The sequence below is a fragment of the Microvirga sp. HS2 genome, from assembly GCF_055792805.1.
In genome coordinates this window covers 1-54,721 of the sequence record NZ_JBVVAJ010000023.1, presented here as the reverse complement: position 1 = coordinate 54,721, position 54,721 = coordinate 1, and the positions used below count along the sequence as shown (strand labels likewise).

At 64.5% G+C, this 54,721-nt stretch carries 56 protein-coding genes, 1 tRNA gene and 1 other RNA gene (1 of these 58 cut by a window edge); 26 read left to right on the top strand and 32 right to left on the bottom strand.

What is annotated here, in order from left to right; translation table 11 throughout:
* The 4 genes in view from deoC to ACS5Q0_RS18635 are tightly spaced (at most 39 nt apart) and all read left to right on the top strand, a layout consistent with a single transcriptional unit that may run on beyond the window.
* Nucleotides 1-347: the final stretch of a deoxyribose-phosphate aldolase gene (deoC, locus tag ACS5Q0_RS18650; protein WP_473128149.1), read on the top strand. 415 nt of this gene lie to the left of the window's left edge; only the last 347 of its 762 coding nucleotides appear in the window; its start codon lies beyond the left edge, outside the window; its stop codon occupies nt 345-347.
* Between the two features lies 1 nt (nt 348).
* Nucleotides 349-1,671 carry a thymidine phosphorylase gene (gene deoA / locus ACS5Q0_RS18645; RefSeq protein WP_473128148.1) on the top strand — a complete coding sequence of 441 codons (1,323 nt, stop codon included), beginning with the start codon at nt 349-351 and terminating at the stop codon, nt 1,669-1,671.
* The gene (locus tag ACS5Q0_RS18640) at nt 1,668-2,609 is read left to right on the top strand and encodes a 2-hydroxyacid dehydrogenase (RefSeq protein WP_473128147.1); all 942 of its coding nucleotides are present in this window, start codon (nt 1,668-1,670) and stop codon (nt 2,607-2,609) included. Before deoA ends, ACS5Q0_RS18640 begins: the two co-directional genes overlap by 4 nt.
* Before the next feature lie 39 nt (nt 2,610-2,648).
* Nucleotides 2,649-3,065 (top strand): GFA family protein, encoded by a 417-nt coding sequence (locus tag ACS5Q0_RS18635; RefSeq protein ID WP_473128146.1) that lies wholly within the window; start codon nt 2,649-2,651, stop codon nt 3,063-3,065.
* Nucleotides 3,066-3,132: 67 nt separating this feature from the next.
* Here the strand turns inward: ACS5Q0_RS18635 and ACS5Q0_RS18630 are convergent, their stop codons facing one another.
* From ACS5Q0_RS18630 to ACS5Q0_RS18555, 16 genes are all read right to left on the bottom strand, one after another.
* On the bottom strand, nt 3,133-3,891 hold the full coding sequence (locus ACS5Q0_RS18630) for a sulfite exporter TauE/SafE family protein (protein WP_473128145.1): 759 nt from the start codon (nt 3,889-3,891) through the stop codon (nt 3,133-3,135).
* A gap of 9 nt (nt 3,892-3,900) precedes the next feature.
* The gene (locus ACS5Q0_RS18625) at nt 3,901-4,749 is read right to left on the bottom strand and encodes a C40 family peptidase (RefSeq protein WP_473128144.1); all 849 of its coding nucleotides are present in this window, start codon (nt 4,747-4,749) and stop codon (nt 3,901-3,903) included.
* A 192-nt stretch (nt 4,750-4,941) separates the two neighbouring features.
* On the bottom strand, nt 4,942-6,324 hold the full coding sequence (locus tag ACS5Q0_RS18620; RefSeq protein ID WP_473128143.1) for a leucyl aminopeptidase family protein: 1,383 nt from the start codon (nt 6,322-6,324) through the stop codon (nt 4,942-4,944).
* Between the two features lie 250 nt (nt 6,325-6,574).
* Nucleotides 6,575-7,486, bottom strand: coding sequence for a 2-dehydro-3-deoxygalactonokinase (locus ACS5Q0_RS18615; RefSeq protein ID WP_473128142.1), 912 nt, complete (start codon nt 7,484-7,486; stop codon nt 6,575-6,577).
* A 46-nt stretch (nt 7,487-7,532) separates the two neighbouring features.
* Nucleotides 7,533-8,168: a uracil phosphoribosyltransferase gene (gene upp / locus ACS5Q0_RS18610; protein WP_473128180.1), complete on the bottom strand. Its 636-nt coding sequence runs from the start codon at nt 8,166-8,168 to the stop codon at nt 7,533-7,535.
* Between the two features lie 29 nt (nt 8,169-8,197).
* Complete coding sequence (locus ACS5Q0_RS18605; RefSeq protein ID WP_473128141.1) at nt 8,198-9,451, bottom strand: URC4/urg3 family protein; 1,254 nt, start codon at nt 9,449-9,451, stop codon at nt 8,198-8,200.
* An 87-nt stretch (nt 9,452-9,538) separates the two neighbouring features.
* Nucleotides 9,539-10,801, bottom strand: a complete 1,263-nt coding sequence (locus ACS5Q0_RS18600) for a GTP cyclohydrolase II (RefSeq protein ID WP_473128140.1) — start codon at nt 10,799-10,801, stop codon at nt 9,539-9,541.
* 111 nt (nt 10,802-10,912) lie between these two features.
* Nucleotides 10,913-12,136 carry a phosphopentomutase gene (locus ACS5Q0_RS18595; protein WP_473128139.1) on the bottom strand — a complete coding sequence of 408 codons (1,224 nt, stop codon included), beginning with the start codon at nt 12,134-12,136 and terminating at the stop codon, nt 10,913-10,915.
* 44 nt (nt 12,137-12,180) lie between these two features.
* Entirely contained in the window at nt 12,181-13,206 is a 1,026-nt protein-coding gene (locus ACS5Q0_RS18590) for a cation diffusion facilitator family transporter (RefSeq protein ID WP_473128138.1), read from the bottom strand.
* A gap of 12 nt (nt 13,207-13,218) precedes the next feature.
* On the bottom strand, nt 13,219-14,847 hold the full coding sequence (locus ACS5Q0_RS18585; RefSeq protein WP_473128137.1) for an ABC transporter ATP-binding protein: 1,629 nt from the start codon (nt 14,845-14,847) through the stop codon (nt 13,219-13,221).
* Nucleotides 14,844-16,007 (bottom strand): ABC transporter permease, encoded by a 1,164-nt coding sequence (locus ACS5Q0_RS18580; protein ID WP_473128136.1) that lies wholly within the window; start codon nt 16,005-16,007, stop codon nt 14,844-14,846. Before ACS5Q0_RS18580 ends, ACS5Q0_RS18585 begins: the two co-directional genes overlap by 4 nt.
* Nucleotide 16,008: 1 nt before the next feature.
* Nucleotides 16,009-17,115, bottom strand: a complete 1,107-nt coding sequence (locus ACS5Q0_RS18575; RefSeq protein WP_473128135.1) for a microcin C ABC transporter permease YejB — start codon at nt 17,113-17,115, stop codon at nt 16,009-16,011.
* Nucleotides 17,115-17,519, bottom strand: coding sequence for a DUF4260 domain-containing protein (locus ACS5Q0_RS18570; protein WP_473128134.1), 405 nt, complete (start codon nt 17,517-17,519; stop codon nt 17,115-17,117). The genes ACS5Q0_RS18575 and ACS5Q0_RS18570 overlap by 1 nt, the downstream gene beginning before the upstream one ends.
* 3 nt (nt 17,520-17,522) lie before the next feature.
* On the bottom strand, nt 17,523-19,388 hold the full coding sequence (locus tag ACS5Q0_RS18565) for an extracellular solute-binding protein (RefSeq protein WP_473128133.1): 1,866 nt from the start codon (nt 19,386-19,388) through the stop codon (nt 17,523-17,525).
* Nucleotides 19,385-21,229: an extracellular solute-binding protein gene (locus ACS5Q0_RS18560; RefSeq protein ID WP_473128132.1), complete on the bottom strand. Its 1,845-nt coding sequence runs from the start codon at nt 21,227-21,229 to the stop codon at nt 19,385-19,387. The genes ACS5Q0_RS18565 and ACS5Q0_RS18560 overlap by 4 nt, the downstream gene beginning before the upstream one ends.
* Before the next feature lie 139 nt (nt 21,230-21,368).
* Nucleotides 21,369-21,908 carry a c-type cytochrome gene (locus ACS5Q0_RS18555; protein ID WP_473128131.1) on the bottom strand — a complete coding sequence of 180 codons (540 nt, stop codon included), beginning with the start codon at nt 21,906-21,908 and terminating at the stop codon, nt 21,369-21,371.
* A 268-nt stretch (nt 21,909-22,176) separates the two neighbouring features.
* Here ACS5Q0_RS18555 and ACS5Q0_RS18550 point away from each other — a divergent pair, with 268 nt between their 5' ends.
* From ACS5Q0_RS18550 to ACS5Q0_RS18540, 3 genes are read left to right on the top strand one after another with little or no spacing between them, the layout of a single operon-like run.
* Entirely contained in the window at nt 22,177-22,920 is a 744-nt protein-coding gene (locus ACS5Q0_RS18550; RefSeq protein WP_473128130.1) for a 3-deoxy-manno-octulosonate cytidylyltransferase, read from the top strand.
* Nucleotides 22,917-23,771, top strand: a complete 855-nt coding sequence (locus ACS5Q0_RS18545) for a prephenate dehydratase (RefSeq protein WP_473128129.1) — start codon at nt 22,917-22,919, stop codon at nt 23,769-23,771. Before ACS5Q0_RS18550 ends, ACS5Q0_RS18545 begins: the two co-directional genes overlap by 4 nt.
* A complete protein-coding gene (locus tag ACS5Q0_RS18540) occupies nt 23,768-24,295 on the top strand; it encodes a GNAT family N-acetyltransferase (RefSeq protein WP_473128128.1) in 528 nt (175 codons plus the stop codon). The genes ACS5Q0_RS18545 and ACS5Q0_RS18540 overlap by 4 nt, the downstream gene beginning before the upstream one ends.
* Before the next feature lie 43 nt (nt 24,296-24,338).
* Here the strand turns inward: ACS5Q0_RS18540 and nudC are convergent, their stop codons facing one another.
* Both nudC and ACS5Q0_RS18530 read right to left on the bottom strand, forming a co-directional pair.
* Nucleotides 24,339-25,241, bottom strand: a complete 903-nt coding sequence (gene nudC, locus ACS5Q0_RS18535) for an NAD(+) diphosphatase (RefSeq protein WP_473128127.1) — start codon at nt 25,239-25,241, stop codon at nt 24,339-24,341.
* A 16-nt stretch (nt 25,242-25,257) separates the two neighbouring features.
* A complete protein-coding gene (locus tag ACS5Q0_RS18530) occupies nt 25,258-25,668 on the bottom strand; it encodes an HIT domain-containing protein (protein ID WP_473128126.1) in 411 nt (136 codons plus the stop codon).
* 198 nt (nt 25,669-25,866) lie between these two features.
* On the opposite strand from ACS5Q0_RS18530, the gene ffs reads away from it, so the two are divergent.
* The 4 genes from ffs (at nt 25,867) to recR (ending at nt 28,777) form a co-directional block, all read left to right on the top strand.
* An RNA gene (gene ffs, locus ACS5Q0_RS18525) (signal recognition particle sRNA small type) lies at nt 25,867-25,963 on the top strand.
* Nucleotides 25,964-25,990: 27 nt separating this feature from the next.
* Nucleotides 25,991-27,811, top strand: a complete 1,821-nt coding sequence (locus tag ACS5Q0_RS18520) for a DNA polymerase III subunit gamma/tau (protein ID WP_473128125.1) — start codon at nt 25,991-25,993, stop codon at nt 27,809-27,811.
* Between the two features lie 30 nt (nt 27,812-27,841).
* Nucleotides 27,842-28,162, top strand: a complete 321-nt coding sequence (locus ACS5Q0_RS18515; protein ID WP_473128124.1) for a YbaB/EbfC family nucleoid-associated protein — start codon at nt 27,842-27,844, stop codon at nt 28,160-28,162.
* 9 nt (nt 28,163-28,171) lie between these two features.
* Nucleotides 28,172-28,777, top strand: a complete 606-nt coding sequence (gene recR, locus ACS5Q0_RS18510; RefSeq protein WP_473128123.1) for a recombination mediator RecR — start codon at nt 28,172-28,174, stop codon at nt 28,775-28,777.
* 131 nt (nt 28,778-28,908) lie between these two features.
* Here recR and ACS5Q0_RS18505 read toward each other — a convergent pair whose 3' ends face one another.
* Nucleotides 28,909-29,163: a hypothetical protein gene (locus ACS5Q0_RS18505; RefSeq protein WP_473128122.1), complete on the bottom strand. Its 255-nt coding sequence runs from the start codon at nt 29,161-29,163 to the stop codon at nt 28,909-28,911.
* A gap of 146 nt (nt 29,164-29,309) precedes the next feature.
* Between ACS5Q0_RS18505 and dapD the strand changes: the two genes are divergently transcribed.
* The 3 genes from dapD to ACS5Q0_RS18490 all read left to right on the top strand — a co-directional run bounded on the left by dapD (nt 29,310) and on the right by ACS5Q0_RS18490 (nt 32,012).
* A complete protein-coding gene (gene dapD / locus ACS5Q0_RS18500; protein ID WP_473128121.1) occupies nt 29,310-30,155 on the top strand; it encodes a 2,3,4,5-tetrahydropyridine-2,6-dicarboxylate N-succinyltransferase in 846 nt (281 codons plus the stop codon).
* 3 nt (nt 30,156-30,158) lie between these two features.
* Nucleotides 30,159-31,325, top strand: a complete 1,167-nt coding sequence (dapE, locus tag ACS5Q0_RS18495) for a succinyl-diaminopimelate desuccinylase (RefSeq protein ID WP_473128120.1) — start codon at nt 30,159-30,161, stop codon at nt 31,323-31,325.
* A gap of 96 nt (nt 31,326-31,421) precedes the next feature.
* Nucleotides 31,422-32,012 (top strand): hypothetical protein, encoded by a 591-nt coding sequence (locus tag ACS5Q0_RS18490; protein ID WP_473128119.1) that lies wholly within the window; start codon nt 31,422-31,424, stop codon nt 32,010-32,012.
* Here the strand turns inward: ACS5Q0_RS18490 and truA are convergent.
* The 4 genes from truA to def are packed head-to-tail and all read right to left on the bottom strand — an operon-like array spanning nt 32,009 to nt 34,704.
* On the bottom strand, nt 32,009-32,752 hold the full coding sequence (gene truA, locus ACS5Q0_RS18485) for a tRNA pseudouridine(38-40) synthase TruA (RefSeq protein WP_473128118.1): 744 nt from the start codon (nt 32,750-32,752) through the stop codon (nt 32,009-32,011). The genes ACS5Q0_RS18490 and truA overlap by 4 nt on opposite strands.
* Nucleotide 32,753: 1 nt before the next feature.
* Complete coding sequence (locus ACS5Q0_RS18480) at nt 32,754-33,248, bottom strand: GNAT family N-acetyltransferase (RefSeq protein WP_473128117.1); 495 nt, start codon at nt 33,246-33,248, stop codon at nt 32,754-32,756.
* Between the two features lie 8 nt (nt 33,249-33,256).
* Complete coding sequence (fmt, locus tag ACS5Q0_RS18475) at nt 33,257-34,189, bottom strand: methionyl-tRNA formyltransferase (RefSeq protein WP_473128116.1); 933 nt, start codon at nt 34,187-34,189, stop codon at nt 33,257-33,259.
* A complete protein-coding gene (gene def / locus ACS5Q0_RS18470) occupies nt 34,186-34,704 on the bottom strand; it encodes a peptide deformylase (RefSeq protein ID WP_473128115.1) in 519 nt (172 codons plus the stop codon). The genes fmt and def overlap by 4 nt, the downstream gene beginning before the upstream one ends.
* An 84-nt stretch (nt 34,705-34,788) precedes the next feature.
* Between def and ACS5Q0_RS18465 the strand changes: the two genes are divergently transcribed.
* The gene (locus tag ACS5Q0_RS18465) at nt 34,789-35,976 is read left to right on the top strand and encodes a DNA recombination protein RmuC (protein ID WP_473128114.1); all 1,188 of its coding nucleotides are present in this window, start codon (nt 34,789-34,791) and stop codon (nt 35,974-35,976) included.
* Between the two features lie 110 nt (nt 35,977-36,086).
* Complete coding sequence (locus ACS5Q0_RS18460; RefSeq protein WP_473128113.1) at nt 36,087-36,590, top strand: YciE/YciF ferroxidase family protein; 504 nt, start codon at nt 36,087-36,089, stop codon at nt 36,588-36,590.
* Nucleotides 36,591-36,652: 62 nt separating this feature from the next.
* Here the strand turns inward: ACS5Q0_RS18460 and ACS5Q0_RS18455 are convergent, their stop codons facing one another.
* From ACS5Q0_RS18455 to rpmH, 8 genes are all read right to left on the bottom strand, one after another.
* Entirely contained in the window at nt 36,653-37,384 is a 732-nt protein-coding gene (locus ACS5Q0_RS18455) for a pyrimidine 5'-nucleotidase (RefSeq protein WP_473128112.1), read from the bottom strand.
* A 190-nt stretch (nt 37,385-37,574) separates the two neighbouring features.
* Entirely contained in the window at nt 37,575-38,477 is a 903-nt protein-coding gene (gene argB, locus ACS5Q0_RS18450; RefSeq protein ID WP_473128111.1) for an acetylglutamate kinase, read from the bottom strand.
* A gap of 170 nt (nt 38,478-38,647) precedes the next feature.
* Nucleotides 38,648-39,016: a DUF423 domain-containing protein gene (locus ACS5Q0_RS18445; RefSeq protein ID WP_473128110.1), complete on the bottom strand. Its 369-nt coding sequence runs from the start codon at nt 39,014-39,016 to the stop codon at nt 38,648-38,650.
* A complete protein-coding gene (yihA, locus tag ACS5Q0_RS18440) occupies nt 39,013-39,669 on the bottom strand; it encodes a ribosome biogenesis GTP-binding protein YihA/YsxC (RefSeq protein WP_473128109.1) in 657 nt (218 codons plus the stop codon). The genes ACS5Q0_RS18445 and yihA overlap by 4 nt, the downstream gene beginning before the upstream one ends.
* 82 nt (nt 39,670-39,751) lie before the next feature.
* The gene (locus ACS5Q0_RS18435) at nt 39,752-41,281 is read right to left on the bottom strand and encodes a CYTH and CHAD domain-containing protein (protein ID WP_473128108.1); all 1,530 of its coding nucleotides are present in this window, start codon (nt 41,279-41,281) and stop codon (nt 39,752-39,754) included.
* 199 nt (nt 41,282-41,480) lie between these two features.
* On the bottom strand, nt 41,481-43,337 hold the full coding sequence (gene yidC / locus ACS5Q0_RS18430) for a membrane protein insertase YidC (protein ID WP_473128107.1): 1,857 nt from the start codon (nt 43,335-43,337) through the stop codon (nt 41,481-41,483).
* Nucleotides 43,330-43,779 carry a ribonuclease P protein component gene (rnpA, locus tag ACS5Q0_RS18425; protein ID WP_473128106.1) on the bottom strand — a complete coding sequence of 150 codons (450 nt, stop codon included), beginning with the start codon at nt 43,777-43,779 and terminating at the stop codon, nt 43,330-43,332. Before rnpA ends, yidC begins: the two co-directional genes overlap by 8 nt.
* A 20-nt stretch (nt 43,780-43,799) precedes the next feature.
* On the bottom strand, nt 43,800-43,934 hold the full coding sequence (gene rpmH, locus ACS5Q0_RS18420) for a 50S ribosomal protein L34 (protein ID WP_027314822.1): 135 nt from the start codon (nt 43,932-43,934) through the stop codon (nt 43,800-43,802).
* Between the two features lie 284 nt (nt 43,935-44,218).
* On the opposite strand from rpmH, the gene ACS5Q0_RS18415 reads away from it, so the two are divergent.
* The 4 genes from ACS5Q0_RS18415 to ACS5Q0_RS18400 all read left to right on the top strand — a co-directional run bounded on the left by ACS5Q0_RS18415 (nt 44,219) and on the right by ACS5Q0_RS18400 (nt 47,922).
* Entirely contained in the window at nt 44,219-44,989 is a 771-nt protein-coding gene (locus ACS5Q0_RS18415) for a TVP38/TMEM64 family protein (RefSeq protein WP_473128105.1), read from the top strand.
* A gap of 240 nt (nt 44,990-45,229) precedes the next feature.
* The gene (locus ACS5Q0_RS18410; RefSeq protein ID WP_473128179.1) at nt 45,230-46,663 is read left to right on the top strand and encodes a sensor histidine kinase; all 1,434 of its coding nucleotides are present in this window, start codon (nt 45,230-45,232) and stop codon (nt 46,661-46,663) included.
* 108 nt (nt 46,664-46,771) lie between these two features.
* Nucleotides 46,772-46,848 (top strand) — tRNA-Arg (locus tag ACS5Q0_RS18405).
* 273 nt (nt 46,849-47,121) lie between these two features.
* Entirely contained in the window at nt 47,122-47,922 is an 801-nt protein-coding gene (locus ACS5Q0_RS18400) for a M55 family metallopeptidase (RefSeq protein ID WP_473128104.1), read from the top strand.
* On the opposite strand, the gene ACS5Q0_RS18395 is transcribed toward ACS5Q0_RS18400, so the two are convergent.
* Nucleotides 47,912-48,832 carry a LysR family transcriptional regulator gene (locus ACS5Q0_RS18395; protein WP_473128103.1) on the bottom strand — a complete coding sequence of 307 codons (921 nt, stop codon included), beginning with the start codon at nt 48,830-48,832 and terminating at the stop codon, nt 47,912-47,914. The genes ACS5Q0_RS18400 and ACS5Q0_RS18395 overlap by 11 nt on opposite strands.
* Before the next feature lie 153 nt (nt 48,833-48,985).
* On the opposite strand from ACS5Q0_RS18395, the gene ACS5Q0_RS18390 reads away from it, so the two are divergent.
* The 6 genes from ACS5Q0_RS18390 (at nt 48,986) to ACS5Q0_RS18365 (ending at nt 54,554) form a co-directional block, all read left to right on the top strand.
* Nucleotides 48,986-49,840 carry a D-amino-acid transaminase gene (locus tag ACS5Q0_RS18390; RefSeq protein WP_473128102.1) on the top strand — a complete coding sequence of 285 codons (855 nt, stop codon included), beginning with the start codon at nt 48,986-48,988 and terminating at the stop codon, nt 49,838-49,840.
* 36 nt (nt 49,841-49,876) lie between these two features.
* On the top strand, nt 49,877-50,728 hold the full coding sequence (locus ACS5Q0_RS18385; protein ID WP_473128101.1) for an ABC transporter substrate-binding protein: 852 nt from the start codon (nt 49,877-49,879) through the stop codon (nt 50,726-50,728).
* Nucleotides 50,729-50,745: 17 nt separating this feature from the next.
* Nucleotides 50,746-51,852, top strand: a complete 1,107-nt coding sequence (locus tag ACS5Q0_RS18380) for an amino acid ABC transporter permease (protein ID WP_473128100.1) — start codon at nt 50,746-50,748, stop codon at nt 51,850-51,852.
* A gap of 46 nt (nt 51,853-51,898) precedes the next feature.
* Nucleotides 51,899-52,642 carry an amino acid ABC transporter ATP-binding protein gene (locus ACS5Q0_RS18375; protein ID WP_473128099.1) on the top strand — a complete coding sequence of 248 codons (744 nt, stop codon included), beginning with the start codon at nt 51,899-51,901 and terminating at the stop codon, nt 52,640-52,642.
* Between the two features lie 28 nt (nt 52,643-52,670).
* The gene (locus tag ACS5Q0_RS18370; RefSeq protein ID WP_473128098.1) at nt 52,671-53,708 is read left to right on the top strand and encodes a DmpA family aminopeptidase; all 1,038 of its coding nucleotides are present in this window, start codon (nt 52,671-52,673) and stop codon (nt 53,706-53,708) included.
* A 69-nt stretch (nt 53,709-53,777) separates the two neighbouring features.
* Nucleotides 53,778-54,554, top strand: coding sequence for a gamma-glutamyl-gamma-aminobutyrate hydrolase family protein (locus ACS5Q0_RS18365; RefSeq protein ID WP_473128097.1), 777 nt, complete (start codon nt 53,778-53,780; stop codon nt 54,552-54,554).
* Nucleotides 54,555-54,721 lie beyond the last annotated feature (167 nt).

Below are 54,721 nucleotides of genomic sequence, written 5' to 3'. Positions count from 1 at the left end.
AGCTGAAGGATCCGAAGCTGATCGAGACGGCGAGCCGCCTGTCCATCGATGCCGGCGCCGATTTCATCAAGACATCGACCGGCAAGACACCCGTTTCCGCGACGCCGGAAGCGGCGGAAATCATGCTCAAGGTCATCAAGGCCTCGGGCCGTCCCGTGGGCCTGAAACCCTCCGGCGGCATCCGCACCGTTGCCGATGCGAAGCTCTATCTCGACCTCGCCGAGCACATCATGGGGCCGGGCTGGGCGACGCCGCAGACCTTCCGCATCGGCGCGAGCAGTGTCTACGACACGCTGATTGCCGCCATCGAGGGACGTGACGGCGCCGCCGCCACCGAGGCTTACTGACATGGCCTATCTTCCGCAGGAAATCATCCGCCGCAAGCGCGACGGCGGCACTCTCGAGGCGCATGAAATCGAGAGTTTCATTCAAGGATTGTCCTCGGGCGCCGTTTCCGAAGGCCAGGCCGCATCCTTCGCCATGGCGATCTTCTTCCGGGGCCTGTCCGTGCCGGAGCGCGTTGCGCTGACCCGCGCCATGATGAATTCCGGCGAGGTGCTGACATGGGACCTGCCGGGTCCCGTGCTCGACAAGCACTCGACGGGCGGCGTCGGCGATGCGGTGAGCCTGGCGCTCGGCCCGGCGGTCGCGGCCTGCGGCGGCTATGTGCCGATGATCTCCGGGCGCGGCCTCGGACATACGGGCGGAACGCTCGACAAGTTCGATTCCATTCCCGGCTACGTCACGCAGCCCGACCTCGCCACATTCCGCCGTGTCACCCGCGAGGTGGGCTGCGCGATCATCGGGCAGACGGCCGATCTCGCGCCCGCCGACAAGCGCCTCTACGCCATCCGCGACGTGACGGGGACGGTGGAATCCATCGATCTCATTACGGCTTCCATCCTGTCGAAGAAGCTTTCGGCGGGCCTTCAGGGGCTCGTGATGGACGTGAAGTTCGGCTCCGGCGCCTTCATGGACAATGCGAAGGATGCGCGCTCTCTCGCCGAGAGCCTCGTGCTCGTCGCCAACGGGGCGGGCCTGCCGACGAGCGCATTGCTCACCGACATGAACCAGCCTCTCGCGTCCGCGGCGGGCAACGCGGTGGAGATGGCTTATGCCGTCGATTACCTGACCGGCCGCCGCCGTGAAAAGCGCTTCCACGAGGTGACGGTGGAATTGTCCGCCGAAATGCTCGTGCTCGGCAGGATCGCGGCCGACATCGTCGAGGCACGCGCGAAGATTGAGGACGCGATCGCCTCCGGCAAGGCGGCCGAGGTGTTCCAGAGAATGGTGACGGCCCTCGGCGGACCCGCGGATTTCACACAGAGGCATGAAAAGCACCTGCAGGTGGCGCCTGTCGTGCGACCCGTCCATGCGGAGCGTTCCGGCATCGTCCAGCGCATCGCGACGCGGGATGTCGGCGTCGCCGTCGTGGCGCTGGGCGGCGGGCGCACGCGTCCGCAGGATCCCATCGATCACGCGGTCGGCCTCACCCGGCTTGCCGAAATCGGCGAGACGGTCGATGCGCACCGGCCGCTTGCCGTGGTGCATGCACGCAGCGAAGAGGCGGCCGAAGCCGCCGCGCGACAAGTGCGCGCCGCCTATCTCCTCGGCGATGCGAAGGCTGAGCCCGGGGCAATGATTCTCGAACGTATCGGAGTGAAATCGTGAGCCTGCTCGTCGCCGTCACCTGGGAAACACAGCCATGGGTCGAACGCTTCCGCCGCCATTTGCCGGATCGCGGGATCGTCGTTCTCGGCGAGGACTTCGACCGGGCCGGGATCCGCTACGTGGCCACCTGGGGCCCCAAGCCGGGAAGCCTGGACAACCTGCCGAATCTCGAGGCGGTCTTCTCGCTCGGCGCGGGCGTCGATCACCTGATGAATTATCCCGGCCTTCCCGACGTGCCGATCGTGCGCGTGGCGCAGGATGACCTGACGCACCGCATGAGCGAATACATGGTCATGCATTGCCTCATGTATCTGCGGGACCATGCCCGCTTTGCGGCGGCGCAGCGCGCCAAGCGCTGGGAGGAGGACCGCTCCCCGCCGATCGCCTCCGACGTTCGCGTCGGCGTCATGGGCTTCGGCGTGCTGGGGCAGGATGCGGCGGTCAAGCTCAGAATGATGGGCTTCGACGTGGCGGGCTGGAGCCGCACGCCGAAGACCGTGGAAGGCTTCAGGGTCTATTTGGGCGAGAGCGGGCTTTCCGAGTTCCTCGCGCGCACGGACATCCTGATCAGCCTCGTTCCGCTCACCCCTGACACGCGCGGCATTCTCAACCGCAGCCTGTTCACGAAGCTGGCGCGGGACGGCAGGCTCGGCGGCCCCATCCTCATCAATGCGGGGCGCGGCGGGCTTCAGGTCGAGAGCGATATTCTCGCCTGCCTCGACGACGGGACGCTGAAGGCCGCGACCCTCGACGTGTTCGAGAAGGAGCCGCTGCCGGAAACATCCCGGCTCTGGGATCATCCGCGCGTCACGATCACGCCGCACAACGCGGCCGTGAGCGAGCCCGAGGCGACGGCGCGCTACATTGCGGATCAGATCCGCCGTCACGAGGCGGGCGAGCCGTTCCAGAACATCGTGGATCGGGTGCGGGGCTATTGAAGCGGGACCAGCGCGGCTGTCCCAATGGAGGAGCGTCCGATGCTGAAAGGCTCATGCGCCTGCGGTCAGGTTCGCTACGAAATCAGGGGGCAGCTGCGTGGGCCGGTGACCTATTGCCATTGCTGGCGATGCCGCAAGCATTCCGGGTCGAGCTTCGGCACGACCGCGGGCGTCGATGCTAACGCTTTGGTTTTCGTCGCAGGCGAGGAACTGCTGCGCAGCTGGCCGTCGAGTCCCGGCGTGCAACGCTTCTTCGCGGGCTGCTGCGGATCGTCGATCTACAAGCGCGACGAAGCGGATCCGCATGAGCTGGGCTTCCGGCTCGGGACGCTCGATTCCGATCCGTCCATGAAGGCCGAGATGCATTTTCAAGTCGGCTCCAAGGCCCCCTGGCTCGATATTGCGGATGCGCTGCCTCAGGAGGCCGGAGGCATCCCTTTCGGTCAGCGTGATTAGAGCATCGGGGGTGACTTCCAGCGCACATCCGATGGTCCCGGCTCAACGGCTCGGGAGCAGCGGGCTTTCAGACCACCCCATATCCCTGCAAGCCGTCCCATAAGAGCTTCAGGGCCGTCAGCGTCAGCAGGCCGTAGCACAGGCGGTAGAGCTGCTGCTGGTCCAGGCGCTCGTGCAGCCTGAAGCCGGACCAGACGCCGAGCGGAATGAGCGGCAGGGACAGGGCCATCAGCGTCCAGAGCTCGGCGCTCGGCCTTGCGAGCGCGAGCCATGGGCCGACCTTCATCAGGTTCCCGGCCGCGAAGAAGCTGCTGCTCGTTCCCGCATAGACCACCTTCGGCAGGCCCAGGGGAAGAAGATACATGGCCACGGGCGGGCCGCCGGAATGCGCCATCATGGATGATACGCCCGAGGCCGTTCCGGCGATCACCGCCTTCGCCTTCGAGCGTGGCCGCTGAACGATCCTGCCGCCGCCGCGGAACCACAGGCCCGTGAAGGTCAGCGTGATCAGCGCGATGAGAATGGCGAAGGTGTGCCGGTCCACCACCTTCATGAGCATGAAGCCGATGGCGGTGCCCAGAGCAAGGGACGGGATGAGAAGCGCGAGGTCGACCTTCGACCAGGTCTTCGGCCGCCAGTAATAGAGCGCCACCGCATCCATCAGCACGAAAAGCGGCGCGAGCAGCGCGCCCGCGGTGATCGGATCCATGACGAGGGACAGGACCGGGATGCCGATGATGGCGAGACCGCCGCCGAAGGCCCCTTTCATGAAGGCGATGAGAAAGACGCCGAAAGCGACGACGAGAAGGACAGCTGGATCGGGCACGACGGTCGCTTAGAGGCGCTTGATGGAGCTGATCGGCCCGTAACTGGTCCTGCGGATGCGCTCTTCCGCGACCGCGAGCGGCTCGATCATCACGGTCATGCTGTGGCCGGTGGCGTGGATGAAATTCGTCTCGTCCATCATCAGGCCCACATGGCCCTTCCAGAACACCAGATCGCCGCGCTCGAGGCCGCTCAGATCGGGCCGGACCTCGATGGCGGCGCCCAGCTCCCGTTCCTGCATGTCGCTATCGCGGGGGGCCTTGATGCCGGAAGCGGCCAGCACGGTCTGGGCGAGGCCCGAGCAGTCGATGCCGAGGCTCGTCTTGCCGCCCCAGAGATAGGGCGTATGCAGGAAGCGCTCGGCGACGCCTACGTAATCGGGCTCATACACGTCGAGAGAGGCGAGATGCGGCGCATAGACCCAGCCTCCATCTGCGAGCCGGGCGTAATCGCCTTCGGTGCCGATGACGGCGAGCTTGGCGTCGAGGGTCAGGTAATCCTGGTAGGGAAGCTTCAGGCTGGGGCCGGGATAGACGAAGGTGCGGATGGCCGCGACCTTGTGCGTGGGCGCGGGCCCTGACTCTTTCAGAACCTCGCTCGGCAGATAGCCGACATAGCCGTCCTCGTGCAGCTGCACCCAGGCCCAGCCCTCGTGCTCGTCATAGACGGTCACGGCCTCCCCGAAAATCGCCTGCGTGTCCACCGGCGCCTCCCGCGAGGGATGGCGGTGCAGGGGGGCGAAGGAGGCGGCGACGCGCTTCGTCGTGCCGGCCGTGTAGCGTTCGGCCTCCACCTGCCCGCGAAGCCTCTCGTCGGCCAGATCGGCGCGGACAGGGGTGATGCGGCGGTCGAAACTCATGAAGGCAGCTCCTCGGCGCGGGCAGGGACGGTGTTTCCTAGAGCATCGGACCCAAAAGTGGAATCCACTTTTGGGATCCATCCGATGCTCCCTTCTTGAATGAGCGCATCGTGGGGCGCGGAAAACCGGATCCACTTTACCGCACGATGCGCTAACCGTTCCACCGCCAAAGCGCCAGCGGCCGTTCGCCACTCAACGCGCGTAGCGCTTCTTGAGAAGGGCGTACATCAGCCGCGCCGCCTGGACCTCGCCGCCTTCCGGCCGTGCCGGGCGTGTCGTGGGATTCCAGGCGAAAATGTCGAAATGCACATGCGCCTTCGCGTCGGACACGAAGCGGCGCAGGAACAGGGCCGCGGTGATCGAGCCGCCCATCGGCCCGCCCGTGTTGTTCATGTCGGCATATTTCGAGTCGAGCTGGCTCTGGTAGGGGGCCCAGAGCGGCAGGCGCCACACGGGGTCGTTCACCGCCATGCCGGTGCGGGCGATCTCGGCGGCCAGCTCCTCGTCGTCCGTGTAGAACGGCGGAAGCTCCGGGCCGAGGGCCACGCGGGCCGCGCCCGTGAGCGTCGCGAAATCGACGATGAGATCGGGCTTCTCCTCGTCCGCCAGGGCCAGCGCGTCTGCGAGGATGAGGCGGCCCTCCGCATCCGTGTTGCCGATCTCGACCGTGATGCCCTTGCGGCTGTTCAGAATGTCGCCGGGACGGAAGGCGTTGCTGGAGATCGCATTCTCGACGGCGGGAATGAGCACGCGCAGGCGCACCGGGAGCTTCGCGCCCATGATCATGTCGGCAAGCGCGAGGGTCGCGGCGGCGCCGCCCATGTCCTTGCGCATGAGCAGCATGGACGAGGCGGGCTTGATGTCGAGGCCGCCCGTGTCGAAGGCGACGCCCTTGCCGACGAGCGTGATGCGCGGCGCGTTGGCGTCGCCCCACGTGAAGTCGATGAGGCGCGGCGCGGTGTCCGATGCGCGGCCGACCGCATGGATCATGGGGAAGTTCTGCTTCAGGAGATCGTCGCCGACGATGCAGGTGAAGTGCGCGCCGTGTGCTTCCGCAACCTGGCGCGCGGCCGCCTCGATTCCGTCGGGTCCGAGATCGTTCGTCGGTGTGTTGACGAGATCGCGGCTGCGGAACACCGCCTGGGCGATCCGCGTCACTTCATCCGCGTCGACGCCCTGGGGCACGACGAGACGGACGGCTTTCTCCGTGCGCTTGCGATACCGCCCGAAACTGTAGGAGCCGAGGATCCATGCGAGCGTGGCCAGCGTCGCGTCCGGAGCTTCGGTCTCGAAGCGATAGACACCCTCCGGCAGGATCGTCGGCAGCTTGCCGACCGCGAAGAGATCCCGATGCTTGGCGTCCTCACCGGCAAGGCCGAACGCCACGCCCGCCAGGTTGCCGTCCCCATCCGGCAGAAGGCAGTGGCTGCCCGCCTTGCCCTCGAACCCTTGAGCCTTCGCAAAGCCCTGCGCCGTCTTCGGCAATTGCGCGCAGATGCCGTCCCACGTGCCCTCCGTCACGAGCCAGATCGGAAGCGAATTGTCGGCGGACGTGGCGAGAAGAGGGTGGGGCATGGCTTGAGCCTTGAGGTTCGTGATGTCGTTTCAAAGTGAGTTTTAAGGATGAAATGAAGGGATGTCATCCTGGAGAGGGTGTGCCGCGGAGCATAGCACTTCGCAGGTTCTCACCGTCATCCCGGGGCTCGTCCCGGAGAATCCACCCTCCGTCGTCATGCCCGGCCTTGAGCCGGGCATCCACGTCTTGGGAACCACAGCGATCAAAGACATGGGTGGCCGTGACAAGCACTGCCATGACGGCGTGCTTTCACGGGGCTGCATGGTGGCGCACGATCCGCGCCAGACCGGCAAGCAGGGCCTGCTGCGGGTTCTTCCATTCCGTCTTGATGCCGTATCGCGCGAGCGCATGCGCATAGAGGTCCGCGCGGGCATGATCGGCGAGAAGGGTGACCGAGCCGGGGCGGCCGAATTGAGCGAGTGCTCCGTGGATTTCGTCACCCGTGAGAAGGCCGGAGAGATAGGGGCCGAGCAGATTGCTCCCCATGCGCCCGGACACCACGGCGGCCCGTGCGCCGAACAGGAGATGGAGAAGTCCCACGCGCGCCGCGCCATCCGCGCCGCCGTTGCGCTCGGCTGCGTCGAGACCCATGTCGAAGCCCTTCGGGTCGGAGGGTTCGGTTGCAGGGCGCCCGATCATGGAATGCTCGCGCAGCAGCGCGTACATCTCGCCGGTCATGTAGGTCGCGAAGCGCTCGATGCGCCCGTCGCGCATGAGGATCCATTTCGGATGGGTTCCGGCCGAGCATACGAGGCCGTTCTCGACGCCCGCGCCCAGCACCAGCGTTTCCTCGCCACGCATCACGTCCGCCGCGCCGGGAGCCGGTTCGCAGAAAAGGCCCGGGATGATGTAGGCCTTGCGGCCGTCGGTGAGATCGACCGGAATCAGCGCCTGCGCAATCTCCGCCGGACCTGCGGGGCATGAGGCGTAAGGTGCTTCCTGCCAGCCCTCGCGGCTTCCCACCATGCCGACGAGCAGCACGGGCGCCTTCGGCTCGGCTTCGAGCCAGCGCCCGCATTGCCGCAGGAAGACGCCGCGATGCTCGCCTTTCTGGAGGGCGGAAACGCCCTCGTCCGAGGAGACCTGATCGAGAATGGTTTCGTTCTCGATCAGATAGCCGCGGAAGCGGGTTGTTCCCCAATCGGCGACGATGAAGCGCACGGCCTGATCCTTGTTTCGCTTTGCTGGGGACTAACCGGGCGAGGCTTCAGCGCGTTCCATACATGCGGTCGCCCGCATCGCCGAGACCCGGCACGATATAGCCGTGGTCGTTGAGCCGCTCGTCGATCGAGGCGGTCCAGATATCCACGTCCGGATGGGCGCTGCGCAGCCGCTCGATGCCCTCGGGCGCGGCGAGAAGGCACACGAAGCGGATGTCCTTCGCCCCGCGCTCCTTGAGGCGCTCGATGGCGGCCACGGCCGAGTTGGCGGTGGCGAGCATGGGATCGAGCACCAGCACCATGCGGTCGCCGAGATCGGACGGGGCCTTGAAATAATATTCCACTGCCTGGAGCGATTCCGGATCGCGGTAGAGGCCGATATGCGCCACGCGGGCGGCGGGGACGAGGGTGAGCATGCCGTCGAGGAAGCCGACACCCGCGCGCAGGATGGGCGCGAAGACGAGCTTCTTGCCGGCGATCTGCACGCCTTCCGTCTTGGTGAGCGGCGTATCGATCTCGATGCGCTCCACGGGCAGGTCGCGGGTCACTTCGTAGCAGAGGAGCATGCCGATCTCGTTGAGGAGCTGGCGGAAGCCCTTCGTCGAGCGCTGCTTGTCCCGCATCAGCGTAAGCTTGTGCTGAACCAGCGGATGATCGACCACCGTCACGCCTTCCATGCTCATTCCTCCTTGGGTCGTCATAGGCTGATTCATCAAAACACCGTTCCGTCACTGACTACGCTGAGAGGCGGCGAGCCGTCGCCACGCTTCTCCTTGGCCAATCTGCGCCCCGTCGCCCAGGTGCCGCCTTCGAGCACCTTCGCGAGGGGAAAGGACTCGGCCGACAGCCCGAGCCGCGCGCGTATCGGATCGGCAATGCGGTCCAAAAGGGCAACCGTCAAGGCCCGCCATTCCACCACGAGGATGGAATCCACCGCATGGGCATGCCCGGCATCGTCAGGATTCTTGAGGGCGATCACGCCGGTATCGAGAAAAAGACCGCCGTTCCGATATTCGGGGAGGCCCGTGAGGCCGTCGATATCCGTGACGGTGTAGCCGGCCCATTCGAGGGGCTCGATCAGCGAATAGGAGAGCCATTGGGAGAGCTTGTGAAAGGGAATGAGCCCATCCGTGGCGTCCGGAGCTTTGACCAGCGGGTGGCGCCATGTGTCGCCGAGGTCGAGGCCTCCTAAGGTGATCCGTCCGGGCCAGATCGGCCCGAGATAGGTGAGAAGCGCCTCCAGGATCGACGTCGCCCTGATGGCCTCCTCCTCTGCGGTCGCCGCGACCACGTCGAAGAGCCCGCCGGGGCGGGGATCGTCCACCTGGCCGAAGATGTCAGGGTTCGTCGCCACCGTGCGGCCGAGGCGGTTGAGAAGAGCCGCGCGGCCCTCCAGCCCGACGAGCGGGTTGTCCGCCGATACCTGGAACCCTGCCGCGAGGTCCTCCGCCGTCATCGTCATCAGCACATCCGCATCGACGCGGAAGGGATCCTCGGGCCTGCTGGAAAAGGCTCCGCTCACGAACATGTCGAAGCTCCCCACGGCCAGGCCCTCGGAGCGGGCATAGGTCTCGTCCGTGCGGCCTTCCTCATAGCGCCATTGCGGTCCCGCGCCCGCATCGAGCAGCACGGACACGATGGCGAGATCGAAGGCCGAGCGGGCCATTTCGGCGGCGTCGGTCCATGGCGCGCCGTACATCACCGCGCCCCAGCGGTCATGGCCGCCGGCGGAGAAGTGCCGCCAGCGCGCATGGAAGGGAATGTCGAGCGAGGGATAGGCTTCGCGGATCGTCGCCGCCACTTCGTCGGCGCAGGCCTCCAGACGGCTCAGGTTCACCGTGAAATGCTGCAGGCGGCCTTCCAGGCCGGCATCGAGCAATTGATGCGATCGCTCGCGCACCGCCGCAGCCGTCAGGAGCGTGCGGGCGGCTTGGGTCTCGGGGGAAAGGTTCGACTGATCCGTCACGCAGGACTCCGATGCTCTCTGAAGGAGAAGCGATAGCATAGTCTTCAGAAGGCCAGCACCCTCGAGCCCGGCCGGCTGTGGAGAAGGTTAAAAGCGCTCGAGATCGCGGCCCTTCACCCGGTCCAGCTCCGCGGCATCGGGCGCGCCGTCCGGCGTGTAGTAGCCCGCCGCCTTCTTGGCTTCGAGCTCCACCTGCGCATCCGGCGGCACCAGTTCCGGCGGAATCGGCACGCGCTCCACCACCTCGATGCCCGATCCGGTGATGGCGTCGTACTTCATGTTGGACATGGACATGAGCCGGTCGATGCGGCGGATGCCGAGCCATTGCAGCACATCGGGCATGAGCTGCTGAAAGCGCGCATCCTGCACGCCCGCAACGCATTCCGTGCGTTCGAAATAGGTGGCGGCCGAGTCGCCGCCTTCCTGACGCTTGCGCGCGTTGTAGACGAGGAACTTGGTGACCTCGCCCAGCGCGCGGCCTTCCTTGCGGTTATAGGCGATCACGCCGACGCCGCCGTTCTGCGCCTCCTTCACGCATTCCTCGATGCCGTGCACGAGATAGGGCCTGCAGGTGCAGATGTCCGAGCCGAACACGTCCGAGCCGTTGCACTCGTCGTGCACGCGGCAGGCGATGCGGGTTTTCTCGTCGCTCAGGCGCGCGACGTCGCCGATCACGTAGACGGTCGTGTTGCCGATGGGCGGCAGGAACACGCTCATGTCGGGACGCGTCACGAGTTCCGGGAACATGCCGCCGGTCTGCTCGAACAGGGTGCGGCGCAATTCGCCTTCCGTGCAGCCGAAGCGCTCCGCGATGCCGGGCAGATACCACACGGGATCGACCGCGATCTTCGTCACCGAGATGTCGCCGGATTCGTGCAGGAAACCTCCGTCTGCCTTCAGGCGCTTCGCGCCCATGGCGGAGAGGATTTCCGGCATGTTGAGGCGCGCCTTCGTGACCGCGATGGAGGGGCGGACGTCGAGGCCGCTCGCGATGTCGTCACTGAAAATCTGGCCGACCAGATGGCCCCAGGGATCGAGCGAGACGATCTTGCCCGGCTCGGACCATTGCGGGTGAGGTCCGATCTCGGCGGTGGGGTGCGTGTTGTGCAGATCGGGCCGGGAGAGCGGATTGAGGGCTCGCGCCGAGATCGCCAGGGCCCGATAGAGCGAATAGGAGCCGCCATGCGCGCCGATCACGTTGCGGTCGCCGGGATTCGTGACGGTGCCGATGACCGGCCCGCGCTCCTTCGGGTCACTGGCGCCCCATTTGATCGGATGCCTGATGGTGCCTGCATTCGGCTCGGGGTGAGAGGTGAGCCGGATATGGGTCGAGCGGTTAGGCGTGCTCATGAACGATCTTCCACGCGAGAACGGGAAGACTCCCCCAACGATCGCCAGGAAAGTCTCCTTACGATCCTTGGAAGAGTGAGCCAAAGTTGCGTGGCCGTCAACGGCTTAAGATCATCGGATCCAGGACGAGCCCTTGCTCGCGGGTCCAAGGCCCAGATGGGCGAGGATGCTCGCCCCGATATCGGCGAAACTGTCCCGCCGCCCGATACTGCCAGGCTTCACGGCGGGCCCGAAGCAGAGGATCGGCACATGCTCGCGGGTGTGGTCCGTGCCCTGCCAGGAAGGATCGTTGCCATGGTCGGCCGTGATGATCACGAGATCGCCGTCCCTCAGGGCGGCCTCGATCTCCGGGACGCGGGCGTCGAAGGTCTCCAGCGCCGCCGCATAGCCCGGAATGTCGCGGCGATGGCCGAACTCGCTGTCGAAATCCACGAGATTGGCGAAGACGAAGCCGCCCTCCGGAAGCGTCGACATGGCCTCGATGGCGGCCGAGAGACAGGCGTCGTTGCCGTTCGGCTTCACCTCTCTGCCGGTGCTGCGATGGGCGAAGATGTCGCCGATCTTGCCCACGGTCACCACGGAGCGTCCCGCCTTCATCAGCGCATCCAGAATGGTGTCGGACGGCGGAGGTGTCGCGAAATCCTTGCGGTTGCCCGTGCGTTTGAATCCGGTCTCAGGCGTGCCCTGAAAGGGCCGCGCGATCACGCGCCCGATCCGGTACTCGTCGCACAATTCGCGGCAGATCTCGCAAAGATCGTAGAGGCGTTGCAGGCCGAAGAATTCCTCGTGCGCAGCGATCTGCAGCACGCTATCCACGGAGGTGTAGCAGATCGGCTTTCCGGTTCGCAGGTGCTCGACGGCGAATTCTTCGATGATCGCCGTGCCGGATGCGTGCTTGTCGCCGAGAATGCCGGGCAGGTTGCCGCGCTCGATCAGCGCCTTCGTCAGCGCCTCCGGAAAGGCCGGAACCGTATTCGGGAAGTAGCCCCAATCGAAGGCGACGGGAACGCCGGCGATTTCCCAATGGCCCGAAGGCGTATCCTTGCCCCTGGAGGTTTCGACGCCGTAGCCCCAGGCTCCCTTGAGAGCCCCCCGGGGCGCAAGGTTCGGCGGCATGCGGCCGGTGGAGGCCTCGCAGGCCAATCCCAGGCCAAGCGCGCTCATGTGCGGCAGATCGAGCGGACCCCGGCGCAGACCCTCCTGGTCGCCGCGTCCCTGCGCGCAGGCCTCTGCGATGTGACCGACAGTGTCGGAGCCGACGTCACCGTAGGTCCTCGCATCTTCCGCTCCGCCGATGCCCACGGAGTCGAGAACGATGAGGAGAGCGCGAGCCATGAATTCTGGTCCTTCAAGACGTTCGAATCAGTGATGATACGGCATTACCGCGAGCGATGCGACGCCCCGGCCCCGTGGGGGTGTCCCCCAAGCGCGTTCCCCTCGTCGTGTGGGTGACGATCATGGTCGTGACCGTCGAGAGGACACGCGCGGCCGTGATCGTGAGCGCCGGGGACATGGACCTCGATCTGCAGGGTCGAATGGCCGATCCCGAAACGCTCCTTCAACGCTTGCTGCGTCTCGGCGAGGAAGTGATCGCCCGGATGACCGTCCGGCATGACGAGATGGGCCGTGAGCGCGGTTCGCGTCGTGCTGATGGCCCAGACGTGGAGATGGTGGACGCGGGCCACGCCCGGGCGCTCCGCCAGGAGCTCCCGCACGCCCGAGACGGATATTCCGCTTGGCACGCCATGAAGCGAAAGCCTGAGCGATTGCCGCAGCAGGCCCCAGGTGCCCCCCACGATCACGGCCGCGATGACGAGGCTCAGAACCGGGTCGATCCAGGTCGCGCCGGTCCAGAGAATGACGACGCCTCCGAGCACGACGCCGAGAGACACGGCCGCGTCCGCCACCATGTGCAGGAACGCGCCGCGAATGTTGAGATCGTGGTGCCCGCTCATGAAGAGGAAGGCGGTGAAGCCGTTCACGACGATGCCGATGCCGGCGACGACCATCATGGTGCCGGCCATCACAGGCGCCGGTGCGATGAGGCGCTGCACGGATTCCCAAACGATGCCGCCGACAGCGACCATCAGCAGAAGCGCATTGAAGAGAGCCGCCAGAATGGAGCTCGAATGCAGGCCATAGGTGTAGCGCTCGCTGGGCTGCCGCTTGGCCAGGATCGCGGCGCCCCAGGCAATCCCGAGCCCCAGCACGTCGCTCAGGTTATGGCCCGCATCCGACAGAAGCGCCATGGACCCCGCGAAGAACCCGTATCCCGCCTCGACCGCGACGAAGAGGAGATTGAGCGTTATGCCGATGAGGAACGCGCGGCCGTGTCCGACGTCATGGGAGTGGCCATGACCGTGAGGGTGATGCGAATGGCCCGAAGCGTGCTGATCTGCCGGCATGGCTTCAATGCGTCATTGACGAACGGTGTTCGCGCCGACCGTCTCGAGGTTGAAGGCCGCCGCGAACAGGGCCCGCGTATAATCCGTCCGAGGCGCGGCGAAGATGCTCTCGGCAGGTCCTTCTTCGACGACCTTCCCGTTCTGCATCACCATCACATGGTTCGCGAGGGCCCGCACCACCTTCAGATCGTGGCTGATGAACATATAGGCGAGATCGCGGCGCTTCTGCAGGTCGCGCAGAAGTTCCACGATCTGCGCTTGGACCGACATGTCGAGAGCGGAGGTCGGCTCGTCGAGCATGACGAATTGCGGCTCCAGCGCCATCGCCCGCGCAATGGCGATGCGCTGGCGTTGCCCTCCGGAAAATTCATGCGGGTAACGGTCCATCGTCGCGGGGTCGAGCCCGACATCGTGCAGCGCTTTTGCCACCACGTCGCGGCGCTGCCGATAGCTCAGGTTCTTGTCCTGGACCAGCAGTCCCTCTTCCACGATCTCGGCCACGGACATGCGAGGCGAAAGCGAGCCGTAAGGATCCTGGAACACGACCTGAAGATCCTTGCGCATGGGACGGATCTCCCGCGTGGGCAGGCGATCGATGCGATTTCCGAGGAAGATGATGGGCCCTTCCGATTGAACGAGGCGCAGGATCGCCAAGCCCAGCGTCGTTTTTCCTGAACCCGATTCCCCAACGACGCCGACCGTTTCGCCCCGCCGCACACGGACGGAAACACCATCGACCGCCTTCACGTGGCCGACGGTCTTGCGGAAGAGGCCGCGCTTGATCGGGAACCACACCTTGACGGGGCCCGCCTCGACCACGGTGGGGGCATCGGCGGCCAGGGGGTTGGCGCGGCCTTTCGGCTCCGCTGCGAGAAGGCGCTGCGTGTAGGCGTGCTGCGGATTGTCGAAGACCTCCGCCGTCGTGCCGTGCTCCACGATCTTCCCGTTGAGCATCACGCAGACGCGGTCGGCGATCTTGCGCACGATGCCGAGATCGTGCGTGATGAAGAGCATCGACATGCCGAGCTTGTTCTTGAGCTCGGCCAGCAGCTTCAGGATCTGCGCCTGCACCGTCACGTCGAGCGCCGTCGTCGGCTCATCGGCGATGAAGAGATCGGGCTCGTTCGCCAGCGCCATGGCGATCATCACGCGCTGGCGCTGTCCGCCCGAGAGCTGGTGCGGATAGGCGCCCAGGCGGCTCTGCGCATCGCGGATGCCGACGAGCTCCAGCAGCTCCAGCGTCCGGGCGAGGGCGTCCTTGTCGGAGAGGCCGCGATGGAGCTTGAGGATCTCACCGATCTGCCGGTCGATAGTGTGGAGCGGATTGAGCGAGGTCATCGGCTCCTGGAACACCATGGTGATGTCGTCGCCGCGCACGCGGCGCATCTCGTCTTCGCTCAGGCCGATCAGGTCCTTGCCCTTGAACAGGATGCGGCCGGACGGATGATGGGCGGAAGGGTAGGGCAGGAGCTTGAGCACGGAGAGGGCCGAGACCGACTTGCCCGATCCCGACTCGCCCACCAGCGCCACGGTCTCGCCGGGCAGGATGTCAAAAGAGACGCGATCCACCGCCAGCATGTCGCGCTCGCCCTGGCGGAAGGCGACGGAGAGGTCTTGGACGGAGAGGAGAGGCTCTGTCATCGGAACGTCTTTCTCGGGTCGAAGGCGTCACGCACTGCTTCGCCGATGAAGATGAGAAGGCTGAGCATGAGGGCGATCACGAAGAAGCCGGCGAGGCCGAGCCACGGGGCCTGGAGATTGGCCTTGCCCTGGGCCAGAAGCTCGCCGAGGGAGGGCGAGCCGGGCGGCAGACCGAATCCGAGGAAGTCCAATGAGGTGAGCGTCGTGATCGAGCCGTTGATGATGAACGGCAGGAAGGTGAGCGTCGCGACCATGGCGTTGGGCAGGAGGTGCTTGAACATGATGGTGGCGTTCGAAAGCCCGAGGGCCCGCGCGGCGCGCACATATTCGAAGTTTCGCGCGCGCAGGAACTCCGCGCGCACGACCCCCACCAGCGACACCCAGGAGAAGAGAAGCAGAATGCCGAGCAGCACGAAGAAGCTCGGCGTGATGATCGCCGAGATGATGATGAGCAGGTAGAGCGAGGGAATCGCGGTCCAGATCTCGATGAAGCGCTGGGCGACGAGATCGATCCATCCGCCGTAATAGCCCTGCACCGCGCCGGCGAAGATGCCGATGACGGACGAGATTCCCGCAAGGATCAGGCCGAACAGCACGGAGATGCGAAAACCATAGATGAGGCGCGCCACCACGTCGCGGCCCTGGTCGTCCGTGCCGAGCCAGTTCCACTCGATGTCCTTGCAGCCCGTGCCGCCGGTGCGCTCTGCGATGGGGCGGCATTGCTCGTCGGTCAGCATCCAGGTCGGCGGAGCCGGGGCAGGAACGGGAAGGTCGAGATTGTGGGTGTTGTAGGAGTAGCGGATCGGCGCCCAGAGCATCCATCCGTTGTCCCGGATCTCCTTCGCGATGATCGGGTCGCGGTAATCGGTCTGCGCCAGGAACCCGCCGAATTTCTCCTCCGGATAATCGACGAAGGCCGGATAGAGCAGCTCGCCCTTGTAGGAAGCGAGGATCGGCTTGTCGTTGGCGATGAGTTCCGCAAACAGGCTGAGCACGAACAGGACCATGAAGATCCAGAAGGACCAGTAGCCGCGACGGTTCGCCTTGAAGTTCGTCAAGCGGCGGCGGTTGAGCGGCGACAGCTTGATGAAGCCTTCTTTCGGCAGCGGCGGCGCGACCGGCGATGCGGCCGGGGAGACGACAGGAACGTTCTCGTTCATCTCACGCCTCCCGCGTCTCGAAATCGATCCGTGGATCGATCCAGGTATAGGTGAGATCCGAAATCAGGTTCACCACCAGACCCATGAGGGAGAAGATGTAGAGATTGGCGAACACCACCGGGTAGTCGCGGTTCACGATCGACTCGAAGGAGAGGAGGCCCAGACCGTCGAGGGAGAAGATCGTTTCGATCAGCAGCGATCCCGCGAAGAAAGCGCTGATGAAGGCCCCCGGGAAGCCGGCGATCACGATCAGCATGGCATTGCGGAACACGTGTCCGTAAAGCACCTGTCCCTCGGACAATCCCTTCATGCGCGCGGTGAGCACGTATTGCTTGCGGATCTCGTCGAGGAAGGAGTTCTTCGTGAGTAGGGTCGAGGTGGCGAATGCGCCGAGCGACATAGCGGTGATCGGCAGCACCAGATGCCAGAAGTAATCGGCGATCTGCATGTACCACGGCATGAAGGCGAAGTTCTCGGAGGTGAGTCCGCGCAAGGGGAAGATCTGCCAGAACGATCCGCCCGCGAACAGCACGATGAGCAGGATTGCGAACAGGAATCCCGGAATCGCATAGCCGATGATGACGACCGCCGATGTCCAGATGTCGAAGGAGGAGCCGTCGCGGACCGCTTTCCGGATGCCGAGCGGAATCGAGATGGCATAGGACAGAAGCGTCATCCAGAGACCGAGGCTGACCGAGACCGGCAGCTTCTCCTTGATCAGCTCCAGCACCGAAATGTCGCGGAAATAGCTCTTGCCGAAGTCGAACCGCGCGTAATCCCACAGCATCTTGAGAAAGCGCTCGTGGGCGGGTTTGTCGAAGCCGAATTGTGCTTCGAGCTGCTTGATGAATTGAGGATCGAGGCCTTGCGCGCCGCGATAGCGGGACGAGGACGCCTCACTCCCGCCGCCGTGACTCTGGCCGCCGGAGAAATCCCCGCCGCCGCCCGAAATGCGCGAGGTCGCTCCCGTGTCCTGCCCCTGCAGCTGCGCGATGATGCGCTCGACGGGGCCGCCGGGAGCGAACTGCACGAGCACGAAGGAGATGAGCATGATCCCGAGAATGGTCGGGATCATGAGGAAGATGCGGCGTGCGATATAGGCCAGCATCAAGCGCCTGCACGGTTGCGGCCGATACGGCCGAGGTGGGTGTCGTTGAAAGCGGTGGCGTATTTCAATCCGTATCCCAGCATGCGGTCGAACCCGATATGCGCCGCCCAGATGGCTGCTAATCCGAAACAGAGAGGGGCTTCCAGCGCCATCCCGAGACCGAGCAGGGCGGCGGGCCCGAGGAGGGTATGGGCCGCGTTGTAGATTGCGGCTCCGGTCCTGGGGCCCGCCAGGTAGCCGGCGAAGCTCAGATCCGGGCTTAAGAACAGAATGACGTAGGCCCACCAGGACATTCCCAGGCGCGGGAAGGCCCATGAGGCAAGGATGAACAGCGCCAAGCCTTCCAGGCGCAGGAGCCGGCGGGGCGTGCCCGTCACGGCCGGTGCCGCTGTGAACGTGTCCAAACCTTACCCTCGCCCGATCCGCTTGGCCTTCTCGGCATCGTACCACCAGGTTCCCGGGGCTCCCGAGGCGAAGCGGGGCTTCTGCCCGGGGCGGGAGAACTGGTCCCAATAGGCGATCCATTCGCTGGCTCGATACCACATGGGCACCCAATAATGGCCCGAACGGAGAACCCGGTCCAGGGCGCGGCAGGCGACGTTGAGCTCCTGCCGGGACTTGGCGTTGGCGATCGTCTCGATCAGGGAGTCCACGGTCGGGTCGCTGATGCCGGCGATGTTCTGGGAGCCGGGCGTCTTCGCCGCCTCCGAGCCGTACACCACCCGCAGGCTGTCGCCGGGCGTCGATCCGCCGGAGAGGTTCCGGCTCGCCATGTCGAAGTCGAACTCCTCCATGCGGCGCTGGTACTGGGCGGCGTCCACCACGCGGGAGAACGCATCGATCCCGAGCCGCTTGAGATTGGCCTGGAACGGCTGCGTGTGCGGCTGGAGCGACGATTGGAAATCGAGGAACTCGATCCGGAACGGCTGCCCGTTGGGCAGCTTCAGCGCGCCGCCCTCGCGCTTGCAGCCGGCTTCCCGCAGCAGTTCGTCGGCGCGGCGCAGCAGCTTCCTGTCCTGGCCGGATCCGTCTGACACGGGCGGCGCGGGCGGCTCGCCGAACACGGAGGCCGGGAGCTTGCTGCGGAACGGCTCCAGAAGGGCGAGCTCCTCGGGTGAGGGCATACCCGTCGCCTCCATGTCGCTGTTCTCGAAATAGGACGTGGTGCGCTTGTACAGGCCGAACATGATGTTGGCGTTCGTCCATTCGAAATCGAAGGCGAGCCCGATGGCTTCGCGAATGCGCGGGTCCTTGAAGGCTTCGCGGCGGGTGTTGAAATACCAGCCCTGGACGGTCGAGGGGGCGTCGTTGGAGATCTCTTCCTTCTTCACCTTGCCTTCGCGCATGGCCGGAAAATCGTAGCCGGTCGACCAGATGCGCGAGGTGTATTCCTCGTGATAGTTGAGGGTGCCGTTCTTGAACGCTTCAAACGCCACCGTGCGGTCGCGGAAGTATTCCCAGCGAATGCGGTCGAAATTGTTCTGGCCCACATTCACGGGCAGGTCCTTGGCCCAGTAATCCGGCACGCGGTCGAACTCGATGTAGCGTCCCGTCTCGAACTTCCCCACCTTGTAGGGGCCCGAGCCGAGCGGCGCCTCCAGCGTCGAGGCTTCGAAATCCTTGCCCTGCCAGTAGCGCTCGGAAAAGATCGGCAGCGCGGCGACGACGAGATGCAGGTCGCGGCTGCGCTTGGGCGTGAACTGAACCCGCAGGACGTCGTCGGCTTCCGCTTCGGCGGCCGCCATCTGGGTCAGCAGGGCGCGATAGACCGGGTGGCCCTTTTCCTTGAGGATGTTCAGAGAGAAGGCGGCGTCCTTCGCGGTCAGCCGCGAGCCGTCGTGGAAGCGCGCCTCAGGGCGCAAGATGAAGCGATAGGTCAGCTTGTCCTGGGAGACGCGCACGCTCTTGGCGATCAGCCCGTACAGCGCGTCGGGCTCGTCGCTTGAGCCCGCCATCAGCGTGTCGAAGGTGGCGCCCATGCCGGCCGCGCCGTCGCCGCGCAGCACAAATATGTTCAGCGTATTGAAGGTGTCGAAATTCTGGTTTCCGGTGGTCTGCTTGATCTGCAGCGCCAGCGTGCCGCCCTTCGGGGCCGCGGGATTCACATAATCGAAATGCTTGAAGTCGGCGGTGTATTTCAGGTCGCCGAAGGCCGAGAGACCGTGGGTTTCGGTCTCCTCCGCCGTTTGAGCAAAGCTGGCTTTCGGGAGAACGCTCAGCACCGCGCCGGCGGCGCCGGTCTTGAGAAGGGTGCGCCGATCGAACGTTCTCATTGCGCCGCTCCCACCTTCGCGGCCTTGGCCTCGTCGTACCACCAGACGGTCGGGAAGGCCGCGCCGCCATAGCGGGGCATGGTCTGCGGGTGGCTGTAGCGATTCCAGCGGGCCGTGCGCTGCTTCAGCGACGTCCATTGCGGAACCACGTAATTGTGCGCGAGCAGGACCCGGTCGAGAGCCTTCGTCGCGGCCACGAGCTCATCGCGATCCTTGGCGTAGATGATCCTGTCGATCAGCGCATCGACCGCCGGATCCGAGATGCCCGCGAGGTTGCGCGAGCCCTCGCGTTGCGCCGCCTGGGATCCCCAGAATTCCCTCTGCTCGTTGCCGGGCGACAGGGATTCCGGCCAGACCGCCGTGGTGATGTCGAAGTCGAAGGATCGGGTGCGGTTGGTGTATTGCACGTCGTCGACCGTGCGAACCGAAACGACGATGCCGAGCCGCTCGAGCACCGACTTGTAGGGCAGGAAGACGCGCTCGTCGTTGGGGCTGCTGCTGAGAAGCTCCACGCTCAGCGATTCGCCGCGCGCGTTGACCCGCCGTCCGTTCTTGACCTCCCAGCCGGCCTCGCGCAGCAGGCGATCCGCCTCGCGCAGGTTGCCGCGGATGTTCTCCGGCGTATCGTTGACCGGATTCTTGTAGGGCGTCGTGAAGACCTCGGGCGGAACCTTGTCGCGGAGGCTTTCGAGGATCTCCAGCTCCTTGCCCTCGGGCAGCCCGGAGGAGGCGAGCTCGAGGCCGTAGAAGTAGCTGTTCACGCGCTCGTAGAGCCCGTAGAACACGATCTTGTTGAGCTCCTCGAACGGAAACGCCAGGTTGAAGGCGCGCCGGACGCGCTCGTCCTTGAACTTGTCGCGCCGCAGGTTCAGCACGAAGGCCTGCATGATGCCGGTGGAGCGATAGGGAAATTCCTCGAGGACGACGCGGCCTTCCTGCCGCGCCGGAAAATCGTAGCCCGTCGCCCAGTTGCGGGCGCTGTTCTCCGAACGGAAATCGATTCGATCCGCCTTGAAGGCTTCGAGCAGCACCGTCGCGTCGCGGTAATATTCGTAGCGGATCTCGTCGAAATTGTTCTCGCCGACATTCACGTTGAGATTCGCGCCCCAGTAATCCTTCACGCGTTCGTAGGTGGCGTTGCGTCCGGCGTCGAAGCTCTTGAGCCGGTAGGGGCCCGAACCCAGAGGAGGCTCCAGCGTGGTCTGCGAGACGTCGCGCTTCCGTCCGGTGGGATCGGTGCCCTCCCACCAGTGCTTGGGCAGCACGATCAGCTGCCCCATGATCTGGGGCAGCTCCCGGTTGCCCTTTTCGTTGAAGGTGAACCGTACTTCACGCTCGCCCGTCTTCTCGGCCTTCGTCACGTTGGCGTAGTAGAAGGCGTAGGTCGGGCTGTTCGCCTTGAACGACTCGAAGGAGAAGATCACGTCATCCGCCGTGACGGGCTGTCCGTCGTGCCATTTGGCCTCGGGACGCAGCCGGAACGTGACGGAGGAATAATCCTCCGGATAGGAGAAGGCCTCGGCGAGCAGGCCGTAAGAGGCGCTCGGTTCGTCGAGAGAGGACGTGGTCAGCGTCTCGTAGATGAGGCCCAGGCCCTGCTCGGGCGATCCCTTCACGCCCGCGACCACGATGTTGAAGCTGTCGAAGGTGCCCTGGGCCCCGAGCCGGACTAGTCCGCCCTTCGGGGCTTCGGGGTTCACATAATCGAAATGCTTGAAGCCGGGCTGATATTTGGGCTCTCCGAGGAGGGCCGCGCCATGCCGCCACTGGGCTTCCTGGGCTGCGAGGGGGGTAAGGCCAAGGCAGGCGGCCAGGAAGCTGAGCAGAAGGGTACGGATCACAAAGCGTCTCCTGAAGGACGAGGCGTCTGTCGGCAGGTTACATTTTTGGGCGGTCCAGGGCGAGCGCAAGGGAGGAGGGGCAAAACAAAAGCCGGGCGCAAGGCCCGGCTTCTCTGAAATTCAGGGGTGTTCGCGGACCTTACTGGGCCGGGAACGGAACGGGATTGTCCGAGAGGGTCCGCAGGTAGGCGAGCAGGTCGGCCCGCTCCTTGTCGTTCGCGATGCCCGCGAAGGCCATGATGGTACCCGGCGTCGCCTTCTTCGGGTTGTGGATGAAATCGTTCAGCGCCTGATAGGTCCAGTCGCCGCCATGGGCCTTCATGGCGTTGGAGTAGTTGAAGCCCTCGTGCGAGGCGACCGGGCGGCCGACGACGCCATAGAGATTCGGGCCGACCTTGTTCGGGCCGCCCTTGGTCAGATCGTGGCAGGCGGCGCATTTCTTGGCCGCGGCCTGGCCTTTGGCCGGATCGGCGTTGGCCAGGAGGACGGGGAGCGGCTCGGCCGGAGCGGCCGGGGCTCCAGCGCCGCCGGCGGAAGCCTCTTCGGCTGCCGGAAGGTCGTAGCCCGGAACGGCCGGTGCATGAGGCGAGAACAGACCTTCGGCAACGACTTTGACGCCGACCACGAAGAGAAGCGTACCGAAAAGGGCACCCAGGATCTTATTGGTCTCGATATTCATAAGTTAGGCTCTCCTCGCCTGGTCACGGCGAACCCAGCGCAAACAGAACGGCTTCGCGGGCGGGCGCCCACGGTTACGCGGCGTTGCTTAGCCGTTATGAAGGGGTTTTGACAATGGGGTTGTTGCAGGTTTCGGCGCTCCATTGGTCGCAGCGCGGTTCAAAAGACCGACAGAAGCGCTCGCGCCCCTGCGTCAAGTGCTGCGCAGCCCATGACAAACGGGAGCCGCCTTGGTAAGGACGCGCAGCTTTTTCTCTGCGGATTGCGCCATGTCCGACCCTCTCGTTCTCATCCCCGCCCGCCTCGCGGCGACCCGCCTGCCGAACAAGCCCCTGGCGGATATCGCCGGTGAGCCGATGATCGTCCATGTGTGGCGGCGGGCGGTTGAAGCCGGGATCGGACCCGTTGCGATCGCGACCGACGCCCCCGAGGTCGCCGAGGCCGTGACGCGGGTCGGCGGGCGGGCCGTCATGACCCGCTCCGACCACGCCTCGGGGTCCGACCGGATCTTCGAGGCTGTGGAAAAGATCGATCCCGAGGGGCGGCACGATGTGGTGGTGAACGTGCAAGGGGACTTGCCGACCGTCGATCCGGCCGCCATCGCGGCCTCGGTTGCGCCTCTCTCGGACCCTGCCGTCGATCTGGCCACTCTGGTGGCGGTGATCGAACGCGAGGAGGAGAAGACCAACCCGAACGTGGTGAAGATGGTGGGGGCTCAGGTCTCGCCCGGCCGCTTCCGGGCGCTCTATTTTACCCGCGCCACGGCCCCTTATGGAGAAGGGCCGCTCTATCACCACATCGGCCTTTATGCCTATCGCCGCGCAGCCTTGCAGCGCTTCGTCGCCATGCCGCCGTCTCCGCTGGAGCTGCGTGAGAAGCTGGAGCAGCTGCGGGCGCTCGAGGCCGGCATGCGCATCGACGCGGTGGCCGTCGATGGCGTGCCGCTCGGCGTCGACACCCCGCAGGATTTGGATAGAGCCCGCGAGATCATCGCGGCCCGGAGGACAGCATGAAGCAGGTTATTTCGTTCCAAGGCGAGCCGGGGGCCAATTCCCACATCGCCTGCTCGGAGATGTATCCCGGTTGGGAGGTGCTGCCGTGCCCGACCTTCGAGGACGCCTTCGCCGCCGTGAACGAAGGCGAGGCTGGGCTCGCCATGATCCCCATCGAGAACTCGATCGCGGGCCGCGTGGCGGACATCCATCACCTCCTGCCGACCTCCGGCCTGCACATCGTCGGCGAGCACTTCCTGCCCATCCATTTCCAGCTGATGGCGCTGCCCGAGGCCGATCTCGGCACGATCAAGAGCGTGTACAGCCACGTCCACGCCCTGGGCCAGTGTCGCAAGATCATCCGCAAGCTCGGCCTGAAGGCGAATGTCGCGGGTGACACCGCCGGATCCGCGCGGCAGGTCGCGGAGTGGAAGGATCCCACCCGCGCTTCGCTTGCTCCCCGCATGGCGGCCGACATCTATGGTCTGAAGATCCTCGCCGAGGACGTGGAGGACGAATCGCACAACACGACGCGCTTCGTGATTCTGTCGAAGACGCCGAAATGGGCCCCTGCGGGCAACGGGCCGACCGTCACCTCCTTCGTCTTCCGCGTGCGCAACCTGCCCGCGGCGCTCTACAAGGCGCTGGGCGGCTTTGCGACGAACGGCATCAACATGACCAAGCTCGAGAGCTACATGGTCGAGGGCTATTTCAAGGCCACGCAGTTCTATGCCGAGGTGGACGGCCATCCGGAGGACGCGAATCTCAGGCGCGCCCTGGAGGAGCTCGAATTCTTCTCCCGCGAGCTGCGCATCCTCGGCGTCTATCCGGCCGCGCCCTTCCGCGAACACATCCAGGAAGCGGCGGAGTGACCATCCGCGAGGCCGACGAGGGCGATGTGGACGGCATCGCTCAGGTGCATGTTCAGGGCTGGCGAGAATCCTACAAGGATTTCATGACGCCCGAAGCCCTCGCGGGCCTCTCCGTCAATGAACGGAAAAGGATGTGGCGTAGCGTCCTCGCTGAATCCGATCCACAGGCGAAGCTCTTGGTGGCGACGCGGCCAGACGGCGAGATCGTCGGCTTCGTGCGTGGCGGACCGGCCCGTAAGAATGGCGCCGATGCTCTCGGGACGGATGCGGAGGTCTTTGCGATCTACCTGCTCGACAAGGCAAAGCGGCAGGGCCTCGGGCGCAGGATGATGGCTGGGGTGTTCGATCATCTGGCGGCTCAAGGGTTTCGTTCAGTCGGGCTGTGGGTTCTAAAGGACAATCTCGCGGCCCGCTGCTTCTACGAAGCGCTCGGAGGACGGGCCGGGCCCGAGCGGACGTTCGATGTGCGCGGCCAGATGCTCACGGAAGTGGCCTACCGCTTCGAGCCCGTTCCGCGGCTTTGATCCATCCGTTATTCCAACTCGAGCGCCGCGACGATCCGGAGGTTCAGCCCTTCACCCACTCCCGCAGCAGGTGGTTCGCGATGGCGATCGGGGTCGGGGCGGCGAAATCGTCGTGCGTGCCCTCCAGCATGCGGCGCACGTCGTCCTTGGTGAACCAGCGGGCGTCCTCCAGTTCCTCCTGGTCGAAGTGAATCTCCTCCGTGATCGCCTCGCCGACGCAGCCGATCATGATGTTCGACGGGAACGGCCAGGGCTGCGAGGTCAGGTAGCGAACCTCGCCCACCCGGATGCCCGCTTCCTCGAAGGTTTCGCGGCGCACCGCGTCCTCCACGGTCTCGCCCGGCTCCAGGAAGCCGGCGAGGCAGGAATACATCTTCTCCGCGAAGCGCGACTGGCGGCCCATGAGGCACTTGTCGCCACGGGTGATCAGCATGATCACCACCGGATCGGTGCGGGGGAAATGCTGCGCGCCGCAAGACGGGCAATCGCGCCGGAAGCCGGCCTGGGAGGCCCCGGTCGGCGCGCCGCAATTGGCGCAGAAGCGATGGCGGTTGTGCCAGTCGAGGATCGACTTCGCCATGGCCAGGATGCCGAGTTCCTCCGCAGGCACGAGGCCGCGAATTGCGATGGAGCGCAGATCCGTCACGGCATAGGCAGGATCGTTCTGGAACGGCTCCGCCGCTTCCGATGCGGCCAGGGTCGCGATCACAGGGCGGTCCCGAAGGGTTCCGAGAAACACCTGCTCCTTGTGAGCGGGCAGGCGGTCCAAGGTTGAGAGGGGCAGAAGCCCCGTGCAGGGCTCTCCGGCCTTCAGGATCGGCAGGTCGCCCGCCAGGAGGACCAGGGCGCTCTCCGGGTTCCGGGCGGCATGGGCCAAGGCTTCCGGGTCACGCTCCGCGCTGTGGCGGACGAGGGGGTTGGTGATGTAGCCGATGGGGCGCGTCATGGATTCGGGCTTCGGTTCAAGCTTCGGCGAAAACGGTGGCGGCGCGCTCGATGAGCGCGGTTGCGGCATGGTCCGGGTAAGGCGTGCGCGTGCCGTGGCCCCAGACGGGCCCGGGCCAGGCCGGATCCGAGCGGAAGCGCCCGATCACATGGACATGAAGCTGCGTCACGATGTTGCCCAGCGCGCCGACATTCACCTTGTCGGGCTTGGACAGGGCCAGCATCACCTTGGTGGCGATGCGGATTTCCTGCGCCAGTTGGGCGTAATCCGCCTCCGACAGATCGGTGAACTCGCTCACGTTGGGGATGCGCGGCACCAGCACGAACCAGGGGAAGCGGGCATCGTTCAGGAGCAGGACCGATGAGAGGGCGAGATCCCCGATGGGGATCGTATCGGCTTCGAGCCGGGAATCGAGCTGAAATGTCATCGCTCTATCTAGCCGAGGTCGCGGCTTTCTGTCAGCCGTCATCCCCGGGCTTGCCCCGGGAATTCTCGTCTCGAAAGCGCTCGGGCTTCGACAATGTGGGAGGGTCGGCAGCCGCCGCTGCGACCGGATGCCGGGGACGAACCCACAGGAAAAAGTTTCCAACTTGCGTTCCGTCCCCGAAACGCCCATATAGCGATTGGGAGGTTGGCGAGGGACGTCTCACTCGCCAACCGGGTCAGGTCCGGAAGGAAGCAGCCCTAACGAGACCGAACGGGTCTTCGTCCAGCCTCCCACCTGAGAGTTTCCCAAAGCCTTGCAGCCGATGGACAACACAACAGCCGGCACGCCCCTGAACGACGAGCCGGCCCTGCCGGGTTTCCCCGCCGCGCATCAGCCGGCTGCGCAGTCCTCGCCCTATCGCGTTCTCGCCCGCAAATACCGCCCCCGGACCTTCGACGACCTGATCGGTCAGGAGGCGATGGTTCGCACCCTCTCGAACGCGTTCGAGACCGGGCGCATTCCCCAGGCGTGGATGCTCACCGGCGTCCGCGGCGTGGGCAAGACCACGACGGCCCGCATTCTGGCCCGCGGCCTGAACTATCAGAAGCCTGATGGATCCGGCGCCCCCACCATCCACATGCCCGAGCTGGGCACGCATTGCGAAGCCATCATGGAATCGCGGCACGTGGACGTGCTGGAAATGGACGCCGCCTCCCATACTGGCATCGACGACGTTCGCCAGATCATCGACGGCATCCGCTATTCGCCGGTTTCCGCGCGCTACAAGGTCTACATCATCGACGAGGTCCACATGCTCTCGGAGAAGGCGTTCAACGCCTTCCTGAAGACGCTGGAGGAGCCGCCGCCGCACGCGAAGTTCATCTTCGCCACCACCGAGATCCGCAAGGTTCCCGTCACGATCCTGTCCCGCTGCCAGCGCTTCGATCTGCGCCGCGTGGAGGCGGACAAGCTCGTGGGCCATCTCTCCCGCATCTGCGCCTCCGAAGGGGTGCAGGCGGAGCAGGAGGCTCTCGCCGCCGTCGCCCGCGCGGCGGAGGGCTCGGTTCGCGATTCGCTCTCGCTGCTGGACCAGGCCATCGCCCACGGCGCGGGCGTGGTGACGCCGGACACCGTGCGCGACATGCTGGGGCTTGCGGACCGCACCCAGGTGATCGACCTCTTCGAGGCCGTGATGCGCGGCGACGTTCCCGCCGCCTTCGCCGGACTTCGCTCGCAATATGACGCGGGCGCCGACCCGGCGGTGATTCTGTCCGACCTCGCCGCCTTCTCCCATGTGGTCACGCGCCTGAAGCTGATCCCGGAGGCGGCGAAGGATCCGGCGCTGTCCGAGATCGAGAAGACGCGCGGCCTGGATTACGCGCAGAAGCTCTCGGTGCGCACGCTCTCGCGCGCCTGGCAGATGCTGTTGAAGGGCATTCCCGAGGTCCAGTCCTCCAACCGTCCGATCTCGGCGGCGGAGATGGTGCTCGTGCGCCTGGCCTATGCGGCCGATCTGCCGACGCCCGACGAGGCGCTGCGCGCGCTGAAGGACGGCGCGCCGCTCGCCCCCGGCGGCCCCGCGCCGGCGCGGCCGTCCGGTGGTGGCCCTGCGACCTCCGGCAATATGGCGCTTGCGACGTCGCAGGCCCGGCCGATGCCTCGCCCGCAGGCCGCGCTGGCCGAACCGACCATGCGTCTTCGCCGTTTCGAGGACGTGGTGGCGCTCGCCGGCGAGAAGCGGGAGATCGTGCTGAAGGCTGCCTTGGAGCGCGAGGTCCGCCTCGTGCGCTTCGAGGAAGGCCATATCGAGCTCAGCCTCGCGGAGAACGGCAGCCGCACCATCGCCAACGATCTCTCGCGCGCGCTGCAGCAATGGACCGGCGAGCGCTGGATGGTGGCTCTCTCCTCGGAGGAGGGCGCGCCGACCTTGCGCGATCAGGCGGTGGCTGCCGAGCGCGAGCGCAAGGAAGGTGCAGCCAATCATCCGCTCGTGCAGGCGGTCCTCACCAAATTCCCGGGCGCGCAGATCGTCAACGTGATCGAGCGCGCGGAGAAGGCGGGCGAGGACGCGGAGACGGACATCCTGGGCGAGGCCGATGCGCTGGCGGCGCACGAGGCGGAAGCCGACGACGATCTTTTCTAATCCGATCTTTTCGCATCAAGGAGCGCGGTCATGAAGGACATCATGGGGCTGATGAAACAGGCTCAGGCGATGCAGCAGAAGCTGCAGGATGCTCAGGCCGAGCTCGACAACCTCGAGGTCGAGGGCTCCGCCGGCGGCGGTGTCGTCACCGTGAAGATCACGGGCAAAGGCAACCTCAAGGCCATCAGCATCGATCCCTCGCTCATGAACCCGGACGAGAAGGAGATCCTCGAGGATCTCATCGTGGCGGCCATGAACGACGCGCGCGGGAAGGCGGATCGCGCCGCGCAGGAGCGGATGGAGAGCCTCACGAAGGGCCTTCCCCTGCCGCCCGGCCTGAAGCTGTTCTGAGGCGCTTGAATGGCCCAGCACGTTGCCGGTCCCGAGATCGAACGCCTGATTCAATTGCTCGCGCGCCTGCCGGGTCTCGGGCCTCGTTCGGCGCGCCGGGCCGCGCTCCATCTCATCAAGAAGCGGGACACGCTGCTCAATCCGTTGAGCGATGCGATGCGCATCGCCAACGAGCGCATCGTCGTGTGCTCGTCCTGCGGCAACGTGGATACGTCCGATCCCTGCACCATCTGCCGCGACCCCAAGCGCGATCCGTCGATCCTGGTGGTCGTGGAGGACGTGTCGGATCTCTGGGCGCTCGAGCGTTCGGGCGCAGTCAATGCGAAATATCACGTGCTGGGCGGCGTGCTCTCGCCGCTCGATGGCGTGCGCCCCGAGCATCTCAATCTGGACCGCCTCGTCGCGCGCGCATCGGAGCCCGGCGTGGCGGAGGTGATCCTCGCCCTCAACGCGACGGTCGACGGGCAGACCACCGCGCATTACATCACCGAGCTTCTCGGGCACTTGCCCGTCAAGGTGACGAAGCTCGCCCATGGTGTCCCGGTCGGCGGCGAGCTCGATTACCTCGACGAGGGGACGCTCTCCGCCGCGATTCGACAGCGCACGTCGTTCTAAAAACAACTCAGCCGCTTCACGCCGGGATCACGAGCCGATCGTGCCTGCGTTGCTTTCCAACGTAAAGCTGCCGCCGAGTTGCGCCGCGAAGGCGCGGATCGGCTTCATGCCGAGCGAAGAGGCGTTTTCCGTCACGCCGGACACGCCCCTTCCGTTGTCCCGGACCACGATTTCGATCTGGCCGCCAGGAGCAGATCACTCGTATCGAGGGTACGCTTCGTGTACTCCTCCATCAGCAGAGAGAGATCCTGCGTTGCGGCCTCTGCCCGGGTGGTCGCGGCGCGATACTCGAACCAGAGGAATGTGCCTCGCAGTCCAAGCACGGCAACAGCGAAAAGGATGGCCGTAGCGTAGAGAATGCTGCGCATGTCACGGACGGGGATCATGAGACGCAGTCTCGGGCTCCGGGAGCGTACGAGGGATCTGGGGCCCATGAGGCGCTCTGCTCGGCAATGGCACTCTTGTCCAGGTGACAGAGGCAAATCTCGTTGCTAAGCAGGGCGTCAATAACCCTTTTGCTCCGAGTGATGCCATGACCCAGACCGATCTCGCCCGCACCATCGATGCCGCCTGGGAGGACCGCGCCAATGTCAGCCCCGCGACGACGGGCGCCGTGCGCGAAGCCGTGGAGGAAGCGATCCGTCAGCTCGATGCCGGCAAGGCCCGCGTGGCGGAGAAAACCGAAGGCGGCGAGTGGCAGGTCCATCAATGGCTCAAGAAGGCGGTTCTGCTCTCCTTCCGCCTCAACGACATGTCCGTGATCAAAGGCGGGCCCGGCGAGGCCACGTGGTGGGACAAGGTTCCCTCCAAGTTCGACGGCTGGACCGAGGCCGAGTTCAAGGCGGCGGCATTCCGCGCCGTGCCGAACTGCACCGTGCGCCGCGGCGCCTATGTCGCGCCCGGCGTGGTGCTGATGCCCTCTTTCGTGAACCTCGGCGCCTATGTGGACGAAGGCACCATGGTGGACACCTGGGCCACGGTCGGATCCTGCGCGCAGATCGGCAAGAACGTGCATCTCTCCGGCGGCGTGGGCATCGGCGGCGTGCTCGAGCCGCTCCAGGCCAATCCCACCATCATCGAGGACAATTGCTTCATCGGCGCCCGCTCCGAAGTGGTGGAGGGCGTGATCGTGGGCGAAGGCTCCGTGCTCTCCATGGGCGTGTTCATCTCCGCCTCGACCAAGATCGTCGACCGCAACACGGGCGAGGTCTTCGTGGGCCGCGTGCCGCCTTACTCTGTGGTCGTCCCCGGTTCGCTCCCTGGCAAGCCGCTGCCGGACGGCACTCCGGGTCCGTCGCTCTACTGCGCCGTCATCGTCAAGCGCGTGGATGCTCAGACCCGCGCCAAGACGGGCATCAACGAGCTGCTGCGGGATTGATCGATGCGCCTCACGCCCCTGTTCCTCACCCAGTCGCTTCTCCGCTGTCCGTCCGTGACGCCGGAGGAGGGCGGTGCGCTTTCCTTCATCGAGAGCGTGCTGAAGAAGGCGGGGTTCGAGGTGCATCGTCCGGTCTTCTCCGAGCCCGGCACGCCGGACGTGGAGAACCTTTACGCACGCTATGGCACGGGCGAGCCTTACCTGATCTTTGCGGGCCACACGGATGTGGTGCCGCCGGGCGATCTCGGTCGCTGGCGCCATGACCCGTTCAGCGGCGAAATCGACAATGGCGAGCTCTATGGGCGCGGCGCCGTCGACATGAAGGGCGGCATCGCCTGCATGATGGCGGCTGCGCTCGACTTCGTTCAGGAAAATCCCGATTTCGGCGGCTCCATCGGCTTTCTCATCACGGGCGACGAGGAAGGCCCGGCCGTCAACGGGACGGTCAAGCTCCTCGAATGGGCGAAAGGGCGCGGCGAGCGCTTCGATCATTGCATCCTCGGCGAGCCGACCAATCCCAACCAGCTCGGCGACATGATCAAGATCGGGCGGCGCGGTTCGCTCACCGGCCGAATCGTCGTCGAAGGCAAGCAGGGGCACGTGGCCTATCCGCACCTCGCGGACAATCCCATTCCCGGCATGTTGCGCCTCCTCGACGGGCTCCTGCGCGAGCCACTCGATCACGGCACGGAGCATTTTGATGCCTCGAACCTCGAGGTGACGACGGTGGATGTCGGCAATCCCGCCTCCAACGTGATCCCCGCCGAGGCGAAGGCCACCTTCAACATCCGCTTCAACGATCTCTGGACGCCTGAGAGTCTGGAAGCGGAAATCGCTCGGCGCCTGAACGAGGCCGCCGGCAACAGCGTTCGCTATACGTTGCGCATGGAGCCGACGAACGCCGTCGCGTTCCTCACGCCCCCCAATCAGTTCGTGGGCTTCATCGCGGATGCCGTGGAGGCCGAGACGGGGCTGCGCCCCAAGCTCTCCACCACGGGCGGCACATCGGATGCGCGCTTCATCGTGAAGGATTGCCCGGTCGTGGAATTCGGCCTCGTCGGCCAGACCATGCATCAGATCGACGAGCGGGTGGCGGTGGACGATCTCGACCGGCTCACGGCGATCTATCGCAAAGTTTTGAACGCCTATTTCTCGACGAATCCCTCGTAGAAGCGGGGCTGTATTCAACTAAAGTCGCACCTGCGCCGGAACGTTTTCCGGTTTCAGCCGGTTTCCGTGAGCATCCCAACCAAAGTGAGGCTGCTCATGATCATCACGGCAGAAGAGGTCAATCGCTCGTTCCGGGGAGCGCTCGATCTGCTTCACAGCAGGGCGGAAGGATTGAAGTCCTTCGACATGAGCGAACGGGGCTTCTGGCGCTCCTTTGCCGCGATCTGGCTGACGCTGCCCGCCTATATCGTCTCGCTTGCCTTCGAGCGCCTGCGTCTTGGCCTGCTGCAACCAGATCGATCCCTGCTCGGCAGCCTGTGGATCGACATCGTCGTGGCCGTAGGCCATGTGGCGGGCTTTGTCGCGCTGCCTCTGGCCATGATTTGGGTCGCCCGCCGCTTCAACCTGACGAGGGCCTATGTGCCCTTTGTCATCGTCACGAACTGGATAACCGTCGTCGGCCTGCTCGTGCTGTCCGTGCCGGCCATGCTCCTGCTGCTCGGCTGGGCCACTCCGTCGCTCGCCAGCCTCTTCAGTCTCGCCTTCGCCATTATCATCGTGCGGATGCAATGGTTCGCGACGAAGGCGACGCTCGGCATTTCAGGCCTCGCGGCCTTCGGAATCGTGCTGCTTGGGATCGTCCTCAATTCCTGCGTGGCGAGTGTCACCCGCTCTCTCCTCGGCTAATCCGGATAATCGACGCCGATCAGGTAGAGCCCCGTCGATGGCGCCATGGGGCCGCACCGGGTGCGGTCCCGGGCATCGAGGGCGGCGCGCACGTCCGCGACCGACCAGCGCCCGGCACCAGCCCTCTCCAAGGTTCCCGTCATCGAACGCACCTGGTGGTGCAGGAACGAGCGGGCGGAGGCGTAGATCCGGATCTCGTCGCCGATCCGCTCCACGTCCAGTCGGTCGAGGGTGCGGATCGGGCTGTTCGCCTGGCATTCCGCTGCGCGAAAGGTGGTGAAGTCGTGCCGGCCCAGGAGCGTCTGCGCGGCCTCGTGCATCACGGCCGCATCGAGGTGCCACGCCACATGCCAGACCCGGGAGGCTTCGAGAGCCGGCGGCGCGCGGCGGTTGAGGATGCGATAGACATAGTGCCGCTTGGTGGCGGAGAGACGCGCGTTGAAGGTCTCGGGCACGCTCTGGGCCGAAATGACCGCAACGGGCGCGGGCCTCAGGTGAGCATTGGTGGCGTCCCGAACCGTGTCGGGCCGCCATTCCTTCCCAAGATCCACATGGACGACCTGATGGGTTGCGTGGACGCCGGAATCCGTGCGCCCGGCGCAATGGATGCGGACCGTCTCACCGGCAAAGCGCGCGATGGCATCCTCCACGGCCTGCTGCACCGAGAGGCCGTTCGTCTGATGCTGCCAGCCTGTAAAGGGCGTGCCGTCGTATTCCACGACGAGCTTGTAGCGGGGCATGTTACTTCAATTCTGCAAAGGCCCGGGCATAGGATACCGGGCCATGGGCCTCTTTTCCCTTCTCGGACAGAGCAAGGGCCTGGAGATAGGGCCCGTCATAGGGAGTTTTCAACCGGCTCGCCAGAGCGGGCGTGAAACCGAACCGCTTGTAGTAGTCCGGATCGCCGAGCACCACGACGAGATCGTATCCGTCGCCTTCAAGCCTCTCGAGACCTTGGCGCACGAGGTCCGAGCCGACGCCCTGCCTCTGGAATTCGGGGGTGACGGCCAGCGGGGCCAGCACGCATCCGTCGAGGGCGGGGGCTTCGTGGAGCGCCAGACGTGAAAAGGCGATGTGACCGGCAGGCTTGTCGACATAGGCGGTGAGGGAGAGGATCAGGTCTCCCTCATCGTGCAGGCGATGCACGAGTTCGGCCTCGGTCGTTTGCCGAAAGGCCGCCTCGTAGATGGCATAGACCGCCGACCAATCGGTCGTGTCCTCCACGCGGATGCCCATGGTACACCTCACGAAAAGCGGGCGCCCGGACCAATCCTCACGCCGCGAATGAATTCGTCGAAGGCGACGGGCCCTTTGCCGGCCCGCTGGACCTGGACCAGGCGCACAGCCCCATCGCCACAGGATACCGTACCATCGCCGTCGAGAAGTGTCCCCACCTCTCCGGAACTTTTTCCCAACGTAGCCTTGAGAACCTTCACCCGCTCGTCGCCCTTGCCGAAATCAGCCGTGAAGAAAGCCCCCGGGAAGGGAGACAGGCCCCGGATCTGGTCGTGCACGGACTGCGCGGGCTTCGCCCAGTCGATGCGCGCATCCTCGTTCTTGAGCTTGTGCGCATAGGTCACGCCCTCGTCGGGCTGTGGCGTGAAGCTCAGGCCCCCGCGGGAGAGGGCGGCGAGGGCGCGGACCATAAGATCGGCGCCGAGCACCATGAGCCGGTCGTGGAGTTCTCCCGCGGTCATGTCGGGGCCGATCGCCACCTTCTCGGCCATGGCGACGGGACCGGTATCGAGGCCCTCTTCCATCTTCATGACGGCGACGCCCGTTTCCTTGTCACCCGCCATGATCGCGCGCTGGATCGGAGCCGCACCGCGCCAGCGGGGGAGGAGCGAGGCGTGGAGATTGAGGCAGCCGAGCTCCGGCGCCTCCAGGATCGCCTTCGGCAGGATCATGCCGTAGGCGACCACCACGGCCACATCGGCATCGAGGCTCCGGAAGGTTTCGGCCGCCTCTTCGGTGCGCAGGGTCTTGGGCGTGAAGACGGGCAGGCCGAACCGCTCCGCCATCCGGTGCACGGGGGAGGGCTTCAGCTCCATGCCCCGGCCCGCCGCGGCGGGCTCGCGGGTATAGACGGCGACGACCTCGTGGCCCTGCCCGACGATCTCAGCCAAGGTGGGCACCGCGAAATCCGGGGTGCCCATGAAGACGACGCGAAGGCTCATGCTCCGGCCTCGCGCTTTGCGGCCTTCTTGAACTTGGTCATGACCCTGTCCCGCTTGAGCTTGGACAGGTAATCGATGAAGAGAACGCCGTTCAGGTGATCGATCTCGTGCTGCACGCAGGTCGCCATGAGGCCGTCGGCCTCCTGCTCGATCACCTCGCCCTTGAGATTCATGTAGCGGAAGCGCACCCGGTCCGGGCGCTCGACCTCCTCGTAATATTCGGGGATCGACAGGCAGCCTTCCTCATAGACCCGCTTCTCCTCCGAGGCCCAGACGACCTCGGGGTTGATCAGCACCAGCGGCTCCCGCTCGTCCTCGGACTTGGAGACGTCCATCGTCACGATCCGCAGGGGAACGCCGATCTGGATCGCCGCCAGGCCGACGCCGGGGGCGTCGTACATGGTTTCCAGCATGTCCTCGGCCAGCTGGCGGATCTCCTGCGTGATGTCCTTAACGGGTTCGGAAACCTGCCGGAGTTTGGAATCGGGAAGGATGACAAGGGGTCTGATGCTCATGATTGCGGGAGATAAGGGCTTGTAAGTGGATGGTCAAATCGTTCGTGATATGTTCGGATGCCGCCGTCAACCGAAAGCGTGAGCATGAACGATACCGTCCTGATCCTCGGCACCCATGCCCTGACCTGGGCGCATCTCGTGACCGGCATGGCGGCTTCGAGCCTTCTGCTCCTGACCATCGTCACGATGCTTCTTCTGCGCACGCGCCAGGACAAGGCCTTGGAAGTCGCGATCGCCGAGGAGAGGGCCCGGGAGATGGACGACAAGGTGGCTGAACTCACCCGGATCCAGGCGGAGATGACCGGGCGGATGCGGACCATGGCGGAGGTCTTCGGATCCCGCCAGAGCGACTTCGTCCGCGTGATCGCCGAGCGCATCGACGGACTGCAGCACCGGATGGGGCAGGGGCTCGAAGCATCCACGCGCCATCAGAGCGAGAACCTGTCCAAGCTCAACGAGCGGCTTGCCGTCATCGATGCGGCGCAGCAGAACCTCAGCAACCTGACCGGGGAACTCGTCGGCCTGAAGGACATTCTCGCCAACAAGCAGAGCCGGGGCGCCTATGGCCAGGGACGGATGGAGGCGATCATCCGCGACGGGCTTCCTGCGAGCGCTTTCGCGTTTCAGGCAACGCTCTCCAACCGCACGCGCCCTGATTGCCTCGTGCGGCTCCCCGGGGATGCGCGCGGCCTCGTGATCGACGCCAAGTTCCCGCTCGAAGGGTTTACCTCGTTCCGTGAGGCGAAAGGCGAGGAGGCGCGGGCCCGCGCGGCCACGAGGGTGCGCAACGACATGCTCGTGCACGTGAAGGACATCGCGGAGAAATATCTCATCCCCGGCGAGACGCAGGATCTCGCCATGCTGTTCGTGCCGGCGGAATCGATCTACGCGGATCTCGCCGAGCATTTCGACGACGTGATCCAGAAGGCTCATCGGGCGCGGGTCGTCATCGTCTCCCCGTCGCTCCTGACGCTCGCCATCCAGGTCATGCAGTCGCTCGTGCGTGATGCCCGCATCCGGGAGGAGGCTCGCGTGATCCAGACCGAAGTGCAGAAACTGCTCGAAGACGTGAGCCGGCTCGACAGCCGCGTGGCCAAGCTCGACGCTCATTTCCGGCAGGCGCAGGAGGACGTGGCCCAGATCCGCGTCTCCACGGAAAAGATCACGAAACGCGGCGAGCGGATCGAGACTCTGGAATTCGAGGACGGCGACGTGAAAGCCCGTGCCGAGATGCTGCGGCTCAGCGGGCGGGATCTGCGTATCGTCGAATAGCCCGGAACCGCCCTTTACCAGCGACGTTCTTCCAGTTCTAGCCGACGCGCCAGGCGGATGCCGGCGCTTGCATATTCCACGAGATCACAAAACGGGAAGGATTAAGCGCTATGGGCCTTCTGTCGAAAGACATCAAGTCGCTGGACGATCTCTTCGTTCACACGCTTCAGGACATTTATTATGCCGAGCAGCAGATCACGAAGGCGTTGCCGGAGATGATCGAGCAGGCTTCGGATCCTCAGCTGAAGCAGGCCTTCCAGACGCATCTGGGTGAGACCCAACAGCAGATCCAGATGGTCGAACAGGTTTTCCGCATGCACGGACAGGATCCGAAGGGCGTGACCTGCCCGGCCATCGACGGCATCATCGACGAAGCACAGGAAATCGCGGGCGACATCGACGATCCGCAAGTCCTCGATGCCGCGCTGCTCGCGGCCGCTCAGGCCGTCGAGCATTACGAGATCACCCGCTACGGCACTCTCGTCGCCTGGGCCAAGCAGCTCGGCCGCGACGATTGCGCCGGCGTCCTGCATCAGATCCTCGATCAGGAGAAAGCCACCGATCAGAAGCTCAACCGCATCGCCGAGAGCAAGATCAACACGCGGGCTGCGTAAGGTCTCACCGGTCGAAAGTGAAATGGCCTCCTTCGGGAGGCCATTTTCCTATGGTGGGCAGTTTACTTCACCGGCAATGCATATTGCCGCAAAAATTCCGCGAGATCGTTCGTGATGTAGTCGATCTCCGGAGTCTTCACCGCTTCCTGCTCGAAACTCTCCCGGAAGGGATCGACCGTCTTCGGCACGATTAATGTCGTCGTCATGCCGAGTTCGTGCGGGACGGTGAGATTCTTGGCGATATCCTCGAACATGGCCGAACGGGAAGGCTCGACGCCATGCTTGTCGAGGAAGCTCTCATAGGCGCGACGCTCGGGCTTGGGCACGAAGTTGGACGCGGCAATATCGAAGACGTCCTCGAAATGATCGAGAATGCCGATCTTCCTCGCCACGTTCTCGGCGTGCTTGCGCGAGCCGTTGGTGAGGATCAGCTTGCGGCCGGGCAGCTTCTCGATCGCCTCGCCCAGGCTGGCATTCAGCTCGATATCGGTGTGATCGATATCATGCGCGAAATCCAAAAAGTCGTGCGGATCGATATCGTATTCGTCGATCAGCGCCCGCAGGGTCGTGCCGTATTTGTGATAGAAATATTTCTGCAGCGCCTTCGACGACATGCCGTCGAGGCCGAACAGATCCGCAACGTAAAGGGTGATGCGCTCGTCGATCTGAGGCCACACCCGCGAGGTGTGCGGATAGAGCGTATTGTCGAGGTCGAAGATCCACGTGTCCACATGCGAGAAGACGCGGGATTCGGCGGATGACAGGTGGTTCTCGACAGGCGGTTTTGCGTTCATGGGTCCTAGAGTATCGGACGTGCAGAGTGGATTCCACTTCTGGGATCCATCCGATGCTCCCTCTAAAGGCGGCGCATCGTCGAATGCGAAAAACCGGGGCGCCTTTCGCACGATGCGCCAGAGACGACAATGGGGCCGTGCGGCCCCACTGCTGACAATATAGGGATGGTGCGAGCCCTCGGGAAGGGGCTTAGCCCCGCCGGATCAGCGTACCTGCGCCGTGGTCGGTGAACAGCTCGAGAAGCACCGCGTGAGGCACCTTACCGTCGAGAATGACCACGGCCTCCACGCCCCGTTCGAGGGCATAGATGCAGGTCTCGATCTTCGGGATCATGCCGTCGGTGATGGTGCCGTCCGCGATGAGACGGCGGCAATCCTCGATGGTCATGTCCGGGATGAGATTCTTGTTCTTGTCCAGAACGCCCGGAACATCCGTCAGCAGCAGGAGGCGCTTGGCCGTCATGGCCCCGGCGATGGCCCCTGCGAAGGTATCCGCGTTGACGTTGTAGGTCTGGCCGTCATGGCCGATGGCCACCGGGGCGAGAACCGGGATCAGCTCGGCGCTGAGCACCTGGTCCAGAACCTCCCGGTTCACCTTCTCGGGTTCACCGACGAAGCCGAGGTCCACCACCTTCTCGATGTTGGAATCCGGGTCGACGGCGGTGCGGGTCGCCTTGCGGGCAATCACCATGTTGCCGTCCTTGCCGGAGAGGCCCACGGCCTTTCCGCCCTCGGTGCCGATCCAGCCCACGATCTGCTTGTTGATCGAGCCCGCGAGCACCATCTCTACAACTTCGACGGTGGCCTGGTCGGTCACCCGCAAGCCGCCCTTGAACTCGGACTTGATGCCCAGCTTTTCCAGCATCTTGCCGATCTGGGGCCCGCCGCCATGAACGACGATAGGCTTGATGCCCGATTGTTCGAGCAGCACCACGTCCTCGGCGAAGTCCTCGGCGGCGGCGCGGTCGCCCATGGCATGGCCGCCGTACTTGATCACGACGACCTGCTGGTCGTAGCGCTGCATGTGCGGCAGGGCCTGCACGAGCACCTCGGCCTGGACATGGACGTCGGGGAGCTGTTTGGAATCGGACATAGGCGGCTCCAACGGGTGGGATAAGGACGAAACGGCCTGCGTTCTAGAGCATCGGACCCGAAAGTGGAATGCACTTTTGGGCGTGTTCCGACGCTGTTTTCCTGGAGTGGGCCAGCCAGGGCCTCATTTTCCCACGATGTGCCGATGGCAGGTGCGTGCAGGCAGGGATTTCAGCCCCGCAGGCGAAGAAGGGCGGAGACGGCCACCAGAACCCAGCCGAGCATCAGCAGGATCCCGCCCATGGGTGCGGCTCTGGGGAAAAGCGCTACGCCCGCGAAGGCGCGGCGGGAAAGGTCGCCACAGAAGAGGGCAAGCCCCAGGACAAGGAGATAGCCCGCGATCTGCGCAACGGTCGGGTGGACGGACCCGGCCGCGATCAGCGCCGCCAGGGCGAGGAGCCCGGGAGCATGGAACAGAAGGAACTGGGCGGCCGTGGTCAGGTTTCCGCCCGTGATGTGGGCCGCCGCCGCGGACAGGGCCACGCCCAGGGCGCCGGAGAGGCCGGCCAGCACGATCAGGAGGCGGGCCGCCAGGCTCATAGAGCGCCTCTTTCGTCGAGCAGCCGGGCGATCCCGGCGCGCAGCTCGGGAATGCCGAAGCTCGTGCGGCTCGACGTGGGCAGGATCTCGGGGTAGGCGGCCGCGCGCTTGGCGATCTGCTCCATCGTCGTGGCGATCCGCTTTTCGAGATCTCCCGGCTTCAGCTCGTCCGCCTTGGTCAGCACGATCTGGTAGGACACGGCGGCGGTGCCGAGGGTCTCGAGGACGCCTTCATCCACGGGCTTGATGCCATGGCGGGCGTCGATCAGCACATAGACGCGGGCGAGGCTCGCCCGGCCCCGGAGATAATCGTGGATCAGCTGCGTCCAGGCATGGACCTTCTGCTTGTCCACGGCCGCATAGCCGTAACCGGGCATGTCCACGAGGTGGAGGCGATCGCCGATATTGAAGAAGTTGAGCTGCTGCGTGCGCCCCGGGGTGTGCGAGGTGCGGGCCAGGGTGTTGCGCCCCGTGAGGGCATTCACGAGGCTCGATTTGCCCACGTTGGAGCGCCCGGCAAAGGCAATCTCCACCTTGCTCATGGGCGGCAGGTTCTTCAGGGAGTTGGCGGCCCAGATGAAATCCGCCTCGCCCGCGAAGAGCTTGCGGCCGATCTCAAGGAAGGGGTCGGTTTGGGGGTCCGTGTCGGTCATAAGGTCCTTATCGGGGGTTGGGCGGCATTCTTCAAGGGATCAATCCCGTCCTGCCCCGGCCGTTGGGCCGCGCAGAGGCGGTTCAGGCCCAAAACGGGTCGGCTTTTCGAAGTTTCCGAGCCGTTTTCTCCGCCACCGCGAGGAGCTTCTTTTCGCGTGTCTTCACCTGCTTGGGGCTGGCCTGCGACAAGGCCGGGAAACGCTGCGATCCGACGGCGATGTCATTCATCTCGCCCAACGTGTCCTGGAGGCGCTTGAGGCGGGCGAGCCACCAGGCATGGCGCCTCCTTGCGGGCCTTTGCCCGAACAGGCTTTCAAGGAACTCGGCGATGTAGCGCAGTTTCTTCACTCTGATCCGCACCCGATGCCGCTGGTCGGGTTCCAGCGCGGCCAGCCGTTTGCTTCCTTTCCGGATGGATTTCCAGCGCCGGGGAAGCTCCTTGGCGGCATGGTCCGCGATGGAGCGCCGTCTCATTGTCGCCTTGCCCCGCGTGAGCCATCGCCCGGTCTCGATCCAGGCGGCCGTCTGCAGGAGAGCATGCGTGAACCGGTGCGAGGCGAGGACCTCGATCAGGGCGCCATAGGCTTCGGTCCTCGCTCTCTCGGCTTTCATCCTGTCGGGATGGGCTTCCTGAGGCTCCTTGCCCTGCGTCTGCGCCAACAGCACGTCGAGGTCGCGCGCAGGGCCGAGCTGCTGGCCCGCCCAGCGCAGCTCCGCCTTGACCGCCTCCGTTTCCCGATTGCCGAGCATCTCCTTGAACAAGGACAGGGACGCTTTGAGCCGCCGGAACCCGACTCGCATCTGATGAAGGGCCGAGGCGTCCCGGGTCCGACGAAACAAGGTCTCGTTCCTGACGATCTGCGACAGGCAGGAGCGGGCGATGATCTGGAAGGCGTCGCTGCAGGAAGTGTCGGGCGCAAGCTCGATTGCTTCGGCGGTCGAGAGGCGGGGGGCTGCGGCCCCGGTCAGGGCGTAGCCGCGTTCCGATTTGGTCGTGAGCGACAATCGAAGGGGCGCGGCCCCGGCGAGCTTGCCTGCAAGGTCGAAGAGGCCGGAGGGCTGCCCCTCCTTGAGTTCGAGCTCCAGCTCGGAAAAGGAGGAGTTCTCAGAATCTGCGGTTGCGACCGCCTGGTCCAGCGCCAGCTCGATCAGGGCCCCCGCATGTTCGATCAGATAGACGCGCCTGTTCGTTTCGATCGTGAATACGGGCTGGATCAGTTTCCGGCCTTCGGCGTCTCCTATGAAGGGGGCGAGGGGCGTCTCTGCCGCCGCGGCAAGGTCGATCCCGCCCTCGACGTCGCATTCCCATTCCGCCCGGTCGAGAGCAAGGCCGCGATCGCCGGTTTCGGCCTTGATGGTTTGGATCTGGCGTCCTTTGCCGCGACGGATCCGAAGGGTCAGCCCGGCCCGGCGCAGAGCTTGATCGATCGTGTCGTAATAGACCGCAAACAGGACGCCGCCCTGGTCAGGGAGCGGCTTGGCCCGGGCCAGCACGGGGTGATCGAGAATGTCGTCCATGTGGCCGGAGGCGAGTTCGAGCTTCAGCTCTATCTCACGCAGGGCATTCCGCCCGGCAACAGGCTCCTCGATTGTGGGTTTATGCGCTTCCATGACCGGCATCATCGGATCTGTTCCTCCTGAGGATATGGCGCAGTTGGCCAGGAGGTCTCGGTCTCTTGTGGATTTTTGAGGATCGGCGGGCCGCCGTGGAGCTTTTCTCCCCGTTGCCGTCCTGTCCGGATTCCGGATCACAGGCAAAAAAATCCCCGGGTCGAAGGCCCGGGGATGATCGTCTGAAGCGTGTCTCGGATCAGCTGCCGACGGGGCTGCTCCTGCGGCTGAAGGTCTTCCGCAGGTTGTCCCACAGCTCGATCTTCACGCCGTTGCGCCTCATGATGAAGGCCTGCTGCGTCACGGAGAGCAGGTTGTTCCAGGCCCAGTAGATCACCAGACCGGCCGGGAACGAGCCGAGCATGAAGGTGAAGATCACCGGCATCCACGAGAAGACCTGCTTCTGCACCGGGTCCGGCGGCTCCGGGTTCATCTTCATCTGGAGCCACATGGTGATGCCCATGAAGATCGGCCAGGCGCCGAGCATGAGGAAGTGGCCGATCACCGGCACCGCGCCCGGGTTGTAGGGCAGCAGGCCGAACAGGTTGAAGATGGACGTCGGATCGGGCGCCGCCAAGTCGCGAATCCAGCCGAAGAACGGCGCGTGGCGCATTTCGATGGTGACGAAGAGCACCTTGTAGAGGGCGAAGAACACCGGGATCTGGATCAGCACCGGCCAGCAGCCTGCGACCGGATTGATCTTTTCCTTCCGGTAAAGCTCCATCAGCGCCTGCTGCTGCTTCATCTTGTCGTCGGCATAGCGCTCGCGGATCGAGGCCATCTCCGGCTGCACCGCCTTCATCTTCGCCATGGAGGCGTAGGACTTGTTGGCGAGCGGGAAGAACAGGATCTTCAGGACCACGGTCACGAGGAGGATCGCGATGCCGAAATTGCCGAACAGCTTGTAGAAGAAGTCCAGGACCTTAAACAGCGGCTTGGTGATGAAGTAGAACCAGCCCCAGTCGATCACGAGGTCGAAGTTCTTGATGCCGAGCGAGTTCTGATAGGCATCGACCGTCGCCACTTCCTTCGCGCCGGCGAAGAAACGCTGCGTGGCCTCGACCGTGCTGCCGGGCTGGATCGTCTGTGCCGCGCCCTGCATCAACGCGTTGTACGTGCGGCCCGCCTGGCTCTGCTGCGAGGTGAAGGCGCCCTGATAGGTCATCGCCTGATCGGGAATGACGGTGGCGGCCCAATACTTGTCGGTGATGCCGAGGAAGCCGCCCTGCACGTTGTCCCAGGTCTTCTGGGACACGTTGGTGCCAGCGACCGGGGCTTCCTTGTCGAGAGCGTCGTACTTGATCTCCTGTAGGCCGGTGTCGCCGAGAACGCCGATCATGCCTTCGTGGAGCACGTAATAGCCCAGCGTCGTCGGCTTGCCGTGACGGGACACGAGGCCATAGGGCTGCAGCGCGACAGCCGAGGAGCCTCGGTTCTCGACCGAGCTCTTGATCGTGAACATGAACTTGTCGTCCACCGAGATCGTGCGGTGGAAAACGAGGCCCTGGCCATTGTCCCAGGTCAGTGTCACGGGCGTGGAGGGGGTGAGCCGATCCCGGTCCGCGGTCCATTCGGTCGTAGCGTTAGGCAGGCTGCCCGCCTGAGCGCCGACCCAACCGAATTCCGCGTAGTACGGGTTCTGCGTGCCCTCGGGCGACAACAGAATGATGTTGGCACTCTTGGGGTCCACCGTCTCGTGGTAGTTCTTCAGCGACACGTCGTCGATGCGGCCGCCGCGCAGGTTGATCGAGCCTGCGATGGCGGGGGTGTCGATCGCCACGCGCTTCGTGCCCGCGAGCGCGGCCTCGCGAGATACGATGGTGGGGGCCGTCGGAGTGCTCGGCACGGTGCCGGGCACGGTGGGCGAGGCGCCGCCGGCCTGGCTCGGGCTCGGAGGCGGATTGGGCGCGGTGGGGTTCACCTGCGTGGATTGCTGCTGGAGGGCCGCCTGGCGCTGCTTTTCAGCCTGCGGGGCGGCGAAGAAGTACTGCCAGCCCAGCAGAACCGCCAGTGACAAGGCGATGGCAACGATCAGGTTTTTGTTTTCTTCACGCATGGGAATGTCCGCGACGCTCGCCTTTGGCATGAGGTGAGGAGGGGAGGGGACGATCAGAGAGGTGGGCGCTTTTCGGCTTGGTGACAACCCGCAGAGCGCGCCGGAGATCGTCGATGAGAACGTTGTAATCTGCGGTCAGAATCTCGCGCCGGCCGATGATGACGACGTCCGCATTGATCGTCGCGTAGTCCTGCCCTGCCAGAGGGACGGCAGCTCGGAGCCGACGCTTGATCCGATTCCGCTCGGTCGCATGGCCAACCCGTTTCGTAACGGTCAGGCCGATCCGGAGACCAAGACCCGAGCTGCTGGAATCCGTAGTTGGGCGCAGGCGGGCCTGCACCGTCATCCGCTCCGTATGAAAGCGGCGGCCCGTGGCCGCCGCGACGAAGTCGGGTCTTTTCGTCAGACGCCCGATGGTCACATGTGCGCGATCTTCGCGCATCGGGTGTCCTTTAAGGCTGCTTACGCTGAAAGGCGCTTGCGGCCATGGGCGCGGCGAGCGGCAATGACCTTGCGGCCACCCTTGGTCGCCATGCGCGCACGGAAGCCGTGGCGGCGCTTGCGAACCAGCTTGCTCGGTTGATACGTCCTCTTCACGGCACATCTCCGGTCGAAAGGGGCAGCGGTGCTCAAAAGCTCGCGCCCGTCTGGTTAGGTAAGGGGTTGCCCCCGAAACTGTCTCGAAAAAACGATCAGCGCCCACGAAGAGCGCTGTCAGCTCGCGGGCTTATGACGGAAGAGAGGGGCAAAGTCAACGCCGCTCTGGCCCTTCTGCGGCAATCCGGCAGCTCCGGCCCCATGCGGGAGCTCGGTGGGTTCGGGATGATCGGGCGTTATATAGAGGCCCCTGGCCCGGAGGGAGCGTGGCGGATAGGAGCAACATGGCTGAAGGAGCCTTCACCCGTCGCAGTTTCGGCAGGTACCTGCCTCCTACGGTGCTGCTGATCGCCATTGGCGCGGCCTTCGCCACAGGGCTGCACCGATCCATGAATTTCTCCACTTTCCTGCAGTACCAGGCTCAGCTTCGGGAGCTCGTGGCGGAACACCGCTTGGCCATGCTGGGGCTGTACATGGTGGTCTATGTGGCCGCCGTTACCTTGTCCCTGCCGGCCTCCGCCTTCCTGACCACCATCGGCGGATACCTGTTCGGCTGGGTCCTCGGGGGCGCCGCGGCCTCCATGGCTTGCACCCTGGGGGCGACGTGCATTTTCGTCCTTGCCCGGACCTCCTTGGGCCAGCCGCTCCTGAAGCGGGCCGGCGCCCGGATCCAGAGCTTGGCGGCGGGCTTCCGGAAACAGGCGTTCTCCTACCTGCTTTTCCTGCGGCTGATGCCTGTCATGCCCTTCTGGCTGACCAATCTGGCCGCCGCCTTCTTCGGCATGCGGCTGAAAAGCTATGTTCTGGCGACATATATCGGCATGCTCCCGGCCTGTTTCGCCTTTTCCTTCGCGGGTTCGGGCCTCGATGAGGTCATCGCCGACCATGAGCGGGCTCTCCAGCAATGCCTCGCGGCCGGCCGGGCGGATTGTGCCATAGGCTTCGACGCCAGGAGCCTTCTGACATCCGAGCTGGCTGTAGCGCTCTCGATCCTGGGCATCCTGGCCCTGACGCCCCTTGCGGTCCGATCCTGGCGCGGAAGGGAAGAGCCGTGAGCGCGGATCCGGTCCCGCGGGCGATCGCCGGCGAGCCCGATCCGGAGAGCTTTCCCAGGTCCCGGGTCCTGGATGGTGGCGAGAGAATTGAAGGTTTGCGATCTCGCCGGCTTGGTCTATCCCTACCCCACCTTCTCCAAGGTGACGAAGAGCACGGCGGTGGAGTTTCTGGGGCCTAAGGCTCAGAATCCGGGGTGCGGCGAGGCATCGGGCTGTTTCGCCGTTGAGGACAGGGCGGGCATGAGCGTCGACCAGCCGCATTCACTGACGTGGCGGATCCTGAGCCGGTTCGGGCTCTCCGCCCGCTTGCTGCTGCTGACCGTTCTATTCGTCATGATTGCGGAGGTGATGATCTATGTGCCCTCCATCGCCAATTTCCGCCAGACGTGGCTGAATGATCGCATCGCCGCGGCTCAGATCGCGGCCATGGTGCTTGATGCCGCGCCGGAAGAAAGCCTGTCGGAGGAGCTCGAAATACGCCTCCTGCAGGGCGTCGGGGCCCAGGCCATCGCCCTTCGGGGCGGCGGGCGCCGGAGCCTTCTGGCCATCAGCGAGATGCCCCCGGAGGTCAGCAAGAGCATCGACCTGCGCGATGCGAAATGGTCGACCCTCGTGACCGATGCCTTCTCGGTCCTGTTCAATCCGGCCGACAAGCCGATTCGGGTGATCGGCCACGGCATGGGAGTCGATTTCGTCGAACTCATCCTCGATCAGCGCCCCCTGCGCGCCGCCATGCTCGAGTTCTCGCGCAATATTCTGCTGGTGTCCCTTCTGATTTCGATTATCACGGCAAGCCTCGTCTATCTCACCTTGCAATGGGTGATCGTCAGGCCGGTGCGGCGGCTGACGGGCAACATCGCTGAATTCTCCGGGAATCCGGAAGATGCCTCCCGCGTCATTCAGCCGTCGGACCGTGCCGACGAGATCGGGCTGGCGGAGCAGGCCCTGGCGCGCATGGAAACGGCGCTTGCGGATGAGCTTCGCCAGAAGCGGCGGCTCGCGCAGCTCGGCCTTGCCGTCAGCAAGATCAATCACGAGCTTCGCAACATGCTCACCACGGCTCAGTTGCTCACGGACCGCCTCGAGCGCGTGAACGACGAGACGGCCCAGCGGGTGGCGCCCCGGCTTGTCGCTACCCTCGATCGGGCGATCGCTTTCTGCGAAACGACGCTGGCTTATGGCCGCGCGACGGAGCCATTGCCGCAGCGCCGGCTCATCCCGCTGGCGCCCCTGATCGAGGAGCTCTCCCATCTGAAGGAGCTGGCTCCGGAAGTCGGCATTGCCTTCAACGCCCACGTGCCCGAGGGCCTGATGATCGACGCGGACAGGGACCAGCTCTCCCGAGTGCTCGTTAATCTCGTCCGGAATGCCGTGCAGGCCTTGAGCCAGGCAGGCTCTCCCGAGGGGCGGCCGTGCATCGACGTGACGGCGAGCCGCCAAGGCAATACGGTTACCATTCTCGTCGAGGACAATGGCCCCGGAATTCCAGACCGGCTGAAGGCCGATCTCTTCACGCCGTTCCAGAGCTCTGCCCGGAAAGGGGGGACAGGCCTGGGGCTGGCGATTGCCGCGGAACTGATCCAGCTTCATGGCGGCACGATCAGTCTCGATGAGCGCAGCGGTCATACCTGCTTCCGCATTCAGATCCCCGACCGGGCCTCTTCTCAGGAATAAAACGGGGCTCGTGCAAAATCTCTCCAAAGAAGGCTTGCCAAGCGGGTCAGAACCCTTTAATTGACCCGCCTCGGCTGATGTTGCTCCCCGCAACGACTTGCCGACCAAGCGCCCGTAGCTCAGCTGGATAGAGCACCAGACTACGAATCTGGGGGTCAGAGGTTCGAATCCTTTCGGGCGCGCCATTTCTCTTCCAAACTCGTTTGCGATATCCGTTGCCGCCCATGGGCAAGGGGCGACTGCGATCTGGATCCCGATGCCGCGTGGGACGAACTCCCAAGGCAGGCCGCCATTCCAGCCGTATCCGAGCTCTCCCGCGCAGATTCGACTTGCCGAGACCGCCCCTGTGGACATAGGGCAGGATTCATCCAGTCGGCACGGCCTTCCGCTCTTCCGGTCAGGCGCTCCCCGTGCTCTGTCGATTGGGATCTCAATGTGCGGGAACGCGGAGAAGTGGAATGAAAGTCTTCATCAGCGCGGATATCGAGGGCTGCGCAGCGATCACGACTTGGGATGAGGTTCACAAAGGCCGGGCCGGATATCAGGAATTCCGTGAGCAGATGACGGCCGAAGTGATCGCCGCCTGCGAAGGAGCGCGGGCTGCGGGAGCCACTGACATTCTGATCAAGGATGCTCATGAGAGCGGCTGCAACCTGATCGTCTCGCGCCTGCCGGAATATGCGCGAATCGTTCGCGCCTGGAGCGGTCATCCCTACGTGATGATGTTCGGGCTGGATTCGAGCTACGACGCTGCTCTCTTCATCGGCTATCACGACGCGGCAGGGTCCGACACCAATCCGCTTGCTCATACGATGAATGACCGGATCGCGCGGCTCTCGATCAACGGCGAGCTTGCTTCGGAATTCACAGTTAATGCCTACACGGCGGCTTTGAACGGCGTGCCGCCGGTGTTCCTCTCCGGCGACCGGGGCATCTGCGGCGGCGCGAAGCGGCTCGTGCCAGGCATGAAGACGGTCGCCGTCAGCGAGGGCTTCGGGCGAGCGACGATGTCGGTCGCACCCGCGAAGGCTGTTCGGATGATTCGCGAGGGTGTCGAGGAGGCGCTGACGGAAGGCCTTTCGCGATGCGCGCTTGCGCTCCCCGAGCGATTCGAAGTCGAACTCGAGTTCAACAACGCCAGCGACGCCTATCGCTCCAGCTTCTATCCGGGTGTGGAGCATCCGAGGGCCTGCGTGCTGCGCTTCGTTTCGAACGATTACTTCGAGGTTTTGAGGGCGATCCGCTTCATCACGGTGTGATGAGGGCGCTTCGGGCGCTCGCGACTCTCCAGAGCTCGTCAACGATGGGCCGTGCCCGTTGTGCGTGCCGGTAGAGGCGGATCTCGATGGTAAGCGACCATGCCGGATCGTCGCTTGCCGGCACCAGGGCGCCATCCGCCAATTCCTGCCGGACGAGGCTCAAGGGCACCCATGCGACGCCCCAGCCCGCCATCGCCATGGCTTTGTGGCCGATGGAGATGGTGTTCTCGTGCACGATCTGCCTGTTCAGCGGCGGGCGGTTGGCGAAAAGCTTGTTCAGGGCGACCCCGAAGAACGAGAAGTCGCCGTAGCTGATGAACGATACACAGCCCATGCTTTCAACGGCGCGGTCGAGGACCGGGCCGGCCGATTGCGGACGCGAGACCGGCAACACCTTCTCCGTGCCGAGCACGAGATAAGGAAACCGGGACTGGTCGAGCAGGAACGGAACGGAGGCATGGGCATAGGTCAACAGGAAGTCGCAGTTGCCGTCGACGAGGGATGCGATGTTGTCCTCGATGCCCCCTTTGTCCGGGCTGAGATGCGAGCTGAAGGCCGGTAGAACCTTCTGGATGGATTGAAGCCAATCCGGAAAGAACGTGACCGTCAGTGTGTGAAGAGCCGAGAATGTCAGACGATGCCGTTCGGCTGCCGGGTCCGGCCGCAGGGCCTTTCGATGCTCCTGCCATTCCCGAACGGTCTGCTCTGCAATGGGCAGGAACCGCCTGCCTTCGTGCGTGAGCTCAGATGGAAATATCGCGCGGTTGATGAGCGTCACGCCCATCCATTCTTCCAGCTGCCGGATTCTTCGGCTGAACGCAGGTTGTGAAACGCCGCGGAGGGAGGCGGCTTTCGAGAAGCTCAGATGCTCGGCGAGGCAGCAGAAATCCTCCAGCCATTTCAGCTCCATGATCCCCTCAACTCTGTTGCGAGAACGATCGCCAATCGAAACTCCCTATCATTATGCGATTTCTGCATCATGATCAGAGAAACATGGCATTAGCAATAGACGAGCGATCTCACTAGCGTTCGCGGCAAGCCTCATCCTCAAAGGGGAAACGCGTTGCCGAGAACAATCTACATCAACGGGCGCTATGTGCCGGAATCCGAGGCACAGATCTCGATCTTCGATCGAGGTTTTCTGTTCGGCGACGGCATCTACGAAGTCAGCGCCGTGATCGGCGGCCGTATGATTGACAACGATCTTCACCTTGATCGGCTCGAACGCTCCTTGCGTGAACTCGACATCCCGATGCCCATATCGCGGGACGACATCGTTGACATGCAAAACAATCTCATTGCTCGCAACGAACTCATCGAAGGCGTCGTCTATCTTCAGGTGACACGTGGGAGCGAGGACCGAAACTTCGATTACAGCGATGCCCTGAATCCGAATTTCGTCGCCTTCACTCAGGCAAAGAAGCTCTTGGAGACGAAGGCGCTCAACGATGGGATCAAGGTCGCGCTGATCGACGATATCCGCTGGGGGCGTCGCGACATCAAGACCGTCATGCTCCTGGCCCAGGTGCAGGCGAAGCGCCAGGCCAAGGTGCAAGGCTGCGCCGAAGCGTGGATGGTGCAGGACGGGTTCATTACGGAGGGGGCTTCCTCGACGGCGTTCATCATCACGCAGGCCGGGAAGATCATCACGAGACCGAATTCGCGAGCCACGCTGCCGGGATGCACACGGCGCGCGGTGCTGCAGGTCGCAGCCGATCAGGGGCTGCAGGTCGAAGAGCGCCTGTTCACGGCCGATGAGGCTTATCTTGCACGCGAGGCATTCCTCACGAGCGCCTCAAGCCTCGTCACGCCCGTCATTGAGATTTCCGGCCATCGGATCGGGGAGGGAAGACCCGGTCCGGTTACACGCCGGATTCAACAGATCTACGTGGACCTCGCCCTAGGCGCGGTTCGATAGATAGTGCCATCAGAAAAGCCAAAGGGGACTCAGACAATGAAATTCAAAGCCATCAAATCCGCGCTGCTTGCCTCGGCGCTTACGTTCATAGCGGCCGGCATCGCTTCCGCCGAGACGGTCGGCTATGGTCAATGCGAGCTGACCGGCAAAAAAGGCGCCCATTCGATCAAGCCGGCGGTCCCCGGCCAGTTCACGGTGATCATCAACCTGCCCGCAGTCGGACAATTCAACGGCGATACGCCTGAGACCATCCGCGACGGATACGAGTTCTGCATGGCGGTCAACATCGCCCACCGCCTCGGCCTCGACAAGGTGAAGCTCGTCAACGCCTCATTCGACTCCATCGTCGCCGGGCAGAACAAGGATTTCGATATCGCGCTCGCGCTGATCTCGGTCACCGAGCCGCGCAAGAAAGTCGTCGACTTCTCGACGGTCTACATGAACTCCAGCTATGGCGTCGCGACGAAGGCGGATGCGAACGTGACCGAAGCCTCGATCAAGTCCGGTCGCGTCGGCGTCCAGGCTGGAACGACGCTGGTTCCTTTCGCCCAGGAGACGCTGAAGGCCTCCAAGGTCGACGTCTATGACGACACCGCCTCCATGTTCACGGCTGCTGCCGCAGGCAAGGTCGATGCTGTCATGACGGACCTCAGCATCGTTCTGGGCCAGGTTGCGAATTCCAAGGGCAGGCTGAAGGTCGCCGGCCAGTATCCCAGCGGCGGACAGACGGCGGGTATCTATCCCAAGGGCTCGCCCAACAAGCCCGTCATCGATGCGGTCATTCAGGAGCTCAAGGACGACGGCACCCTGAAGAAGCTCGAAGCCGCCTATCTGCTCCCGTCCTGGGGTGGCGTCTCGCCGGACAGCGTTCCGACGTGGAAGCACTGAGACAGGTATCGGAACCGATGAACAAGCCTGCTCTCCAGGCCAGTGTCGAGCGCGCCAATCAATGGCGCGCTCGTAGCAAGGTTCGCGCATATGGCGCGCAAACCTGGGCCGCTTTAGCCATCACTGCGCTCACTTTCGTCGCCGTGGCGGCAACCGCCATCTCCATCGGTCGCTTCGCGATCGAGGAGGGATGGTCCGCATGGCCTGTCCGGATCCTCGGCCTCATCCCTGCCGCTTTGTCCCTGCTCGTGGTCGGGTTCGCTGCGCAGGCAAGCCGCCTCTCGGCGAAAGCCAGGTCGTCATCCGATATCTATGACGCCCGAGCGCTCGGCGCCAAGGCATCGGAGATGTCCTGGAAGGCCATCTCGTACTCCGTCGCCTTTCTGATCCTATGCGCGCTCGCCTGGTTCATGGTGGTCAACGATGCCGCCGTCAGCCGCACGTTCTTCGACATGGAGCTGATCGGCCGCTCGGCAACGACGGTACTCAAGGCCTTCGGCACCAATGTGCTGATCTTTGCGGTCTCAGCTGTTCTGATCCTCGCCTGGGCTCTCGTGGTCGCGATCGCTCGCACGCTGCCCGGCGAAGCGGGCCGTCCGATCCGGACGATCGCCATCATCTACAGTGATCTCTTCCGCGGCCTTCCGGCCATCATCACCATCTATCTGATCGGCTTCGGGCTGCCGCTCACGAACCTGCCGGTTCTGAAGGATCTTTCCTCGAACGCCTATGCCATCATTGCGCTGACGCTCACGTATGGCGCCTATACCTCCGAGGTTTATCGCGCCGGCATCGAGAGCGTGCATCCGAGTCAGATCGCGGCCGCTCGCTCGCTCGGGCTGTCCTATTTCAGGACCATGCGCTACGTGATCGTGCCTCAAGCGGTTCGCGGCATCATTCCGCCGCTGATGAACAATTGCATCAGTCTTCAGAAGGACACGGCGCTCGTTGCCATCATCGGGACGATCGACGCCTTCAACCAGTCGAAGATCATTGCCAGCAACAACTTCAACCTCTCGGCGGTGACGACGGTCGCCATCATCTTCATTCTGATCACGATCCCGCAGGCCCGCTTCGTGGACAAGCTCATCGAACGCGACCGCAGCAAGCGGCGGTCCGGCTAAGCATCGGCCTAAAAGGCGGCAACGGAACTGCGGAAGGGATATCGCAATGGCGCTCGTTGAGATCGACAAGGCCTACAAGCATTACGGGAGCCTGGCCGTGCTGAACGGCCTCTCCCTGGACATCGAGGAGCATCAGGTCGTCTGCCTGATCGGGCCTTCGGGCTGCGGCAAGTCGACCTTGCTCCGGTGCATCAACAGGCTCGAAACCATCCAGGGCGGCGAGATCCGCCTGCATGGCGACCGTATCACGGGACCCGGCGTGGACCTCGACGTGCTCCGTCGTGAGATCGGCATCGTTTTCCAAGGCTACAACCTGTTCCCGCACATGAGCGTGATCGAGAACATCACGCTCGGCCCGCTCAAGGTGCTCGGAATGGACCGTGGGGAGGCCCGCGACAAAGGCATGGCGCTTCTGTCGCGCATCGGCTTGGCGCACAAGGCCGACGAGTATCCCGACCGGCTTTCGGGTGGGCAGCAGCAGCGCGTCGCCATCGTCCGGGCTCTGATGATGGATCCGGCTCTGCTCCTGCTCGACGAGATCACCTCGGCCCTCGACCCGGAGCTCGTCTCGGAGGTGCTCGACATCGTGCGCGACCTTGCCGCCAAGGGCATGACGATGGTACTCGCCACCCACGAGATGGGTTTTGCCCGCGAAGTCGCCGACAAGGTGTGCTTCCTGCAGGAAGGAATCGTCTACGAGGAGGGACCTCCTTCGCAGATCTTCGGGAATCCTCAAGGCGATCGAACCAAGGCCTTCCTCAAGCGGATCATCGATGCCGGGCGTCTCTGAGGCCCATCATCACAGCAGGGACTCAGAGATGAGCCGGACAGTCAAGGATTTCAATTTGGTCTGCGGGATCCTCCCGCAAGGTGCATGGAATGCGATCACGGACGTCCCGGGCGTCCGGGTCGGCCATTGCACTCTGCGCGGCGGTGACGTCAATACGGGCGTAACGGCCATCCTGCCGCATGCAGGCAATCTCTTCCGGCGCAAGGTCCTCGCTGCGTCTCATGTGATCAACGGATTCGGGAAATCCACGGGGCTTGTGCAGATCGACGAGCTGGGGACGATCGAGACCCCCATCCTTCTAACGAATACGCTTTCGGTCGGAACCTGCGCAACGGCGCTGATCCGGGATGCGATCTCGCGCAATCCGGATATCGGGCGCTCCACATCGACGGTGAACCCGGTGGTGGGCGAATGCAACGACGGGCCCTTGAACGACATTCAGGCTCTGGTCGTGACGGAAGATCATGCCAGGGCGGCGCTTGAGGCTGCTCAGGACGGGCCTATCGAGCAGGGCAGCGTCGGCGCAGGAACCGGCATGACCTGCTTCGGCTTCAAGGGCGGCATCGGATCGTCGTCGCGCAGAATCGAGCTCGACGGACAAGATCATCATCTGGGCGTGCTGGTGTTGACCAATTTCGGCAATGCCGGAGACCTCGTTCTCCCTGATGGCCGCCGCCCTCGTCCGAGAATGGCAGAGCCTCCGATCAAGGCGCAGGAGAAGGGATCGATCATGATCGTTCTCGCCACGGACGCGCCGCTCGATCATCGCCAGCTCACCCGCGTTGCCAAGCGCGCCGGGGCAGGACTTGCGCGGCTCGGGTCGTTCTGGGGCCACGGCAGCGGCGACATCGCCATCGCGTTCACGACGGCCAATACGGTCGATCATGACACCACGGCCGATCTCCTCGACATGCGCGTCCTGAATGAGAACAGGATCGATCTTCTCTTCCGCGCCGCCGCCGAGGCAACGCAGGAAGCCGTGTTGAATTCGATGCTCTCGGCGGACGCGTTTATCGGCCGGGGCGGTAATATGCGAGTGTCACTGGCCGACGTTCTGCGAGGCTGAGCGACACCGGACAACGATCACCCCCTGCCGCAGCCACGCGCAGCCGGCTGCTTGAAAGGCAGTCTCATCATGACCCAGCGGTCACGTTCGAAGCCCATCGTGGGAATTCTCGGCAACCGAACCTATGACGGGTTGCTGCCGGGCCAATCCGTGGATGAGAAGTACCTTCGCGCGCTCGTCGACCTTTCGGACGTCGATGTGATCATCCTTCCCGCTCTCGAGAGCTTCACGGGGTTCGAGAACATTCTCGACCGTGTCGACGGCGTTCTCCTGACCGGCGCCGCAACGAATGTCCATCCGGACTATTTTGAGCCCGGGGCCGAAGAGGCCAGGTACAAGCCCTTCGATGCCGGTCGCGACGATGCCGCGTTCAGGGTGATCCGGCTGGCACGGGAGCGCGATCTTCCACTGCTGGCGATCTGCCGCGGCATTCAGGAGCTCAACGTGGCCTGCGGCGGCACTCTCCATGCCGATATCGTGACGGACGATGCGCACCACTGCCATGGCACCTGGGTTTCCGGCGCTCCCCTCGAACAGCTCTACGGGCCTGCTCACGAGCTGCTCGTCTCGTCGGGCGGCCAGATGGAGAAGCTGGCCAAGGGCGGGGCCACTCTCGTGAATTCGCTCCACGTTCAGGCGATCGACAGGTTGGGGCACGGTCTCACCGTCGAAGCGAGGGCTCCGGATGGAACCATCGAGGCCGTCAGCGTGGACGGCTGCACGTTCGGCTTGGGCGTTCAGTGGCATCCGGAGTTTCAGGCGTCCGACAACGACTTGTCGCGCAGCATCTTTCATGCGTTTGGAGATGCGGCGAGGGCTTTTCGCCGACGGAAGGAAGCTCCTTAAGAAAGGGGCTTCCGGCGCCGTCACGTCGCGCCAGGCTCTTTAGATGTCAAGCGAACCGAAGAATTGACCCCTCGGGCGAACTGAAGATTTGACCCCCTCTCATTGCTTTGTAGCGCCCTCGGTTTCGAGCGCCGATCCAGCCTTCTGCAGCAGACCGGATCTGCGCT

What these genes read in the sequence shown, in the direction of transcription:
- deoA (WP_473128148.1), top strand. Translation starts at nt 349, where the DNA reads ATGGCCTATCTTCCGCAGGAAATCATCCGCCGCAAGCGCGACGGCGGC.
- ACS5Q0_RS18635 (WP_473128146.1), top strand. Translation starts at nt 2,649, where the DNA reads ATGCTGAAAGGCTCATGCGCCTGCGGTCAGGTTCGCTACGAAATCAGG.
- ACS5Q0_RS18625 (WP_473128144.1), bottom strand. Translation starts at nt 4,749, where the DNA reads ATGAGTTTCGACCGCCGCATCACCCCTGTCCGCGCCGATCTGGCCGAC.
- ACS5Q0_RS18620 (WP_473128143.1), bottom strand. Translation starts at nt 6,324, where the DNA reads ATGCCCCACCCTCTTCTCGCCACGTCCGCCGACAATTCGCTTCCGATC.
- upp (WP_473128180.1), bottom strand. Translation starts at nt 8,168, where the DNA reads ATGAGCATGGAAGGCGTGACGGTGGTCGATCATCCGCTGGTTCAGCAC.
- ACS5Q0_RS18600 (WP_473128140.1), bottom strand. Translation starts at nt 10,801, where the DNA reads ATGAGCACGCCTAACCGCTCGACCCATATCCGGCTCACCTCTCACCCC.
- ACS5Q0_RS18595 (WP_473128139.1), bottom strand. Translation starts at nt 12,136, where the DNA reads ATGGCTCGCGCTCTCCTCATCGTTCTCGACTCCGTGGGCATCGGCGGA.
- ACS5Q0_RS18590 (WP_473128138.1), bottom strand. Translation starts at nt 13,206, where the DNA reads ATGCCGGCAGATCAGCACGCTTCGGGCCATTCGCATCACCCTCACGGT.
- ACS5Q0_RS18585 (WP_473128137.1), bottom strand. Translation starts at nt 14,847, where the DNA reads ATGACAGAGCCTCTCCTCTCCGTCCAAGACCTCTCCGTCGCCTTCCGC.
- ACS5Q0_RS18580 (WP_473128136.1), bottom strand. Translation starts at nt 16,007, where the DNA reads ATGAACGAGAACGTTCCTGTCGTCTCCCCGGCCGCATCGCCGGTCGCG.
- ACS5Q0_RS18575 (WP_473128135.1), bottom strand. Translation starts at nt 17,115, where the DNA reads ATGCTGGCCTATATCGCACGCCGCATCTTCCTCATGATCCCGACCATT.
- ACS5Q0_RS18565 (WP_473128133.1), bottom strand. Translation starts at nt 19,388, where the DNA reads ATGAGAACGTTCGATCGGCGCACCCTTCTCAAGACCGGCGCCGCCGGC.
- ACS5Q0_RS18555 (WP_473128131.1), bottom strand. Translation starts at nt 21,908, where the DNA reads ATGAATATCGAGACCAATAAGATCCTGGGTGCCCTTTTCGGTACGCTT.
- ACS5Q0_RS18550 (WP_473128130.1), top strand. Translation starts at nt 22,177, where the DNA reads ATGTCCGACCCTCTCGTTCTCATCCCCGCCCGCCTCGCGGCGACCCGC.
- ACS5Q0_RS18545 (WP_473128129.1), top strand. Translation starts at nt 22,917, where the DNA reads ATGAAGCAGGTTATTTCGTTCCAAGGCGAGCCGGGGGCCAATTCCCAC.
- nudC (WP_473128127.1), bottom strand. Translation starts at nt 25,241, where the DNA reads ATGACGCGCCCCATCGGCTACATCACCAACCCCCTCGTCCGCCACAGC.
- ACS5Q0_RS18530 (WP_473128126.1), bottom strand. Translation starts at nt 25,668, where the DNA reads ATGACATTTCAGCTCGATTCCCGGCTCGAAGCCGATACGATCCCCATC.
- ACS5Q0_RS18520 (WP_473128125.1), top strand. Translation starts at nt 25,991, where the DNA reads ATGGACAACACAACAGCCGGCACGCCCCTGAACGACGAGCCGGCCCTG.
- ACS5Q0_RS18515 (WP_473128124.1), top strand. Translation starts at nt 27,842, where the DNA reads ATGAAGGACATCATGGGGCTGATGAAACAGGCTCAGGCGATGCAGCAG.
- recR (WP_473128123.1), top strand. Translation starts at nt 28,172, where the DNA reads ATGGCCCAGCACGTTGCCGGTCCCGAGATCGAACGCCTGATTCAATTG.
- ACS5Q0_RS18505 (WP_473128122.1), bottom strand. Translation starts at nt 29,163, where the DNA reads ATGATCCCCGTCCGTGACATGCGCAGCATTCTCTACGCTACGGCCATC.
- dapD (WP_473128121.1), top strand. Translation starts at nt 29,310, where the DNA reads ATGACCCAGACCGATCTCGCCCGCACCATCGATGCCGCCTGGGAGGAC.
- dapE (WP_473128120.1), top strand. Translation starts at nt 30,159, where the DNA reads ATGCGCCTCACGCCCCTGTTCCTCACCCAGTCGCTTCTCCGCTGTCCG.
- ACS5Q0_RS18490 (WP_473128119.1), top strand. Translation starts at nt 31,422, where the DNA reads ATGATCATCACGGCAGAAGAGGTCAATCGCTCGTTCCGGGGAGCGCTC.
- truA (WP_473128118.1), bottom strand. Translation starts at nt 32,752, where the DNA reads ATGCCCCGCTACAAGCTCGTCGTGGAATACGACGGCACGCCCTTTACA.
- ACS5Q0_RS18480 (WP_473128117.1), bottom strand. Translation starts at nt 33,248, where the DNA reads ATGGGCATCCGCGTGGAGGACACGACCGATTGGTCGGCGGTCTATGCC.
- fmt (WP_473128116.1), bottom strand. Translation starts at nt 34,189, where the DNA reads ATGAGCCTTCGCGTCGTCTTCATGGGCACCCCGGATTTCGCGGTGCCC.
- def (WP_473128115.1), bottom strand. Translation starts at nt 34,704, where the DNA reads ATGAGCATCAGACCCCTTGTCATCCTTCCCGATTCCAAACTCCGGCAG.
- ACS5Q0_RS18465 (WP_473128114.1), top strand. Translation starts at nt 34,789, where the DNA reads ATGAACGATACCGTCCTGATCCTCGGCACCCATGCCCTGACCTGGGCG.
- ACS5Q0_RS18460 (WP_473128113.1), top strand. Translation starts at nt 36,087, where the DNA reads ATGGGCCTTCTGTCGAAAGACATCAAGTCGCTGGACGATCTCTTCGTT.
- ACS5Q0_RS18455 (WP_473128112.1), bottom strand. Translation starts at nt 37,384, where the DNA reads ATGAACGCAAAACCGCCTGTCGAGAACCACCTGTCATCCGCCGAATCC.
- argB (WP_473128111.1), bottom strand. Translation starts at nt 38,477, where the DNA reads ATGTCCGATTCCAAACAGCTCCCCGACGTCCATGTCCAGGCCGAGGTG.
- ACS5Q0_RS18445 (WP_473128110.1), bottom strand. Translation starts at nt 39,016, where the DNA reads ATGAGCCTGGCGGCCCGCCTCCTGATCGTGCTGGCCGGCCTCTCCGGC.
- yihA (WP_473128109.1), bottom strand. Translation starts at nt 39,669, where the DNA reads ATGACCGACACGGACCCCCAAACCGACCCCTTCCTTGAGATCGGCCGC.
- ACS5Q0_RS18435 (WP_473128108.1), bottom strand. Translation starts at nt 41,281, where the DNA reads ATGGAAGCGCATAAACCCACAATCGAGGAGCCTGTTGCCGGGCGGAAT.
- yidC (WP_473128107.1), bottom strand. Translation starts at nt 43,337, where the DNA reads ATGCGTGAAGAAAACAAAAACCTGATCGTTGCCATCGCCTTGTCACTG.
- rnpA (WP_473128106.1), bottom strand. Translation starts at nt 43,779, where the DNA reads ATGCGCGAAGATCGCGCACATGTGACCATCGGGCGTCTGACGAAAAGA.
- ACS5Q0_RS18415 (WP_473128105.1), top strand. Translation starts at nt 44,219, where the DNA reads ATGGCTGAAGGAGCCTTCACCCGTCGCAGTTTCGGCAGGTACCTGCCT.
- ACS5Q0_RS18410 (WP_473128179.1), top strand. Translation starts at nt 45,230, where the DNA reads ATGAGCGTCGACCAGCCGCATTCACTGACGTGGCGGATCCTGAGCCGG.
- ACS5Q0_RS18400 (WP_473128104.1), top strand. Translation starts at nt 47,122, where the DNA reads ATGAAAGTCTTCATCAGCGCGGATATCGAGGGCTGCGCAGCGATCACG.
- ACS5Q0_RS18395 (WP_473128103.1), bottom strand. Translation starts at nt 48,832, where the DNA reads ATGGAGCTGAAATGGCTGGAGGATTTCTGCTGCCTCGCCGAGCATCTG.
- ACS5Q0_RS18385 (WP_473128101.1), top strand. Translation starts at nt 49,877, where the DNA reads ATGAAATTCAAAGCCATCAAATCCGCGCTGCTTGCCTCGGCGCTTACG.
- ACS5Q0_RS18380 (WP_473128100.1), top strand. Translation starts at nt 50,746, where the DNA reads ATGAACAAGCCTGCTCTCCAGGCCAGTGTCGAGCGCGCCAATCAATGG.
- ACS5Q0_RS18375 (WP_473128099.1), top strand. Translation starts at nt 51,899, where the DNA reads ATGGCGCTCGTTGAGATCGACAAGGCCTACAAGCATTACGGGAGCCTG.
- ACS5Q0_RS18370 (WP_473128098.1), top strand. Translation starts at nt 52,671, where the DNA reads ATGAGCCGGACAGTCAAGGATTTCAATTTGGTCTGCGGGATCCTCCCG.
- ACS5Q0_RS18365 (WP_473128097.1), top strand. Translation starts at nt 53,778, where the DNA reads ATGACCCAGCGGTCACGTTCGAAGCCCATCGTGGGAATTCTCGGCAAC.